At 63.5% G+C, this 55,090-nt stretch carries 55 protein-coding genes (2 of these 55 only partly in view); 24 read left to right on the forward strand and 31 right to left on the reverse strand.

The window, feature by feature from the left end:
* Positions 1-832 carry the 3' end of an MFS transporter gene (locus BGP85_RS03660; protein ID WP_103447628.1) on the forward strand. It extends 842 nt beyond the left edge of the window, so only the last 832 of its 1,674 coding nucleotides appear in the window; the start codon falls outside the window, past its left edge; it ends in the stop codon at positions 830-832.
* Positions 833-949: 117 nt separating this feature from the next.
* On the opposite strand, the gene BGP85_RS03665 is transcribed toward BGP85_RS03660, so the two are convergent.
* Positions 950-1,519 (reverse strand): hypothetical protein, encoded by a 570-nt coding sequence (locus BGP85_RS03665; protein WP_103447627.1) that lies wholly within the window; start codon positions 1,517-1,519, stop codon positions 950-952.
* 75 nt (positions 1,520-1,594) lie between these two features.
* Positions 1,595-1,981, reverse strand: coding sequence for a VOC family protein (locus tag BGP85_RS03670; RefSeq protein WP_103447626.1), 387 nt, complete (start codon positions 1,979-1,981; stop codon positions 1,595-1,597).
* Between the two features lie 170 nt (positions 1,982-2,151).
* Between BGP85_RS03670 and BGP85_RS03675 the strand changes: the two genes are divergently transcribed.
* Complete coding sequence (locus BGP85_RS03675) at positions 2,152-2,415, forward strand: hypothetical protein (RefSeq protein ID WP_103447625.1); 264 nt, start codon at positions 2,152-2,154, stop codon at positions 2,413-2,415.
* Between the two features lie 118 nt (positions 2,416-2,533).
* On the opposite strand, the gene BGP85_RS03680 is transcribed toward BGP85_RS03675, so the two are convergent.
* From BGP85_RS03680 to BGP85_RS03695, 4 genes are all read right to left on the reverse strand, one after another.
* Positions 2,534-3,532, reverse strand: coding sequence for a transketolase family protein (locus BGP85_RS03680; protein WP_103447624.1), 999 nt, complete (start codon positions 3,530-3,532; stop codon positions 2,534-2,536).
* On the reverse strand, positions 3,529-4,377 hold the full coding sequence (locus BGP85_RS03685) for a transketolase (RefSeq protein WP_103447623.1): 849 nt from the start codon (positions 4,375-4,377) through the stop codon (positions 3,529-3,531). Before BGP85_RS03685 ends, BGP85_RS03680 begins: the two co-directional genes overlap by 4 nt.
* 23 nt (positions 4,378-4,400) lie before the next feature.
* Complete coding sequence (locus tag BGP85_RS03690) at positions 4,401-5,699, reverse strand: MFS transporter (RefSeq protein ID WP_103447622.1); 1,299 nt, start codon at positions 5,697-5,699, stop codon at positions 4,401-4,403.
* Between the two features lie 76 nt (positions 5,700-5,775).
* Positions 5,776-6,525: an SDR family NAD(P)-dependent oxidoreductase gene (locus BGP85_RS03695; protein ID WP_103447621.1), complete on the reverse strand. Its 750-nt coding sequence runs from the start codon at positions 6,523-6,525 to the stop codon at positions 5,776-5,778.
* A 150-nt stretch (positions 6,526-6,675) separates the two neighbouring features.
* On the opposite strand from BGP85_RS03695, the gene BGP85_RS03700 reads away from it, so the two are divergent.
* Both BGP85_RS03700 and BGP85_RS03705 read left to right on the forward strand, forming a co-directional pair.
* Complete coding sequence (locus BGP85_RS03700; RefSeq protein ID WP_103447620.1) at positions 6,676-7,596, forward strand: LysR substrate-binding domain-containing protein; 921 nt, start codon at positions 6,676-6,678, stop codon at positions 7,594-7,596.
* 140 nt (positions 7,597-7,736) lie between these two features.
* Entirely contained in the window at positions 7,737-8,642 is a 906-nt protein-coding gene (locus BGP85_RS03705; protein WP_103447619.1) for a LysR family transcriptional regulator, read from the forward strand.
* 105 nt (positions 8,643-8,747) lie between these two features.
* On the opposite strand, the gene BGP85_RS03710 is transcribed toward BGP85_RS03705, so the two are convergent.
* Positions 8,748-9,164 carry a RidA family protein gene (locus tag BGP85_RS03710; protein ID WP_014590706.1) on the reverse strand — a complete coding sequence of 139 codons (417 nt, stop codon included), beginning with the start codon at positions 9,162-9,164 and terminating at the stop codon, positions 8,748-8,750.
* On the reverse strand, positions 9,164-10,483 hold the full coding sequence (locus BGP85_RS03715) for a flavin-containing monooxygenase (RefSeq protein WP_103447618.1): 1,320 nt from the start codon (positions 10,481-10,483) through the stop codon (positions 9,164-9,166). Before BGP85_RS03715 ends, BGP85_RS03710 begins: the two co-directional genes overlap by 1 nt.
* Positions 10,484-10,776: 293 nt before the next feature.
* Between BGP85_RS03715 and BGP85_RS03725 the strand changes: the two genes are divergently transcribed.
* Both BGP85_RS03725 and argE read left to right on the forward strand, forming a co-directional pair.
* Positions 10,777-11,454, forward strand: coding sequence for a DUF1028 domain-containing protein (locus BGP85_RS03725; protein WP_103447616.1), 678 nt, complete (start codon positions 10,777-10,779; stop codon positions 11,452-11,454).
* The gene (gene argE, locus BGP85_RS03730) at positions 11,447-12,607 is read left to right on the forward strand and encodes an acetylornithine deacetylase (protein ID WP_103447615.1); all 1,161 of its coding nucleotides are present in this window, start codon (positions 11,447-11,449) and stop codon (positions 12,605-12,607) included. Before BGP85_RS03725 ends, argE begins: the two co-directional genes overlap by 8 nt.
* Before the next feature lie 111 nt (positions 12,608-12,718).
* Here the strand turns inward: argE and BGP85_RS03735 are convergent, their stop codons facing one another.
* The 3 genes from BGP85_RS03735 to BGP85_RS03745 all read right to left on the reverse strand — a co-directional run bounded on the left by BGP85_RS03735 (position 12,719) and on the right by BGP85_RS03745 (position 17,087).
* Positions 12,719-13,987, reverse strand: coding sequence for a carbohydrate porin (locus tag BGP85_RS03735; RefSeq protein ID WP_103447614.1), 1,269 nt, complete (start codon positions 13,985-13,987; stop codon positions 12,719-12,721).
* 111 nt (positions 13,988-14,098) lie between these two features.
* Positions 14,099-16,516: a glucose/quinate/shikimate family membrane-bound PQQ-dependent dehydrogenase gene (locus tag BGP85_RS03740; protein ID WP_103447613.1), complete on the reverse strand. Its 2,418-nt coding sequence runs from the start codon at positions 16,514-16,516 to the stop codon at positions 14,099-14,101.
* A gap of 217 nt (positions 16,517-16,733) precedes the next feature.
* Positions 16,734-17,087, reverse strand: a complete 354-nt coding sequence (locus BGP85_RS03745; RefSeq protein WP_103447612.1) for a cupin domain-containing protein — start codon at positions 17,085-17,087, stop codon at positions 16,734-16,736.
* Positions 17,088-17,205: 118 nt separating this feature from the next.
* Between BGP85_RS03745 and BGP85_RS03750 the strand changes: the two genes are divergently transcribed.
* Positions 17,206-18,105, forward strand: a complete 900-nt coding sequence (locus tag BGP85_RS03750) for a LysR family transcriptional regulator (RefSeq protein WP_103447611.1) — start codon at positions 17,206-17,208, stop codon at positions 18,103-18,105.
* A 113-nt stretch (positions 18,106-18,218) separates the two neighbouring features.
* Positions 18,219-19,418 carry an MFS transporter gene (locus BGP85_RS03755; RefSeq protein WP_103447610.1) on the forward strand — a complete coding sequence of 400 codons (1,200 nt, stop codon included), beginning with the start codon at positions 18,219-18,221 and terminating at the stop codon, positions 19,416-19,418.
* Between the two features lie 4 nt (positions 19,419-19,422).
* On the opposite strand, the gene BGP85_RS03760 is transcribed toward BGP85_RS03755, so the two are convergent.
* The gene (locus BGP85_RS03760) at positions 19,423-20,034 is read right to left on the reverse strand and encodes a LysE family translocator (protein ID WP_103447609.1); all 612 of its coding nucleotides are present in this window, start codon (positions 20,032-20,034) and stop codon (positions 19,423-19,425) included.
* Positions 20,035-20,136: 102 nt separating this feature from the next.
* Here BGP85_RS03760 and BGP85_RS03765 point away from each other — a divergent pair, with 102 nt between their 5' ends.
* Complete coding sequence (locus BGP85_RS03765) at positions 20,137-21,135, forward strand: GlxA family transcriptional regulator (protein ID WP_103447608.1); 999 nt, start codon at positions 20,137-20,139, stop codon at positions 21,133-21,135.
* On the opposite strand, the gene BGP85_RS03770 is transcribed toward BGP85_RS03765, so the two are convergent.
* From BGP85_RS03770 to BGP85_RS03785, 4 genes are all read right to left on the reverse strand, one after another.
* A complete protein-coding gene (locus tag BGP85_RS03770; RefSeq protein ID WP_103447607.1) occupies positions 21,102-21,953 on the reverse strand; it encodes a CAP domain-containing protein in 852 nt (283 codons plus the stop codon). The genes BGP85_RS03765 and BGP85_RS03770 overlap by 34 nt on opposite strands.
* A 165-nt stretch (positions 21,954-22,118) precedes the next feature.
* Complete coding sequence (locus BGP85_RS03775) at positions 22,119-22,730, reverse strand: cell wall hydrolase (RefSeq protein ID WP_103447606.1); 612 nt, start codon at positions 22,728-22,730, stop codon at positions 22,119-22,121.
* Positions 22,731-22,778: 48 nt separating this feature from the next.
* The gene (locus BGP85_RS03780; protein ID WP_103447605.1) at positions 22,779-23,696 is read right to left on the reverse strand and encodes an AEC family transporter; all 918 of its coding nucleotides are present in this window, start codon (positions 23,694-23,696) and stop codon (positions 22,779-22,781) included.
* A 99-nt stretch (positions 23,697-23,795) separates the two neighbouring features.
* Positions 23,796-24,659 carry a LysR family transcriptional regulator gene (locus BGP85_RS03785; protein WP_103447604.1) on the reverse strand — a complete coding sequence of 288 codons (864 nt, stop codon included), beginning with the start codon at positions 24,657-24,659 and terminating at the stop codon, positions 23,796-23,798.
* 127 nt (positions 24,660-24,786) lie between these two features.
* Here BGP85_RS03785 and sodC point away from each other — a divergent pair, with 127 nt between their 5' ends.
* Entirely contained in the window at positions 24,787-25,302 is a 516-nt protein-coding gene (gene sodC / locus BGP85_RS03790) for a superoxide dismutase family protein (RefSeq protein ID WP_103447603.1), read from the forward strand.
* Between the two features lie 157 nt (positions 25,303-25,459).
* Here the strand turns inward: sodC and BGP85_RS03795 are convergent, their stop codons facing one another.
* The 4 genes from BGP85_RS03795 to BGP85_RS03810 form a co-directional block, all read right to left on the reverse strand.
* Entirely contained in the window at positions 25,460-26,059 is a 600-nt protein-coding gene (locus BGP85_RS03795; RefSeq protein WP_103447602.1) for an START domain-containing protein, read from the reverse strand.
* A 90-nt stretch (positions 26,060-26,149) separates the two neighbouring features.
* Complete coding sequence (locus tag BGP85_RS03800) at positions 26,150-26,986, reverse strand: bifunctional allantoicase/(S)-ureidoglycine aminohydrolase (protein WP_027918838.1); 837 nt, start codon at positions 26,984-26,986, stop codon at positions 26,150-26,152.
* Between the two features lie 132 nt (positions 26,987-27,118).
* The gene (locus tag BGP85_RS03805; RefSeq protein ID WP_103447601.1) at positions 27,119-28,483 is read right to left on the reverse strand and encodes an LLM class flavin-dependent oxidoreductase; all 1,365 of its coding nucleotides are present in this window, start codon (positions 28,481-28,483) and stop codon (positions 27,119-27,121) included.
* Positions 28,484-28,499: 16 nt separating this feature from the next.
* Positions 28,500-29,471, reverse strand: coding sequence for an aliphatic sulfonate ABC transporter substrate-binding protein (locus tag BGP85_RS03810; protein ID WP_103447600.1), 972 nt, complete (start codon positions 29,469-29,471; stop codon positions 28,500-28,502).
* 192 nt (positions 29,472-29,663) lie between these two features.
* Here BGP85_RS03810 and BGP85_RS03815 point away from each other — a divergent pair, with 192 nt between their 5' ends.
* Positions 29,664-30,542: a hypothetical protein gene (locus BGP85_RS03815; protein ID WP_103447599.1), complete on the forward strand. Its 879-nt coding sequence runs from the start codon at positions 29,664-29,666 to the stop codon at positions 30,540-30,542.
* A 121-nt stretch (positions 30,543-30,663) separates the two neighbouring features.
* Here the strand turns inward: BGP85_RS03815 and BGP85_RS03825 are convergent, their stop codons facing one another.
* The 8 genes from BGP85_RS03825 to BGP85_RS03860 form a co-directional block, all read right to left on the reverse strand.
* On the reverse strand, positions 30,664-31,326 hold the full coding sequence (locus BGP85_RS03825; RefSeq protein ID WP_103447598.1) for a class I SAM-dependent methyltransferase: 663 nt from the start codon (positions 31,324-31,326) through the stop codon (positions 30,664-30,666).
* Positions 31,327-31,353: 27 nt separating this feature from the next.
* The gene (locus BGP85_RS03830; RefSeq protein ID WP_103447597.1) at positions 31,354-32,175 is read right to left on the reverse strand and encodes a phosphatase PAP2 family protein; all 822 of its coding nucleotides are present in this window, start codon (positions 32,173-32,175) and stop codon (positions 31,354-31,356) included.
* 2 nt (positions 32,176-32,177) lie between these two features.
* Complete coding sequence (locus BGP85_RS03835; RefSeq protein ID WP_103447596.1) at positions 32,178-32,855, reverse strand: lipopolysaccharide core heptose(II)-phosphate phosphatase PmrG; 678 nt, start codon at positions 32,853-32,855, stop codon at positions 32,178-32,180.
* Between the two features lie 213 nt (positions 32,856-33,068).
* Positions 33,069-34,274, reverse strand: coding sequence for an MFS transporter (locus BGP85_RS03840; protein WP_103447595.1), 1,206 nt, complete (start codon positions 34,272-34,274; stop codon positions 33,069-33,071).
* A 72-nt stretch (positions 34,275-34,346) separates the two neighbouring features.
* Positions 34,347-35,393 (reverse strand): heme-dependent oxidative N-demethylase family protein, encoded by a 1,047-nt coding sequence (locus BGP85_RS03845; protein WP_103447594.1) that lies wholly within the window; start codon positions 35,391-35,393, stop codon positions 34,347-34,349.
* Positions 35,394-35,410: 17 nt separating this feature from the next.
* Positions 35,411-36,379 (reverse strand): PDR/VanB family oxidoreductase, encoded by a 969-nt coding sequence (locus BGP85_RS03850; protein ID WP_103447593.1) that lies wholly within the window; start codon positions 36,377-36,379, stop codon positions 35,411-35,413.
* Entirely contained in the window at positions 36,376-36,981 is a 606-nt protein-coding gene (locus tag BGP85_RS03855) for a dimethylamine monooxygenase subunit DmmA family protein (RefSeq protein ID WP_103447592.1), read from the reverse strand. Before BGP85_RS03855 ends, BGP85_RS03850 begins: the two co-directional genes overlap by 4 nt.
* Positions 36,982-37,123: 142 nt before the next feature.
* A complete protein-coding gene (locus BGP85_RS03860; RefSeq protein ID WP_103447591.1) occupies positions 37,124-38,548 on the reverse strand; it encodes a gamma-aminobutyraldehyde dehydrogenase in 1,425 nt (474 codons plus the stop codon).
* Between the two features lie 216 nt (positions 38,549-38,764).
* Here BGP85_RS03860 and BGP85_RS03865 point away from each other — a divergent pair, with 216 nt between their 5' ends.
* From BGP85_RS03865 to BGP85_RS03890, 6 genes are all read left to right on the forward strand, one after another.
* On the forward strand, positions 38,765-39,514 hold the full coding sequence (locus tag BGP85_RS03865; protein ID WP_103447590.1) for a FadR/GntR family transcriptional regulator: 750 nt from the start codon (positions 38,765-38,767) through the stop codon (positions 39,512-39,514).
* Positions 39,515-39,556: 42 nt separating this feature from the next.
* On the forward strand, positions 39,557-40,303 hold the full coding sequence (locus BGP85_RS03870; RefSeq protein WP_103447589.1) for a PDC sensor domain-containing protein: 747 nt from the start codon (positions 39,557-39,559) through the stop codon (positions 40,301-40,303).
* A 547-nt stretch (positions 40,304-40,850) separates the two neighbouring features.
* A complete protein-coding gene (locus tag BGP85_RS03875; protein ID WP_103447588.1) occupies positions 40,851-42,053 on the forward strand; it encodes an MFS transporter in 1,203 nt (400 codons plus the stop codon).
* A gap of 129 nt (positions 42,054-42,182) precedes the next feature.
* The gene (locus BGP85_RS29790; RefSeq protein WP_103447587.1) at positions 42,183-44,348 is read left to right on the forward strand and encodes a methyl-accepting chemotaxis protein; all 2,166 of its coding nucleotides are present in this window, start codon (positions 42,183-42,185) and stop codon (positions 44,346-44,348) included.
* A 64-nt stretch (positions 44,349-44,412) separates the two neighbouring features.
* Entirely contained in the window at positions 44,413-44,613 is a 201-nt protein-coding gene (locus BGP85_RS03885) for a DUF1289 domain-containing protein (protein ID WP_103447586.1), read from the forward strand.
* Between the two features lie 53 nt (positions 44,614-44,666).
* Positions 44,667-45,302, forward strand: coding sequence for a LysE family translocator (locus BGP85_RS03890; RefSeq protein WP_103447585.1), 636 nt, complete (start codon positions 44,667-44,669; stop codon positions 45,300-45,302).
* Between the two features lie 278 nt (positions 45,303-45,580).
* Here the strand turns inward: BGP85_RS03890 and BGP85_RS29100 are convergent, their stop codons facing one another.
* The 3 genes from BGP85_RS29100 to BGP85_RS03905 all read right to left on the reverse strand — a co-directional run bounded on the left by BGP85_RS29100 (position 45,581) and on the right by BGP85_RS03905 (position 48,734).
* Positions 45,581-46,009, reverse strand: a complete 429-nt coding sequence (locus BGP85_RS29100) for a hypothetical protein (RefSeq protein WP_258035863.1) — start codon at positions 46,007-46,009, stop codon at positions 45,581-45,583.
* A gap of 68 nt (positions 46,010-46,077) precedes the next feature.
* Complete coding sequence (locus tag BGP85_RS03900) at positions 46,078-46,437, reverse strand: DUF3313 family protein (protein ID WP_146048959.1); 360 nt, start codon at positions 46,435-46,437, stop codon at positions 46,078-46,080.
* 80 nt (positions 46,438-46,517) lie between these two features.
* On the reverse strand, positions 46,518-48,734 hold the full coding sequence (locus BGP85_RS03905; RefSeq protein ID WP_103447583.1) for a putative bifunctional diguanylate cyclase/phosphodiesterase: 2,217 nt from the start codon (positions 48,732-48,734) through the stop codon (positions 46,518-46,520).
* Between the two features lie 739 nt (positions 48,735-49,473).
* Between BGP85_RS03905 and clpK the strand changes: the two genes are divergently transcribed.
* The 7 genes from clpK to BGP85_RS03935 all read left to right on the forward strand — a co-directional run.
* A complete protein-coding gene (clpK, locus tag BGP85_RS03910; protein WP_103447582.1) occupies positions 49,474-52,245 on the forward strand; it encodes a heat shock survival AAA family ATPase ClpK in 2,772 nt (923 codons plus the stop codon).
* A gap of 59 nt (positions 52,246-52,304) precedes the next feature.
* Positions 52,305-52,775, forward strand: coding sequence for a phosphate-starvation-inducible PsiE family protein (locus tag BGP85_RS03915; protein ID WP_103447581.1), 471 nt, complete (start codon positions 52,305-52,307; stop codon positions 52,773-52,775).
* Positions 52,776-52,964: 189 nt separating this feature from the next.
* A complete protein-coding gene (locus BGP85_RS29105) occupies positions 52,965-53,138 on the forward strand; it encodes a hypothetical protein (protein ID WP_258035862.1) in 174 nt (57 codons plus the stop codon).
* Between the two features lie 21 nt (positions 53,139-53,159).
* Positions 53,160-53,420: an Hsp20/alpha crystallin family protein gene (locus tag BGP85_RS29110; protein ID WP_258035861.1), complete on the forward strand. Its 261-nt coding sequence runs from the start codon at positions 53,160-53,162 to the stop codon at positions 53,418-53,420.
* Positions 53,421-53,447: 27 nt separating this feature from the next.
* Positions 53,448-53,819 (forward strand): Hsp20/alpha crystallin family protein, encoded by a 372-nt coding sequence (locus tag BGP85_RS03925; protein WP_103447580.1) that lies wholly within the window; start codon positions 53,448-53,450, stop codon positions 53,817-53,819.
* Positions 53,820-53,845: 26 nt separating this feature from the next.
* Entirely contained in the window at positions 53,846-54,349 is a 504-nt protein-coding gene (locus tag BGP85_RS03930; protein WP_103447579.1) for an Hsp20/alpha crystallin family protein, read from the forward strand.
* A gap of 216 nt (positions 54,350-54,565) precedes the next feature.
* Positions 54,566-55,090: the 5' end (the start) of a monovalent cation:proton antiporter-2 (CPA2) family protein gene (locus tag BGP85_RS03935; RefSeq protein ID WP_103447578.1), read on the forward strand. It continues 1,257 nt past the right edge of the window; 525 of the gene's 1,782 nt are visible here — the first part of the coding sequence; its start codon is at positions 54,566-54,568; the stop codon falls past the right edge of the window.

Raw genomic sequence — 55,090 nt, forward strand, 5'->3', positions numbered from 1 at the left:
GATGCTCAAGATCGACCCGCAGACCGCCAACCTGCTGATCGCCGGTTCCTTGCTGATCGGCACGCCGTTCTTCATTTTCTTCGGCAGCCTGTCGGACCGCATCGGCCGTAAGAAAATCGTCATGGCCGGCTGCATTATCGCCGCGTTGACCTACTTCCCTATCTTCAAGGCGCTGACCGAGTACGGCAACCCGGACGTGTTCGTCGCCCAGGAGCAGAACCCGGTGGTGGTGGTTGCCGACCCTGGGCAGTGCGCGTTCCAGTTCGACCCGGTGGGCAAGGCCAAATTCACCAGCTCCTGCGACATCGCCAAGAGCCTCCTGGCCAAGCGTGCGATTCCCTACACCAACCAGGCGGCAGAGCCTGGCAGCGTGGCGCAGGTTCGCATCGGTGAGCGGGTGATTCCGAGCTTCGACGGCAGCAGCCTGGCAGCCGCCGACCTGAAGACCCAGAGCGATGCTTTTACCGCGACCATGGGCAGTGCCTTGAAAGAGGCGGGCTACCCGGAAAGGGCCGACCCGGCGAAGATCCACTACCCGATGGTGCTGTTGCTGCTGACCCTGCTGGTGATCTACGTGACCATGGTCTACGGGCCGATCGCCGCCTGGCTGGTTGAACTGTTCCCGGCGCGCATCCGCTACACCTCGATGTCGCTGCCGTACCACATTGGCAACGGCTGGTTCGGGGGGTTCCTGCCGACGGTGGCGTTCGCCATGGTGGCAGCGACCGGGGATATCTACTACGGGCTTTGGTACCCGATCGTGATTGCGGTGATGACGGCGGTGCTGGGGATCTTCTTCCTGCCCGAGACCAAGGACCGGGATATCGGTTAGGCAGGCCTGGCCCCTTCGCGGGCAAGCCCGCTCCCACAGGTACTCGCCGGTCCCAAGACCGGTGAAGTTCCTTGTAGGAGCGGGCTTGTCCCGCGAAGAGGCCGGCTCAGGCAAAAGTCAGTCGAAATACCCCCGCAAGCTGAAGGCATACCCGGTATCGACCCCTTTGGCCTCGCCCCGGCTCCAGCGCTTCTTCAGCACGAATTCAAAAGCAGGTTCGTACAACCCATCCCTGATCAGTGCCCCCGCCAGCACCTCGACGTCGTACCAGCCGTTGTCCAGCTCGATCATCGGCCTCCCCGGCACTTGATAACGGGCCAGCAGGTCACCCAACGTCTTGGGGGTGAAGTGCTGCAGGACGCGCCAGGTGTACAGCATCACCGCACGGTTCTCGACCTGCAGCACATAGCCGTTGCGCCGGTGCTTGAGCCGGCTGCCGGGTTCGAGCAGGGCCGGTGTGTAGCCATCGAGGGTGAACAGGATGTGGTAGGGCAGGTTGTCGACCCCCGCCAGCGGCACCACCACGCCTTCGGCCACGGCCTTGTCGCCGCTGTCGTTGCTGGTGAACTCGCGGGCCAGGTCATCGGACAGGTGGTTTTCGTGTTTGAAACGGTCGAGCAGCTGGATATCGCCCAGCAGGAAATAGTCGACCAGGTCGTTGAGCACTTCGCTGAATTCGTGGCGCATCTGTTTTCCTTGTTGTGGCGCACGGGATACAGCTGCAATGTAGCCAATGGCAGCTTTGGCTGCCATGGGCGCGGCTCAGTGTTTCTGGGCGATCTGGATCAGGTTGCCGCACGTATCGTCGAACACCGCGACCGTGACTGGCCCCAGGTCGGTGGGCTCTTGGATGAACTTCACGCCGGCCTTGCACAGCCGGGTGTACTCGGCCTGGATATCGCGCACGCCGAACGAGGTGGCTGGAATGCCATCCTGCTTCAGCGCTTGCTTGTAGACCTTGGCCGCCGGGTGCGCATCGGGCTCCAACAGTAGCTCGACACCATTTGGGTCATTGGGTGAGGTCAGCGTCAGCCAGCGATGCTGGCCCATGGGGATGTCATGCTTGGGCTCGAAGCCCAGTACGTAATGGTAGAACGCCAGGGCCTTGGCCTGGTCGTCGACGAGGATGCTGGTGACAACGATCTTCATAGGCGCACACCGTACCTGCGGGTCGTTACCTACCAGTAAAGACGGCTCTGGCCCAATTCACCAGCGAGGCCTGGCCCGGCTCCTTTACGTTGCTGCATTTCCAGATGGGGGCATAGGTTGCTCGGCGATAGCCTTGGCGAGCAATCCCATCTCAGCAAGGAGTAATGCATATGAAGTTCAGGGTTATGGTTGTACTTCTGATCGCTACGGGCCTCGCGCAAGCACAACAGCAGTTGAATACCAATGATGGCGGCAGCCAGATCGACGACTCGAAAACATTCCAGGCGGATGCCGTCGATGGCAGAGATGCTGATGCGATGGAAAAACTATCCCGAAAGAAACGCGGCGTTGCCCCGGTCGTGGGAACGCTGTGCGAGCACGGGTACAAGTTGATTGGCGATGATTGTGTAGTCGCCAACATCCCCTTCGAGTGACGACGATCGAAAATAGGGTTATGGGCCTCGGCACGTTGGTGTGCAATTCTGCGACTACAGCAGTGTGTTGACTGAAATGTCCCAGTCACCGGGAAGCCGGCGACTGGGACATTGCTGCTTACAGCCAGCCCTTGATCTGCCGCGCCACCGCCTCTGTGGAGATGCCATAGCGGTCATGCAAGGTCGGCAACGCCCCTGCATCGAGGAACGCGTCCGGCAGGGCGATCTGGCGGAAGGTCGGGGTCACGCCATTGCGCAGCAGCACGCCGGCCACCGCTTCACCCAGCCCGCCGATGATCGAGTGGTTCTCCGCCGTCACCACCAGCCGCCCCGGCTTGCGGGCCTCGGCCAGGATCGTCGCTTCGTCCAGCGGCTTGATGGTCGGCACATGCAGCACCGACACATCCACGCCATCCTTGTGCAGCTGTTCGGCGGCCTCCAGTGCGCGCATGGTCATCAGCCCGCTGGCAATCACCAGCACGTCACGGCCACCGCGCACCACCTGGGCCTTGCCCAGCTGGAAGCGGTAGTCGTAGCGGTCCAGCACCAAGGGCACGTTGCCGCGTAGCAGGCGCATGTACACCGGGCCCTGATGGGCGGCGATGGCCGGTACCGCCTGTTCGATCTCCAGGGCGTCGCACGGGTCGATCACCATCAGGTTGGGCATGGCGCGCATGATCGCCAGGTCGTCGGTGGCCTGGTGGCTGGGGCCATAGCCAGTGGTCAGGCCGGGCAGGGCACAGACGATCTTGACGTTGAGGTTTTCTTCGGCAATGGCCATGCAGATGAAGTCATAGGCGCGCCGCGAGGCAAACACCGCATAGGTGGTGGCGAACGGGGTGAAGCCTTCGCGGGCCATACCGGCCGCGGCGCTCATCAGCAGCTGTTCGGCCATGCCCATCTGGTAGAAGCGCTCCGGGTGGGCTTTGGCGAATATATGCAGGTCAGTGTATTTGGACAGGTCGGCGCTCAGCCCGACGATGTCCTGGCGCTGCTCGGCCAGCCTGGCGAGGGCGTGGCCGAACGGCGCAGGGCGAGTCGGTTGGCCTTCGGCGGCAATCGAGGCGATCATCGCCGAGGTGGTCAGGCGTTTTGCTGCTACGGTCGGGTTGTTCATGCGCGGCTTCCGGCGTCCAGTGCTTGCAGGGCGAGGTCCCATTCGTGTTCGTCGACACGGATGAAGTGAGTCTTGTCGCGGTTTTCGAGGAAGGGCACGCCTTTGCCCATGCGTGTGTCGCAGACGATCACCCGCGGTTGCGCGCCGGTATGGGCGCGGGCCAGGTCGAACGCCTTGACCAGGGCGTCGAGGTCATTGCCGTCGACCCGTTGCACGAACCAACCGAAGGCCTGCCAGCGGTCGACGATGGGTTCGAAGGCTAGGATTTCACTGGAATGGCCGTCGGCCTGCTGGTTGTTGACGTCGATGATGGCGATCAGGTTGTCCAGCTGCCAGTGGCTGGCGGACATCGCCGCTTCCCAGGTCGAGCCTTCGTTCAGCTCGCCATCGGACAGCAGGTTATAGACCCAGCTGGTCGAACCCTTGCGCTTGAGGCCCAGGCAGGCGCCGACGGCAATGCCCAGGCCGTGGCCGAGCGAGCCGCCGGTGATTTCCATGCCGGGGGTATAGGCGGCCATGCCAGACATCGGCAAGCGGCTGTCGTCGCATCCATAGCTTTCCAGTTCATCCTCGGCGATTACCCCGGCTTCGATCAGCGCGGCGTACAGGGCGATGGCGTAGTGGCCGATGGACAGGTAGAAACGGTCGCGCTGTTCCCACTCGGGGTTGGCCGGGTCCAGGCGCAGGGCGTGGCAGTAGGCCACGGCCAGCAAGTCGGCAGCCCCAAGGGCTTGGCCGATATAGCCCTGGCCCTGGACCTGGCCCATGCGCAGGGCGTTACGGCGGATGTTGTAGGCGCGCGCAGCCAGAGGCCGCGCACCCGAGGTAGCGGGTACGGCATTCATGGGGTAGCTCCTTACTAGGGAAATTAACGGTTGACCAAGCCCGCCGGCACGCGGAACACCAATGCCGCACCGACGATCAGCACGGCGCTGATCAGGTACATGCCGATGGCGTTGTTACCCAGGGTGCTGGTGACCCAGCCGATCAGGAAGGGTGAGCAGAACCCGGCCAGGTTGGCGAAGCTGTTGACTGCGGCGATGCCGGCGGCGGCCGACACCCCCCCGAGCAGCGTGGTCGGCAGCATCCAGAACAGCGACGAGGCCGAGAGGATGCCGGACGCCGCCAGGCACAGGCTGAGGATCGACAGGCTCAGGTGGCTGGCGAACCCTGCCGCCAGGGTCAGGCCCAGCGCCCCGGCCAGCATCGGGATCGCCAGGTGCCAACGCCGCTCGCGGTGGCGGTCACCGCTGCGTCCCGCCACCAGCATGGCGCCTATGGCGCAGAGGTAGGGCAGGCTGGTCAGCAAGCCGATATGCAGCGGGTCGGCGACGCCGGCATTGCGTACCAGGGTCGGCAACCAGAAGGTGATCGCGTACTGGCCCATGACCACGCAGAAGTAGATGCCGGCCAGCAGCCACAGGCGGCGGTCGCGGATGAAGTCGGCCACCGAGCCATGCTGCACCTTGTGCTGCTCGTCCTCGGCCAGCTCCTTGCGCAGCAGGGCCTTTTCCTCGTCGTTGAGCCAGTGCGCCTGGTGCACGCCATCCTTGAGGTAACTGAGCACCAAGATGCCGACCAGCACGGTCGGCACCGCCTCGAGCACGAACATCCACTGCCAGCCGGCCCAGCCGTGCACGCCGGCGAAACGCTCCATGATCCAGCCCGACAGCGGCCCGCCGACCATGCCCGAGAGCGGGATGGCGATGAACCACAGGGCGGTCATCTTCGCCCGCCGGTACGACGGGAACCAGTAGGTCAGGTACAGCAGCAGGCCTGGTGCCAGCCCGGCTTCGGCGACGCCGAGGAAGAAACGCAGCACATAGAACTGCCAGGCTGTCTCGACGAAGGCGAACAGCGCCGAAATCAGGCCCCAGGTGATCATGATGCGGGCGATCCAGCGCCGTGCGCCGACCTTGTGCAGGATGATGTTGCTCGGCACTTCGCAGAGGAAGTAGCCGATGAAGAACATCCCGGCGCCCAGGCCGTAGACCGCTTCGGACAGGGCCAGGTCATCCATCATCTGCAGCTTGGCGAAGCCGACGTTGACCCGGTCGAGATAGGCGCACAGGTAGCACAGCATGAGAAAGGGCATCAGCCGCCAGGCCGTCTTGCGATAGGCATTGCTGCGCGCGGCCGTGGCCGCGTCGAGGGTTAGGGTGGTCATGTCGATCTGATCTCTTGTTGTTATCGATTGCCCTGCCGTGGCGGGGCTCAGATGCGATACATAGTGCGTGGGGGCGTCAGTGAATCAGCATGCCCCCGTTGACGTCCAGCGTGATGCCGGTGAGATAGCTGGAAAGGTCGCTGGCCAGGAACAGGGCGGCGTTGGCCACGTCGCGGGCCTCGCCCAAGCGGCCCAGGGGGATGCCGTCGATGATGGCGTGGCGGCGCTCGTCCTGCATCAGGCCGCCGGTGATGTCGGTATGGATCAGGCCCGGCGTGATGGCGTTGACCCGCACATTGTCCGGGCCCAGCTCACGGGCCATGGCCTTGCCCAGACCCAGCACGGCGGCCTTGGCGGCGCTGTAGTGCGGGCCGCCGAAGATGCCGCCGCCACGCTGCGCCGACACTGACGACATGCAGACGATACTGCCTGAGCGCTGGGCACGCATGGACGGGATCACGGCCTGGGACATCAGCAGCGTGCCGCGCAAGTTTACGTCGAGGATGCGGTCATAGTCCTTGCCGGTGATGTCCAGGGTTTTCACCGGTTGGGTGATACCCGCGTTGTTGACCAGCACATCGATGCGACCGAAATGCGCCAGGAACTCGGCCACCGCATCACGCACCTGGGCTTCGTCGGCGACGTTGGCGGCCAGGCCCAGGTGGCCATCGCCCAGCTGCGCGGCGGCGTCGCGGGCGGCTTGCAGGTCGAGGTCGAGGATGGCCACCTTGGCGCCGTGGGCGGCAAAGGCCTGGGCGGTGGCGCGGCCGATACCGCGGGCAGAGGCGGCGCCGGTGACGATTGCGATTTTACCTTCGAGCAGCATGGGTGTACTCCGGATGTTTGTTGTTGTGGGCACAGCTTGGTATCCGGACGAGGGCTGGGCAACGCAGTGCGCTTCAGCCTATGCTGAAAAAAATTCAGCACAGGGTAGGGGCGTGATCACGTTCGAGGCCCGTGACACCCAAGGAATACGATGAATCACGATCCGGGCAAGAAGCCCTTGCAACTGCCGCCGCTGAAAGCGATTCAGGCCTTCGAGCAGGCCGCACGTTTTGGTAACGTCGCGCGCGCCGCTGAGCAGCTCAACTTGACCCCTTCGGCGGTCAGCCACCAGATCGCCAACCTGGAGGCACTGATCGGCCGGCCGTTGTTCCTGCGCACGGCCAAGGGGGTGACCTTGACGGCGGCGGGGGATCAGTACCTGCGCGAGGTCTCCGGCATCTTGCAAAGCCTGGCCACCGCCACCGAGCGGGCCGGTAGCGCGGTCGGCTTCGACTGCCTGCGCCTGCATTCGGCGCCGAGCTTCGGCCTGCTCTGGCTGTTGCCGCGGCTGGAGCAGTTTCGCGCCAGCCACCCGGATATCCAGATCAACCTGTCGTGCTCCTATGAAGCGCTGCACTTTGGCCGCCACCAGATCGACGTCGATATCCGCCATGGCTACCCCAACTGGCCGAGCCTGGAGGTACGCACCATCCGCCATGAGCGCGCCACGGTGCTGGCGTCGCCGGCGCTGCTGGCACGCCAGCCGATCGACCAGCCAGCCGACTTGCTGGGGCAGAACCTGATCCTCTCCGAGTCGGCGCTGGTGCAATGGCCGTTGTGGTTCGCCCAGCAGGGCGTGTCGCTGCCACAGGCACCGTTTGCCTTGAGCTTTGACCGCTCGTACATGAGCCTGGAGGCAGCCAGCCATGGCTACGGGTTCATTCTGGAAAGTTCGCTGCTGGCGCAGGACTATGTGGCGCGTGGGCAACTGGTACCGGTGTTCGGCGCCGAGCAGGCAAGCCCGGTCAGTGCCCATCACCTGGTGTTTCCGCGGGGGCATGCCGAGCTGCCGCGGGTGAGGCGGTTTCTGGCATGGATGCAGGGGCAGTTGGGGCATGACTTCAGTTATTGATTGCCCGCACCGGCAACACAAGAAAACTATGTTCAAGCCTTAGGCAAATCCTTCATCACCCGGCGGCCCGCTGAATCAGGCCACAGGGTAAAGTGGCAGGAAAATTCCAAGGCGCCCCGAACGGCGCCAACGAGGTGCCTGTGGCTTCCTATACCCTGCGACAACTGAAGTATTTCGTCACCACCGTCGAGGCCGGCAGCGTCGCCGAGGCCTCGCGCCAGCTGTACATCGCCCAGCCATCGATCTCCACGGCCATCAAAAGCCTGGAAGAAAGCTTCGGTGTGCAGCTGTTCATCCGCCACCACGCCCAGGGCGTGTCGCTGACCCCCAGCGGCAAGCGCTTCTACGCCAAGACCAAGTCGTTGCTGCAGATGGCCCACGAGTTCGAGCAGAACGCCCTGGCCGACAACGACACCGTGGCCGGGCAGATCGACATCGGCTGCTTCGAAACCGTGGCACCGCTGTACCTGCCGCGGCTGATCGCCGGCTTTCGCGAACGCTATCCGGGCGTGGATATTCGCTTGCGCGATGGCGAGCAGCAGGACCTGATCCAGGGTTTGACTGCCGGCACTTTCGACCTGGCGTTTCTCTACGACCACGACCTGGATGGCACCATCGAGGCCGAACCGTTGATGCCGCCGCAGAAGCCTTACGTGCTGCTGCCCGAGAAGCACCGCTTCGCCGGCCAGGCGCAGGTGTCGCTGCGGGATCTGTGCCCGGAGCCGATGATCTTGCTGGACGTGGCGCCGAGCCGGACCTACTTCGTCAGCCTGTTCAATGAAATGGGCCTGACGCCGAACATCGTCTTCAGTTCGCCGTCGATCGAGATGGTGCGCGGGATGGTGGGGCAGGGCTTCGGGTTTTCATTGCTGGTGACCCGGCCGCATTCGGAATGCACGTATGACGGGCAGAAGCTGGTGATGATCGACATCGCCGAACCGGTGGCGTTGTCGGGGTTGGCGGCGGCGCACCTGAAGCGGGTGCAACTGACAAAGCCCGCGCAGCTGTTCGTCGAGTTCTGCCGCGAAGAATTGGCCAAGTTCTGAAAAAGCTTCGCGGGACAAGCCCGCTCCTACAGGAAATACGTGATTCCTGTAGGAGCAGGCTTGTCCCGCGAATGGGGCGCAAGGCGCCCCCGGCCATCTCAAGCCTTACTGCTGATCCGGCACCACCGCAATCACGTCGATTTCCATCAGCCACTCGGCCTGGGCCAAGCCGGCCACCACCAACCCGGTGGAAATCGGGAACACACCCTTGAGCCACTTGCCGACTTCCTTGTACACCGGCTCACGGAAGCGCGGGTCGGTGATGTAGGTGGTGGTCTTGACGATGTGCGACAGATCGGAGCCGGCCTCTTCAAGCAGCTGCTTGACGTTCTTCATCGCCTGCTCGGTCTGCGCCCGAGGGTCACCCAGGCCGACCAGCTTGCCTTCGAAGTCGGTGCCGACCTGGCCGCGCACGTAGATGGTGTTACCGGCCCGCACGGCCTGGCACAGGTCGTTGTCCAGGGTCTGGTTGGGGTAGGTTTCCTTGGTGTTGAACATGCGGATGCGAGTATGGGTAGGCATCAGTGGGCTCCGAGGGTGCTGACGTTGCTGATCGAGTGGTCTTGTTGCTCATCCGCGTCGCGCTGGTCGCGGTCGCGGTAGGCCAGGTAGGTGCGTTGCGTGGCGATGTGGCCGGCGACATGCTTGGCGTCGTGCCACACGCCCCAGATGAACGACGAGCCACGGCGTGACAGCCAGGGCAGGCCGAGGAAGTACACGCCCGGCTCGCGGGCGACGCCACGCTGGTGCTGGGGCTTGCCGTTGGCGTCGAAGGTGTCGACCTGCAGCCAGCTGAAGTCCACGCCGTAGCCGGTGGCCCAGATGATGCTGGTGACGCCGGCCTGGGCCAGGTCCAGTTGCTGCAGCGGGTTGACCATGCACTCCGGGTCAGCCAGGCGCTTGCGCGCCTCGGGCTCTTCCGGCAGGTCCAGGCCGTTGCGCTCGATGTAGGCATCGGCGGCATCCAGCAGGGCCAGGTAGTTTTCGTCGCCGCGGTTGATGTTGTCGACCAGGTTGTCCTGGAAACGCGCCACACCGTTTTCGAACGACTGGGTCAGGCCGACCAGGGTCATGCCCTGGTGGGCGAGGGCGCGGAAGTCCACGGTGTGGCCGCCACGGGCGCCACTGACGGCAATGGTCACGTGCTCGCGGCCCGGCTTGGCGATTTCTGCGTCCCACTCGCCCAGTACGCCCAGCCACCAGCAGAAGTCGCGGTTGCGGTAGGCCCGTGGCGGGCGGTCGTGGGCGCCGACCGACAGGTACACCTGGCGCCCGGCACGCATCAGCTCTTCGGCGATCTGCACACCGGAGGAGCCGGCGCCTACCACCAGCACGGCGCCTTCAGGCAGTTGCTCGGGGTTGTAGTAGGCGGCGGAGTGGATCTGGTGCAGGTTGGCATCTTTCGGCGCGATGGCCGGGATGACCGGTTTCTGGAACGGGCCAGTGGCGGCCACCACGCGGTTGGCGCGGATCACGCCTTCGTTGGTCTCGACGGTGAAGCCGGGGCGGTCGGCGTTGCGTACCACCTTCTTCACTTCGATGCCGGTGCGTACCGGCAGGTTGTACTTGCGTACGTACTGCTCGAAGTAGTCGGCGACCTGGTCCTTGCCGGCGAAAGCGTCGGCGTCGAGGTTGAATTCCAGCCCCGGGAAGCGGTCGTGCCAGACCGGGCCGTTGGCCACCAGCGAATCCCAGCGGCCGGTGCGCCAGGCCTCGGCGATACGCTTGCGCTCCAGCACCAGGTGCGGCACGCCAAGCTTGCTCAGGTGTTCGCTCATGGCCACGCCGGCCTGGCCGGCGCCAACCACGAGGGTGTCGATTTCGATGTTGTTCAGTGTCATGTCCGAGCCCTTGTTCAGGCGGTTTTTGTCAGGTCGGTTTGGAGGACCGCCGTTGCTTGGGGCCAGACTAGGGATGCCTGGAAAATCGCGAAAATAGTATTTAGCTGGGGCTTGCCGATAAAACGGCGAAGGCCCCGGTTTGCCTGGGCTTGGTCGGGGTTTTCAGGGCTTTTCGAGTGGTATTGGCCGGCCATAGTTTTTTCCTGTTCAAGGCACAGGAAAATGTTGGTTTCGTGGCCCTGAAGCTTGCGCCCAGAATGCTGGGCATCGCACAGAACAACAGGAGTTCCACCATGACCTTCTCCATCATCGGTCGCTGCCAGGAAACCGGCCAGGTCGGTATTGCCATCAGCTCGTCGAGCATCGCCGTGGGCGCCCGCTGCCCGTGGGTTCGTGCTGGCGTCGGCGCCGTGTCGACCCAGAACATCACCTTGCCGGCGCTCGGCCCGCAAATCCTCGATGCCCTGGAGCAGGGCCAGTTGCCGCCTGCCGCCGCGCTGGACCGCGTGCTCAGCGCCAATGGCTGGAGCGAGTATCGCCAGGTCACGGTGATCGACAGCCAGGGCCAGGTGGCGCTGTTCACCGGCAAGGAGGCGCTGGGCGTGCATAACGCCGTCGCAGGCGAGCAGTGCGCGGCCGCTGGCAACCTGTTGTCCTCGCTCCAGGTGATCGAAGCCATGGTGCAGGCCTTCGAACAGGCCGGTGGGCATCTGGCTGACCGCCTGCTGGCGGCCATGCATGCCGCGATGGCGGCGGGTGGTGAGGCCGGCCCGGTGCATTCCGCGGCACTGAAGATCGCCGGTGAGCTGACCTGGCCGCTGGTGGACCTGCGTGTGGACTGGGCTGACGAGGACCCGATCGGTGTGCTCGATGGCCTGTGGCAGGCGTACCGCCCGCAGATGCAGGACTACGTTACCCGCGCCCTCGACCCGACTGCCGCTCCCAGCTACGGGGTGCCGGGCGATGAGTGAATTCAGCAGCCGCGCGTTGCTGGAGCGGCTGATCGGCTTTGCAACGGTCAGCCGCGACTCGAACCTTGAGTTGATCGCTTTCATCCGCGACTACCTGGCCGAGCTTGGCGTGGAGTGCGAGCTGTTCCACAACCCGGAAGGCAGCAAGGCCAACCTGTTCGCCACCATCGGCCCCAAGGATATCGGCGGTGTGGTGCTGTCCGGGCACACCGACGTGGTGCCGGTGGACGGCCAGGCCTGGACGCTGCCGGCCTTCGCCCTGACCGAGCGCGACGGGCGCCTGTATGGCCGTGGCACGGCCGACATGAAGGGCTTCATCGCCTCGGTGCTGGCTGCCGTGCCGGCATTCCTGGCGCAACCGCTGCGCATCCCGGTGCACCTGGCGTTCTCCTATGACGAGGAAGTTGGCTGCCTGGGCGTGCGCTCGATGCTGGCCGCGCTGGAACAACGTCCGCACAAGCCGCGGCTGTGCCTGATCGGTGAGCCTACCGAATTGAAGCCAGTGCTTGGCCACAAAGGCAAGCTGGCGATGCGCTGCGAAGTGCAGGGCGCGGCGTGTCACTCGGCGTATGCCCCTTACGGGGTGAATGCCATCGAGTACGCTGCCAAGCTGATCGGCAAGCTGGGCGAGATCGGTGATGCCCTGGCATTGCCGGCCCATCACGACGAGCGCTTCGACCCGCCGTTCTCCACGGTGCAGACCGGGGTCATCAGAGGGGGCAGGGCGTTGAACATCGTGCCGGAGGAATGTGCGTTCGATTTCGAGGTGCGCGCGCTGCCGGGGTTCGAAGCGCAGGCGGTGGCCGACCAGCTGCAGACCTACGCCGAGGCCGAGTTGCTGCCCCGCATGCGCAAGGTCAACGCTGGCAGTGCAATTCGCCTGCAACCGTTGAGTGCGTATCCGGGGCTGGCCACGCCAGCCGACAGCGAGGCCGCGCGCTTGGTGGCATTGCTCAGCGGATCGGATGATTTCGGCACTGTGGCGTTCGGCACCGAAGGTGGCCTGTTCGACCAGGCCGGTATTCCCACCGTGGTTTGCGGGCCGGGCAGCATGGACCAGGGGCACAAGCCGGACGAGTTCGTCAGTGTCGAACAGATGCGGGGTTGTGATGCGATGTTGCTGAGGTTGGTGGATTACCTCAGGCAGGAATAATGGTGTTGGCTTCTTCGCAGGTTTACCCGCGAAGAAGCCCTAAGCTTGGCAATCAGATCTCAATCGCCCCACTGACCAACCCATACACCGCAATCACCGCCCCCCGGCGGCTTAGAAGGTTGCCTTGACCTGCAGGCCGAAGACCAGCGCGTTGTCGATGTCCTTCCCGGAGAACGCCCCTGGCTCGATGATGTATTGCACATCCGGGCGCAGGTTCAGCCAAGGCGTGGCCTGGTAGCCATAGCTCAGTTCGACCAACTGCTCGGCATTGTCGATGTTGGGGAACTGCTGCCCGGCATTGACTGCGGCGTCTTCCAGCACATCGCGGCTACGTGGGTTCGGCACGGCGCGGCCATAGCCCAGGGCTACGGTATCGCGCGGGCGGCCTTCGAACGGCTTGTAAAGCACCACCCCGGCGCCATACCACTTGGTGAACGGCGAGGCGGCCTCGCTCGCTGCCGAGTACTGGCCGAAGGCGTGCAGGCTGCGGCCTGGCGAGCCGGCGTCGTTCCACACTGCCTGGTCGACCAGCAGGTAGTGGCCACCGCGACCAGACACTTCCTTGCTGCTGTCGACGCGCTTCACGTCGGAGCTGTCGTAGTAGTAACCCAGCTTGTACTCGCCCGGCAGTTCGCCCTGCAGCTTGTACACCAGTTCCACAGGCACCACGGTGCCGGTGGTGTGCTTGGGCCCCAGGTGCCAGGCGCGGCTGGAGTTGCCGTTGCTCTCCGGGTCGACGTTGAATGCCGCCACGCGCAATTGCCAGGACGGCGACAGGTCGTACTTCACGCGCACGCCGAGGTGGGCGTTGGGGTAGTTGGTCCAGCCGCTGCCGCCGGACATGTTCAGCGGGTGGCCGCAGAAGCCGGCGTTCATGAAGTTGCACAGGATGCCGCTGTCGAGGCCGCCGAGGTCGTTGCCCATGGCCATGTAGCCAAGCTTGACGTTGAGCGCCGGGGTGAACAGGGTGCGCTCGTAGCTCAGTTCGGTCAGGCGGGTGTACAGGCCACCGTAGTTTTCCTGGATCGGCAGGCGGTTGCCGACCAGGTCTTCCGAGGCGCTGTTGCCGCGGCGGTCGTTGATGGTCAGCTGGACCTTGCCGCCGTTTTCCAGGCCGTACAGTTTCGACAGGTCGAACTGTGCGCCGAGCTTGATGTTCTGCGAGTAGCGCGCCGAGCGGTGTAGGCCGCCGTGGGCGTTGTAGGCGGTTTCACCGCTGTAGTCGCCGGTGATCTTGACGCCGTCTTCTTCGAGCTGGTGACGCAGGCCACCCCAGTCACCGGTCATGGTGCTGCGGTTGAGCAGGTCGCCGTCGGCCAGGGCGGTGGTGCTGGCCAGGGCCAGAAGCAGGGTTGGGGTGATGCGGATAGCGGATGGCATTGCTGTGTCTCGTGTTGTTTTCGGGGGGCCATTCGCGAACAAGCCCGCTCTCACCAGGATCAGAGGAGAACCTGTGGGAGCGGGCTTGCCCGCGAATGCAGCGACGTGCTCTTACGGCAGGGCGTAAGAAATCACGTAGTCGCCACGATCAGTCGACTGGCGCGCACCGCCAGCAGTGATCACCACGTACTGTTTGCCGGTCTTCGGCGAAACGTAGGTCATCGGGCCACCCTGGCTGCCTACAGGCAGGCGGGCTTTCCAGATTTCGTTACCGTTGCTGCTGTCGTAGGCGCGCAGGTAGAAGTCCTGGGTACCGGCGATGAACACCAGGCCGCCTTGGGTCGACAGGGTGCCGCCGAGGGTTGGCAGGCCGATCTTGATCGGCAGGTGCATGCGAATGCCCAGGGGGCCGGTGTCTTCCACGGTGCCGACTGGTACCTGCCAGGCGATCTGGCGGGTTTTCATGTCAATGGCGGTCAGGGTACCGAATGGCGGGGCCTGGCACGGGATGCCGGCAACCGACAGGAAGCGGTTCTTGTTCACCGCGTACGGGGTGCCCTTGAGCGGTACGGCGCCCATGCCGGTATTCAGTGCTTCACCGCCGGAGGCTGCGCCACCCTTGTTCTGCGACGGGATCATCTGGATCCACAGGCCCAGGCGCATGTCGTTGACGAAGATGAAGCCATGCACCGGGTCGGTGGAGAGGCTGCCCCAGTTCATGCCACCCAGCGAACCCGGGAAGCTCAGCGACAGGTCGGTACCCGGCGCAGTGTACAGGCCGTCGTAGCGCATCTTCTTGAAGTCGATACGGCACAGCAGCTGGTCATACGGCGTGGCACCCCACATGTCCGATTCGCTCAGGGTCTGCGCGCCGATCTGCGGCATGCCTACCGATTTGGGCTGGGTCGGCGAGTACGGCTCGTTGGGAATGTTGCTTGGCTTGACCGGCACTTCGTCGACCTGCGTCAGCGGTTTGCCGGTGGCGCGGTCGAGCACGTAGATCTGCCCGGCCTTGGTACCGATCACTACCGCAGGCACGGACTTGCCGTCGTCCTTGGTGAAATCGATCAGGCTCGGCTGCATCGGCAGGTCGAAGTCCCAGAGGTCGTTGTGCACGGTCTGGAATACCCACTTCTGGTTACCGGTGGTGGCATCCAGGGCCAGCACGGAAGCACCGTAGGTGTGGTCCAGCTTGCTGCGTTCAACGCCATAGATGTCGGTGGACGACGAGCCCATTGGCAGGAACACGGTGTTCATCGCCGGGTCGTAGGACATAGGTGCCCAGCTGTTCGGGGTGCTGCGCACATAGGTGCTGCCATCGGCCGGCGCCTTGCGGTCTTCCGGATTGCCCGGGTCGAAGGCCCAGCGCATTTCACCGGTGATCACGTCGAAACCACGGATCACGCCGCCTGGCATGTCGGTCTGGACGTTGTCGGCGACGCGGCCGCCGACCACCACGGTGGTACCGGCCATCAACGGTGCGGAGGACAGCTGGTAGTAGGAGTCCGGCACATCACCTAGGCCGGCCATCAGGTTGACCTGGCCGTTGTTGCCGAAGCCCTGGCAGAACTCGCCGTTGTCGGCGTCCACGGCGATCAGGCGACCGTCGATGGTGTTGGTCAGCAGGCGACGTTGGCAGTTGGCACCGGGCGCGACGCTGCCGCCGGTGATCGGCGAGCTGTTGGGCTGGGTCGGCTGGGCGATCGCGGCGGTGGCGTCGAAGTAGGCCATGCCACGGCAACGCTGCCAGACCTTGGACTGGGCGTTGATCGCGTTCTTCCACAGCTCTTTGCCGGTGTCGGCATCGAGGGCGATCAGGTTGTTGTGCGGGGTGCAGATGAACACCTTGTTGCCGATCTGCAGCGGGGTCAGCTGATCTTCGGCACCGTTGCCGTCGCTGATGGCGACGTCACCGGTGTGGTAGGTCCAGGCCACCTTGAGCTTGTTGACGTTGTCGCGGTTGATCTGGTCCAGCGCGGCGAAGCGGCTGCCACCTTCGGTGTTGCCGTAGTGGGCCCAGTCCTTCTGCTCCTTGCCAGTTTCGACCGGGGTCATGCCTGGGCCCTTACCGGTGGGTGCAACGCTTGGGTGGGCAACGAACATGTTGCCCACAGCGATCACCAGCACCACGGCCAGCACGCCAGCGATGCCGTAGGCACCACGGCCGGCGCTGGCGCCATTGGCACGGGCGAGCATCGGGTAGACCAGCGCCACCACCATGCCGATCGCGCCGAACATGAACAGGCGCGAGAACAGCGGCCAGAACACCAGGCCAGCGTCGCTCAGCGCCCAGATCGCGGTACCGATCAGGAACGCCGCGTACAGCCAGGCGCCGGCCTGCTTGCGGCGAGCGATGAGAATACCGGCGATGGCCATGGCCAGGCCGCCGATCAGGAAGTACCAGGAACCGCCCAGGCCGGCGAGCTTGACGCCGCCAGCAGCCAGGAGCAGGCCGAGCAGGGCGACGATCACGCCCAAGCCGACCAGGATGATGTTTGTGGCGCCAGAGGCGCGCGGTGTTTCGTTCATGCCAGGGATCTCAGCAGGTGGAATGTGCGCAGTCTAAGCCCTTAGCTTGCTAATTAACAAGTTGGTACATAATTTTATGAGGCTGATTGTCGCAGGGCCGAACTTGCGAAGATGTGGAGAAAAGTTTAGATCTAGTGCTGAAAATTGCTGTAAAAATGATGTTTGGCAGGTATATGGGTGTGGCGCTTTAGATTTTTTAGCATGAACGAAGGGCGTATCAATGGCTCGGCCAGGGTGTTTCACTGCCATGAAACACGGCAAGCCAGATGGTCGGTTGCCCCTGGGTAGTCCATTCCACGCGGTGACGGCAATGCGCCGGAATGTCCAGGCAGTCGCCTGGCACCAGCAAGCGGGTGTAATTCTCGTGCTCAAGGCGCAGCCCGGCGGTGCCGGTCAACAACATGATCCATTCGCCTTCGGCCTGGTCGTACCAGTAGCCTGGCGGGCTGGCCTGGCCGCAGGAAACGATGCGTTCGATGCGCAGGCCAGGGCGCCGCAGCAGTTCATCGACCCGCTCGGCAGCGGCAGGGTCGCAATGGGGCAGGGCGTTGAGCAGGTTGGTGAGCGGCATGGGCAGTTCTCGCACTGATGGAGGTGCTTCCACTATGGACCTGGTCGCTCTGTTGTGCGCTTCTTGACCCGCTTCGTGGTTTGTAGGACTGTTCCGAGATTTGAGAATCGGGGTATCCATGGACAAGCTCTTGGCGATGAGGATGTTCACCACGACAGTCGATGCCCAGGGCTTTTCCGCGGCAGCGCGCAGGCTCGGCGTCGCCACCTCGTCGGTGACGCGCCTGGTCGACGGGCTGGAGTCGGAACTTGGCACGACCTTGCTCAACCGCTCCACGCGCCAGGTGAGCCTGACCGAGGCGGGCGCACGTTACTACGCCCGGGCAAGGGAAATCTTCGACGCGCTGGAGGAAGCCGACGCCAGCGTCGCCGATCGTGGCGATGAGCCGGTCGGCGTGCTGCGCCTGTGCCTGCCGGTAGAGTTCGGCCGCCGCGTGATCGCACCGCACCTTGGGCCTTTCCTGGCTCGCCACCCGTCGCTGGAGCTGGACATCGACATGAGCGACCGGCTCGATGACTTGCTCGACGGTCGTTACGATCTGTCCATTCGCCTCGGCGACCCGTCACCGAACGACGAACTGGTGTGCCGGCAACTCGGTCGCTTCCAGCGCTGGCTGGTAGCAAGCCCCGATTACCTGGCCAGGCGTGACGCGCTGCTGCATCCCGAGCAGTTGCTGCAGCACGCCTGCCTGCGTTTTCGCTACGGGCAGAAGGCGCGCGCCTGGCGCCTGCAGCGTGCCGATGAGGCACTGGAACTGGACGTGAGCGGGCCGTTGCGCAGCGCCAACGCCGACCTGTTGCGCGAAGCGGCGCTGGCCGCCAGCGGTATTGCCTTGCTGGCCGACTGGCTGGTGCGCGAAGACGTGGCGGCCGGGCGCTTGCAGCGGATATTTGCGGACTGGCAGGTCAGTCCCGGCACCGCCAATGACAGCATCAATGCCTTGTATTTGCCCAACCATCGCGGCTCTCGGCGGGTCAACGCGTTCATCGGCTTTTGCGAGGGCCTGCTCAAACCCTGATCCCTGCCGTTGCGCCTGGCGCAAAGCCCCGTTGCGCCGGAGCCGGATTCTCTCGCTGGCAAGCGCTCGGTAAGGTGCCTGACATATTCCAACCCGATGCCGAGGTACCTCGCATGAATTCCTCCCTTGCTGCTGCACCGCCAGCCCATGCCGGCCTGAGCCGTGCTCTGGTCGCGCTGCTGGCGTTCTGTTGTGGCGCGATCGTCGCCAATATCTATTACGCGCAGCCCATCGTCGGGCTGATCGCCCCGGACCTGGGCCTGTCCACCGAGCGCGCCAGCCTGATCGTGTCACTGACCCAGCTGGGCTACGCACTGGGCCTGCTGTTGCTGGTGCCACTGGCTGACCTGGTGGAAAACCGTCGGTTGATGATCGCCACCGCCGTGCTGGCCTGTGTCAGCCTGTTGCTGGCGGGGACCAGCAGCAGCGGCCAAGGGCAACTGTTCCTGGGCTATGCCTTGCTGATCGGTTTCAGTTCGGTGGCTGTGCAGATGCTCATCCCGTTGGCTGCTCACCTTGCGCCTGAGCAAGCACGCGGGCGGGTGGTCGGCAACATCATGGGCGGTTTGCTGCTGGGTATTCTGCTGGCGCGGCCGCTGTCGAGCCTGGTCGCCGACCACTTTGGCTGGCGCGCGGTGTTCATGGGGGCTGCTGGCCTGATGTTGGCAATCATTCTGTTGTTGGCGCTGACGCTGCCGCGCCGGGTGCCTGAGCACAAGGCCAGCTATGCCGGGCTGATGGTGTCGTTGGTTGCCCTGCTGCGCCAATATCCGGTATTACGCCAGCGCTCGCTGTACCAGGCTTTGATGTTCGCGGCGTTCAGCCTGTACTGGACCGCGGTGCCGCTGGCCCTGGCCAGTGAGCACGGGCTGTCGCAAAGCCAGATCGCCTTGTTTGCCCTGGTCGGCGCGGTCGGCGCCATCGCCGCGCCCATGGCCGGCCGCCTGGCCGACGCCGGCCATGCCCGTGCCGGTTCGTTGCTGGCGCTGGTGTTGGCGCCGCTGGCGCTGCTGCTGGGCCTGACGGCGCCCGGCTACAGCGTGATCGGCCTGGGGTTGACCGGGGTGCTGCTGGATTTCGCCGTACAGATGAACATGGTGATCGGCCAGCGTGAAGTCTATGCGCTGGACCCGGCCAGCCGCGGGCGGCTGAATGCGCTGTACATGACCAGCATCTTCCTGGGCGGGGCAATGGGTTCGGCGGTGGCCAGTGCGGTGTTCGCCCAGCAGGGGTGGCACGGTGTGGCGCTGGTGGGGGCGGCATTGCCGGGCATGGCCCTGGTCGTCTTCTTGCTGGTTGCGCGGCGCGCTTGAGCTTTCACCGGCCCAGCGGCAAAGCCACGCCAATCAATGCGAACAGGCTCCCGCAGCAGCGATTGAACCCTTTGCCGCCCTTGGCCAGCCAGGGCCGGATACGAAACGCCAGGCGAGCCAGCAGGTATTCGACCAAGCATTCCACGCTGGCAAAGGTCGCTGCCATGATCACGAACTGCAGCAACAGCCCACGCTGCGGGTCGATGAACTGCGGCAGGAAGGCACCGTAGAACAACAGTACCTTGGGGTTGGCGATAGCAGACAGCAGGCCTTGGCGGAACATCCCCAAATTGCCCAGGCGGGCAGCGCGTTCGGTCACCTCCAGATGCAGCGCAGGGCTGCGCCAGAGCTGGATGCCCAGCCACACCAGGTAGGCTCCCCCCACCCATTTGAGCACGGTCAGCACCGAGGCCGACGTCTGCAGCAGCGCCGTCAGCCCGAACATCGCCAGGGCAATCAGTGCGCTGAAGCCGAACACCCCGCCGACGATGGTGAACAGCGTGCGGCGCGCGCCATACAGTGCACCGTGCGTCAGCGCTAGCAGACTGTTCGGGCCAGGGGTCAGCGACAGGCCGATGCTCGCCAGCACGTAGATGAACCAGGTATCCAGAGCCATGATGGGCGCCTCAGATAGTCACGAGCACTCAGTCTATGGGACGGTACTGCAAGTGCAGGGTATGATCTGGACATTCAATGGTGTTTTCTGGACTTGTTTCGAATGGCCCCTGATATCCGCCTGCTGATCCTGCCGTTACCGGACTTCGCCTTGCTGCCGTTCGGTGCGTTTCTCGACAAGCTGCGCTTCAGCGCCGACGACGAGGACTACAGCCAGCAGCGCTACTGCAGCTGGACCTTGGCCAGCCTGACGGGCGAGCACGTGCCGTCGAGCAGCGGTGCGGTGATGCAGGTGCGGGCCATTACCGAGCAATTGCGTTGGAATGAGTACGACTATCTGGTGCTGTTCGGCAGCCGCAATGCTGAAGCCACCGCCGCGTTGGCCCCGAGCTACAAGCCTCTGCTCAAGCGAGCGGCCAAGGCGGGGGTGAAGCTGGTCGCCATCGACAACGCCGCCTTCCTGCTGGCCGCCTGCGGCCTGCTGGACGGGCACAAGGTCGTGGTGCACTGGCGCCATGAGGCGGAGTTTCGGGCATCTTTCCCGCATCTGCAGGTGCTGCGCGAGCAGTTGTACTGTATCGACGGGGGGCGCATCACCTGTGCCGGCGGCACGGCAGCCCTCGACCTGGCGGTGGAACTGCTGGCGGGCGCCTGCGGGCGTGCCCGGGCGCTCAAGGGCCTGGCCGACATGCTGGTGGACGAATCTCGTGACAGCCGCCATGCCCTGCGTTCACTGGAGGCCGACGCCGGGCAGGGGCGCCAGGTGCAGCGTGCGCTGGCGCTGATGCGTCATCACCTGGGGGCACAAGGGTCGATCGAACAGCTGGCTGCGGAACTCGGCATCAGCCGGCGTCAGCTGGACCGCCAGTTCCAGGCCAGCCACGGCATGAGCGCCAAGGCCTGGTGGCTGGAAATGCGCCTGCAGCAGGCGCGCTGGCGATTGCTCAACTCCAGTCACAGCCTGGCGCAGATTGCCGACGAGGTCGGGCTGGGTGATGCCAGCTACCTGGGCAAGTGTGTGCGGCGGCGGTTTGGCTGCACGGCGCTGGCGCTGCGCAGCTCAAACGGTCATTGCGGCGTGCCGAACAGGCCGGTCCAGTAGATGCCGGCATCGCTCTTCGGGTCTACCGCATAGGCCGCACCCATTTCGCGGAAGTCCGGGTTCATCAGGGTGGCGCAATGACCGGGGCTGTCGAGCCAGCCATCCACCACCTTCTGCGCGGTGTCGCGCCCGGCGGCGATGTCTTCGCCGATCTGCTGATACAGATAGCCGGCCAGTTCCGCGCGGTCACCCGGCGTGCGCCCGTCCTTGTCGATATGGTCGAAGAAGTTCTGGTTGGCCATGGCCCGCGTATGGCTGGCTGCCACCCCCGCCAGCGCAGCGCTCCAACTCAGCGCAGGGGCTGCGGCAAACGGCTGGCCGCCGCATTGGCGGGGGGTCTTGCGTGCGGTATTGATGGCCTGCAGCAGCTTCTGCCCCTCGGCCTGCCAGTCACCCAGGCGCCCGCTGAGCAGGGGCCGGGCCAGCACGATGCGCCAGTCGCGGCCTTCCTGGCTGACGCCGATGTCGACAAACTGCGGGTCGAGCACCACCTGGCAGAAGCTCTCCTTGATGGCATTCATGGCAGCGTTCGCATCACGTGGGCCGGACAGGCTGATCGCCTGGACGTTGACCATCGGATAGGCCGCGCGGCTCATGGCCTGCTGCAGGTCACGGGTGCCCTCCGGCGACAGTGCCAGGCGCGTGTCGCTGTTGAGCGGCGGCAGTTCCACCGACACCTGGTCCCCGCAGCGCTGGGCCTGGCTGCGGTAGGTATTGATCGAATCGATCAGTTGCGCTTCTTCGCCGGTGACGGCCAAGGCCCCGGTCGACAGGACCAGGCCCATCGACAAGGCGGCAACGGATGACAGGACGCGCATGTGGATCTCCCTGTGACTGGCAGCGTCTTGGTATGCGCTGCTCATCCTACACAAGCGCGAGGCTTTTGGCCCAGTCTCGTGCAAAGCAAAGAAAACGCCAGCAATGACTTGCAGGCGGCAAAAGAGGGAGTAGACCGGCGAGCGCCAGAAAAGTGCAGTGGCTTATCAGCGCGCCAGTTCCTGATTCGGCTTGTAGAACAGGAAATGCCGGGTTTCGGCGGTCTTGCGATAGGCCTTGGCCCAGCTCGGGTGCACCTGGCGGTCATGGAAGTACAGCGCGCCGCCAGTGCTGTCCTTGAGTTGCTGGTTCAAGGCCTTGCGGGCAATTTCCTTGGCGATGTCGTAACGGTCCTTTTCCTCGACCTGGTCCGGGCGGCCGTCACACCACCAGGAAAACTGGCAGGATTTGGTTTCCACGCCTTGCTTTACCACCCCGCAGATGGTGTTGGGGAAGCCATCCTTGCCTAGCCGGTTGATCACCACGCTGGCCACCGCGCTCATGTCCCCGTCGTCGGCACCCTTGGCTTCCCAATAGATGGTGCGTGCCAGGCAGGTGATGCTGTCATCCATCGGCGCCTGACCTGCCGGGTCCACTGCCTGCACCTCGCCAGGGGTGATGGTTTCTGGCTTCTTCGGCGGAGGAGCATCCTCCACCACCTTTTTTTCCAGGTTTTGCGCCTTGTCCTCGGCCACTGCGGCCTTGGCACTGTCGGCGGCGTGCAAAGGGCCTGCGAGCAGGGCCGAGGTCAAGCCGATCAGCATCCACGAGAGGCGCATGGTCAATTTTCCGAAGTGTGGGCTGAGTCACAGTCTAGCCAAGCGTAATCACCTCAGCGTTAGCATTAGCATCAAAGGCAAGGTCACGGCGGCCAGCACGGTCTGCAGGGCGATGATGGTGGCCATCAGCGGCGCGTTGCCGCCCATCTGCCGCGCCATCACGTAAGACGACGAAGCGGTCGGCAAGGCCTGGAACAGCACTGCCACAACCGCTGCCTGGCCGCTCAACCCAAGCAGGCGGCACAGGCCCCAGGTGGTCAGCGGCATGACCAGGAACTTGAAAGCCGATGCCGCCAGCAGTGGCCGCACTTGCTGGCCGACACTGGCGCCACCGAGTGCAGCGCCCACACACAGCAGGCCCAGGGGCAGGGCGGCCTGGCCCAGCGCCTTGATGGTGGGTTCCAGGCCGGCCGGCAAGCCCAGGCCGCTGGTCCGCAGCAGCAGGCCCCCGGCGCAGCCGACGATCAGCGGGTTGGCGAAGATGGCCCGCAACACCGTCGCCGGGGAGCTATGGCGCGCGCTGAAGCGGGCGAACACCAGCACGCAGAGCAGATTGACCAAGGGTACGATGGCGGCGTTGGCAACGGCGGCCAGCGCGATCCCGGCGCTGCCGTAGATGCCGGCGGCGAGGGTGGCGCCGATGTAGTTGTTGAAGCGCACGCCGCCCTGGAACACCGAGGTGAAGTCGGCGCCTTCGTGGTTCACTGCACCCTGGTAGAGCACCAGCAGCACGGCGCCAAGCAGGGTGGAAAGCATCAGCACACCGACCATGCCCAGCACCGGCACGCCATCGAGATTGGCCGTGGCCAGGCCATGCAGGAACAGCGACGGCAGCAGCACGTAATAGCTCAGGCGTTCGGCGCCCGGCCAGAACGACTCGGCGAGGAAGCCGCGGATGCGCAGGAAAGTGCCCAGGGCAATGAGCAAGATGATGGGCACGAGTGTGGTCAGCAGCAGGTGAAGCATGGTGGTCGTTCCGTGGTCGGGTACGGGCACAGGTTAGCGTGGCTGACTGATTGGGAAAAACGTTGATTTCTGCACTGACTGTTGAGGAAAACTGTACCTTCACGCGTCCATGGCGGTCCTCAACACAGCACTGAGGTGCCGGCGCTGGCTCTTTTCGTGTTCCAGCAACACTACCCGCCGCACCAGCTGTGGCTCGCCAAAGGGCAGGCAGGTGGCCGGCGGCAAGCGTTGCAGATCGTCATCAGCCATGGGAATGATCGCCACCCCCAGCCCCATCACCGCCATGCGCGCCAGTGCTTCCTGGCTGTCCAGCTCCATCTGTTCACTGACCTGCAAATGCTGGCGGCGCAGCTCCTGCTCGATCTGCCGCCCGGCCCAGGCACGCTTGTCGAAGCGCAGGAACGGTTGGCCTGCCAGCAGCTGCGGCAGGCTCTGGCCGGCCAGCTCGGGGCTGGCGATGGCCCAGAAGCGGTCCTCGAACAGCGGCGTGAAAATCAGGTTCTGCGGGTAGGGGCTTACCGGTTCCGTGGTGATCGCTGCATCCAGCTCGCCGTCCTCGACGCGCCGTGCAAGCTCGGCCGACATCCCTGAGTTGACGCTGATATGCAGTTGCGGGTGATGGGCCTTGATCCAGACCAGGGCCTTGGGCAGGCGCCGGGCCAGGACCGTGTGGATCGCCCCCAGTCGCAACCGGCCACGCAAGCTCGGGCCGCTGGCCAGGGCATCGGCCAGTTCGTCGTAGGCGCCGAGGATGTGCTCGGCCCGCGCCACCGCCAGTTGCCCGGCTTCGGTCAGCGCTACCTGGCGACGGCTGCGGTCGAATAGCGCGACCTTGAGTTCGTCCTCGAGGGTCTTGATGTGCAGGCTCACGGCCGAAGGGGTGAGGCTGAGCAGGTCGGCGGCACGGGCGAAGGTGCCGTGGCGGGCGATGGTCACCAAGGTGCGCAGGGCTTTGAGGGACACGCGAGTGGGCTCCGGGTTGCGAGGGAAGTGTTTCAGTCTGTGGCTGGAGGGAATGCCTGGCAAGCTGCGCAGTCCCATTCGTTACGTGGGTACGAAACCCACCTGTCCCAAGCCATGGAGAAACGACATGAAAGCAGTAGTCTTCACCACATTGCTGGCCTGCGCCGGTCTCGCCCAGGCCGCGCAGACGGTGGAATTGAAGCTGGCCGGGGCGGACGGTCCGGGCAAGTCGATCGGGACCATCAGCATCGAACAGAACAAGTACGGCACCGTGCTCACCCCCGACCTCAAGGACCTGCCACCGGGCGTACATGGCTTCCACCTGCACCAGCAGGGTTCGTGCGCGGCGGCAGAGGAAAACGGCAAGCCAGTGCCAGCCGGCGCGGCGGGCGGGCACTGGGACCCTGACACCACCAACGCACACAAGGGCCCCTATGATGACAGTGGCCACCGCGGTGACCTGCCGGCACTGTATGTCGGCGCCGACGGCAAGGCCACCTACCCGGTATTGGCGCCTCGTCTGAAAGCCACCGATTTCAAAGGCCATGCACTGATGGTGCATGCCGGTGGCGACAACCACAGTGACCATCCGCAGAAGCTGGGCGGTGGCGGTGCCCGTGTCGCCTGCGGGGTGGTTCAGTAAACCCGGCCAGGTCGCAACAGCCCGTCGCTGACTAGCTGCGTGGCGTGTCAGCCAGGCAGGCGAACACACCGGAAAGACCACTTGCCGTTTTCTTGTGTTTACAAGCGAGGTCCTGGCAAGCCTTGACGCAGAAAACGCGGCAGGGCGAAAGGGCTGCTCAGGGTTGGCGCTCGGCCACCGCACGCAATGTGCGTAGCGTCACCACCGGGGCATCGACGACGAAGCGGTTGGCCAGCCAGCCCGGCACGTCCCCGGCAGGGTCTGCCTGCAACTGGTAGGTCACCTCGGTTTCCCGCTCGCCGAGCGGCTTCATCACCCATTCGCCCGAGAGGTGCTGTACGCGAATCAGCCCCGGCTCTTCTGGCAGGCGGCTCGGTTCGGCGCTCAGGTGCCGTACCAGGGTGCCGTCATCCAGACGTTCGGTGCGGACCTTGAGAATGATGTCGCGCGGCAGGGTCGGCCATGGCAAGTTGGTGGTCAGGTACACCCAGGTGCTATCGCCATCCACGTCCAGCAAGCGCATCTGCTCGCAGGCATACAGCCATTTGCACGCTACCCGCAGGTTTTCCTGCAAGTCGATGAGGGTACGCACGCTGGCTTTCATGGTGCTGACGCCGCGGAACTGCTGGTAAGGCGAATCAGCTGCCGCGGCCAGGTACACACGGATACCTTCGCGGTCGTAGGCGATCTTCCAGTCATCAGCCGCCAGGCTGGCGCTGGAAGCAAGCAATAAGGCAAGCATCAGGCAGCGGTTCATGGCGAGCACCGCGCTAGGGGCAGGGCTTATCAGTATGAGCGGCAAACAGAAAGCCCGCCAGGTGGCGGGCTTTCGGGCATCAGTCTGAACTCAACGCTGTGGGTTGAGGGTCAGGTGCACGTGACGGTTCACGTCCTTGTACAGCAGGTAGCTGAACTTGCCTGGGCCGCCGGCGTAGCAGGCTTGCGGGCAGAAGGCGCGCAGCCACATGAAGTCGCCGGCTTCCACTTCGACCCAGTCCTGGTTCAGGCGGTACACCGCCTTGCCTTCCAGCACATACAGGCCGTGTTCCATGACGTGGGTTTCTGCGAACGGAATCACGCCGCCCGGCTGGAAGGTGACGATGTTGACGTGCATGTCGTGGCGCATGTCGGCCATGTCGACGAAGCGGGTGGTGACCCAGCGGCCTTCGGTGCCCGGCATCTCGATGACGGTGGCGTTGTCGCGGTGGGTGACGAACGACTCAGGCACGGCCAGGCCTTCGACTTTCTGGTAGTGCTTGCGCAGCCAGTGGAAGGTGACGTTGGCCTTGCTGTTGTTGCGCAGGCTCCACTCGGCGCCCGGGGCCAGGAAGGCATAGCCGCCTGGGGTCAGGGTGTGGTGCTTGCCTTCGACGGTGATGTCCAGCTCGCCTTCGACGATGAACACCACGGCTTCGGCGTTCGGGTCCAGCTCAGGGCGCTCGCTGCCGCCTTCCGGAGCCACTTCGACGATGTACTGCGAGAAGGTTTCGGCAAAGCCGGTCAGCGGGCGGGCGATGACCCACATGCGCATCTTGTCCCAGAACGGCAGGTGACTGGTGACGATGTCACGCATCACGCCCTTGGGGATGACGGCATAGGCTTCGGTGAACATGGCACGGTCAGTCAGCAGCTCGGTCTGAGCTGGGTGCCCACCGTGGGGGGCGAAGTAGGAGTGGTTCGACATGAGCGGTCTCGACTTGTTGTTCTCTCCCCGTGCCTTGGACCACACCGGCCGGTGCGTGCAGGGGATGTGCGGACAGCATATGGGGCAGTCCGCATCATCCACAAATTAAATGTTGAAATACTCGACATTCAGTTACTGAATGCGAACGTGGCGCCCTGCGTGGGCTTCGGGCAGCCGGTCGCCATGGCCGAACAGCTTGTGGCGCAAGGTGCCGTCGGTGTAGCTCAGCGGGTAGCGGCCACGGCGTTGCAACTCCGGTACCAGCAGGTCGACGACGTTGGCCAGGTCGTCCGGTTGCACCGCATAGGTGAGGTTGAAACCGTCGATGCCGGTCTGGTCTAGCCAGTGTTCCAGCTGGTCGGCAATCTCGTCGGGCGAACCCACCAATACCGGGCCACGCCCGCCCAGGCCGACGAATTCAGCGGCTTCACGCACGGTCCAGCGGCGGTTCGGGTCGGCGGCGGTGAACGCCGCCAGCGCGGCACGGCCAGCATCGTTCTCGACGTATTCGATGGGGGCATCCGGATCGAGGCCGGCGAAGTCGATACCGGTCCAGCCTGAAAGCAAGGCAAGGGCGGCGTCCAGATCAACGTAGCGGCGGTATTCGGCATAGCGTGCCTGGGCTTCCTGGGTGGTCGGCGCGACGATCAGCAGCGCCTGGGCATAGATCAGCACCTCGTCACGGCCACGCCCGGCCACCTCGCTGGCCTGACGGATGCCGTCGGCGTAGCGACACAGCACGGTGGGCGTCGGGCCACTGATGAACACGCACTCGGCATGCCGGGCGGCGAACTGCTGGCCGCGCGCCGAGGCGCCGGCCTGGAACAGCACCGGGGTGCGCTGGGGAGAGGGCTGGCACAGGTGCATGCCGGGTACCTGGAAATGCTCGCCGGCGTGGCGGATGGCATGCACTTTCGACGGTTCGATGTAGCGGCCGGTTTCACGCTCCAGCTGCACCGCATCGTCTTCCCAGCTTTTTTCCCAGAGTTTGTACAGCACCTCCAGGTATTCCTCGGCCAGGTCGTAGCGCTGGTCATGGCCCAGCTGGCGGGCCAGGCCCAGATTGCGCGCGGCGCTGTCGAGGTAGCCGGTGACGATGTTCCAGCCGACCCGGCCATTGCTCAGGTGGTCGAGCGTGGACATGCGCCGGGCGAATGGATAAGGGTGTTCATACGTCAGCGAAAAGGTTACGCCAAACCCCAGGTGCTCGGTGACCCCGGCCATGGCCGGCACCAGCAGCAACGGGTCGTTGACCGGCACCTGCACGCCACCGCGCAGGGCGGCTTGCGGGCCACCCTGGTAGACGTCGTAGATACCCAGCACGTCGGCGATGAACAGCGCATCGAACAGCCCGCGCTCCAGCAGGCGAGCGAGGTCGGTCCAGTAATCGAGGCGGTTGAACGCCACGCTGGTGTTGCGCGGGTGGCGCCACAGCCCCGGGGACTGGTGGCTGGCAGCGTTCATGCTGAAGGCGTTGAAGCGGATGTGGCGGGGCATTGCCTTCACTCCCTGGTCACGGCAATACAGAGGCCGGGTAGACGGCGTCGGCGACCTGCAACTTGTGCGGGATCAGGCCCAGGCCCTGGAAGGTATCGGCCAGCTTCTGCTGCTCGGCGACGATCTGCGGGGTGATAGCCACGGCGTTATAGTTGCGCCGTTCGCTGGCCACCTCCAGCACATTGGCGCTGATGCCCAGTTGCGGTGCCAGCAGCGCGGCGACTTCAGCGGGCTTGGCGTTGGCCCACTGGCTGACCTTGCCCAGCTCGCTGAAGAAGGTCTTCAGCAGGTCGCGGTGCTGGTCGGCGAAAGCGGCGGTGGACAGGTAGAAGGTGCGGTTGTTGGTCAGGCCGCTGCCATCGCGCAGGTTCTTCAGGCCTGGCTGGCTTTCGGCCGCTGCGAGGAACGGGTCCCACAAGGTCACGGCCTGCACGCTGCCCGATTGCAGGGCGGCGACGGCATCGGCGGCATTGTTGACGTAGGCCGGGGTGATGTCCTGATAGCTCAGGCCGGCCTGCTCAAGGGCCACCGCCAGCAGGTATTGGGCGTTCCAGCCGCGGCCGGTGGCCACGCGCTTGCCTTTGAGGTCCTGCACTGCGGTGAGTTGATCCTGCTCGCGCACCACCAGGCCGATGCCGCGTGGGTAAGGTTGTTCGGCGGCCAGGTAGACCACCGGCTTGCCGGCAGCCTGGGCGAATACCGATGGCGCGTCGGCAGCGTGGCCCAGGTCGATGGCGCCGGTACTCAGCGCTTCGAGCAGTTGCGGGCCGGCGGCGAACTCGTGCCAGCTGACTCTCACACCCTGGGGCGCCAGGGCCTTTTCCAGTGCGCCACTGCCTTTGAGGATGTTGATGCTATTGAATTTCTGATAACCGATGCGCAGAGTCTTGGTGTCTTCGGCCAAGGCGCTGGACCAAGGCAGCAGGCTACTGGCGACGGTCGCCAGCAGGCCGCCGATGAGCAGGCGGCGAAAAGGGGAGAAGGGCATGGGCGTCGCTCCTTGAACAGGGTGGGAAACGGTGTACCCAGCCTAAGGAGGTGACGTTTGGCTTTCAATTTTTTAATTCCATTTGGTTAGATCATTTTCTTATTTTTATATCCTTTTGTGTTTGTGTCGTCTGATGACGACATTTCCAAATCCTCTTGCTAGGATTCGGGCCAACTTCAAGGAGCCCCGTTCATGCCCATCCTGCGCCGGCGCAGCACCCGTGTCGCCCTGACTGTCACCACCGGACTGGTGGCCGCCACCCTGGGCTTTTTCGCCTGGCAATCGTTCTACCCGGTGCAGGCCGCCAGTGGCTGGCGTGTCGAGGTGCTGCACCGCGACGTGGCCAAGGCCGCTTCGTTGCTGCCCCAGGCCGACGGCAGCCTGCTGGTCAGCCGTGAGCTGGATGACGGCAAAGGCAGCATTCTCAAGATCACTGCCAGCGGCGACCGCGTGGTGCTGATCGACAACCTGTCCAAGCCCGACGGCATGGTCGCGGCGCAAGGTGGCTGGGTGTTCAGCCAGGAAGGCGGCCAAGCGCCGGTCAGCCTGTCCCGCGATGGCCAGGTCACCCACCTGTTCGATGGCAACAGCGTGCAGGGCTTGTGGAACGACGGCGATCATCTGTATGCCATCGAAGACCGCAAGGGCAATGGGCGGCTGATGCGTTATGACTGGGCCATCGGCCAGCTCGAGGTGCTGCGTTCGGGGCTGACCGAAACCGAAGGCCTGACCCGCTGCGCCGACGGCCGCCTGCTGTACACCGAGAAGGGCACCGGCATCGTTCGTGCGTTGTCCGACGACGGTAAGGACCCGGCGGTGGTCGAGGGCCTGCGCCATCCCACCTTCCTGATGTGCGACCAGCGCGGCCTGTGGATCAGCGAAGACAACACCCACCGCGCGCGCCTGCTGCGGGTGGAAGCCGATGGCACCCAGCACGTGGTGCTGACCTTCCTCAAGGCACCGCAGTCGATCATCGCCGATGGCAAGGGTGGCTACCTGCTCGCCGAAGGCGGGCGCAATCGCGTGCTGCAGCTGACCCCGCCTGCCGACGAAGCCACTGCCCAGCGTTAACTGGGCAGGCGGCGCTGCTGATGGCGCGGGTCGCACCGATGCGTGCCACCAAGCCGAAGTACAGCACATAGGTGGTGGCGCTCATCACACTGCTGCTGAGCGCAAGGTCTGGCCCGGCAGGCTACCCGGCAACCATCAGCAGCGACTGCGGCACCTCGCTCTGCGGATGCTGCGGCTCCTGCAGGCTCAGCAACCTGAACCCCGCCATGTCCAGGGCATTCAGCCAGGTGGCCAAGGTCCGGAAGTACCACGGCATCGGCCGCCATTCCCCGGTAAAGCCGGCAAACGACTCTTCGCGCCAGCCGTCCTGATAGTCCCCGCCTGCCACGCTCCAGGGGTGCAGGGTCTGGATCACCAGCACGCCACCGGGCGTCAGCAGGGCTTTCATGGCCGTCAGCAAGGGGATGATGTCTTGGTGCAGCAGGGCGAAATTGGCGCAGATCAGCTCATAGCCGCTGCCGATATTCACCTCACCTGCGACCAACTGCGCATAGCTGGCCTGGTGCACGTGCGGCGAGCCTGCGGCCCGCGAAGCCTCGACCAGCGCGGCGTCGCCATCCACGCCGGTCACCTCGATGCCGCGATCGGCCAGCGCCCGTAGCAACCAGCCTTCGCCGCAGCCTAGGTCCAGCACCCGCTCGGGCTGGCGACCGAGGATCGCCAGCAGGATCGCCTGGTCGGTGACCTGCCGGCGGCTCTCGATGGCGCCGCCACGTACCGCGTCTATCCAGGCCCGGGCGTTGTGTTGCCAGCTTTGCCGGAGGGCGTCTTCGAGCGTGGGCATGTCGGTGTTCCTGAGCAGTGGGACTGCTCAAGCATAGGCGTTCGCCGACCTCTTGTCCGAAGGGGCCCGGGCGGGAGCCTGAAGCGCCTCGCGTCCGTAGAAGCCCAGCGCAGTGGCCCAGGTGGTCAACCATACGAAAATCCCGGCCCAGAAAGTATGGGACATGTAGTGCCAGCCTTGCAGCACGCGGGTGGTGCCATAGACGAAGCCGATCAGCAGGATGGCCACCAGCAGCTTGCGCGCATGCTGCCAGCGGTAACGCAGTGCCACGAAGTACAGCGCCAGCAGGGTGAAACCGCTGGAGGCGTGGCCGCCCGGCCAGCAACGACCTTCACCCGCCTTGCTGAACCAGCGGAAATTCTCGTACCACTCCATGTGCGCCTCGGGGCCGCCATAGAGGGTGGTCTCCACCGGGCAATACACGCTGGTGTGGCTTTTCAGGTAATGAATGACCGTGGTGCTCAAGGCAAATGCCACCACCACGAACAGGAAGTCGCGGCGATGACGGCTGGTAAAGCGCAGTACCGGGCTGATCCTGGCGGCATTCAGACCGCGGGTGATCAGCGCGTCGGGGTGGTTGGCCAGACGGGGCCAGATGAACGACAGCAGCGCGCCGATGATCGCCGCCTCGCCGGTCCAGTTCGGCAGGATGCGCGGCCATTTGTGGGTCACTTTTTCGAACAGCTGGTCATGCAGCAGCGGGAATTGCCCACTGACCGGGTCGAGCAGCAGGTTACTGATCCAGCGGTCCAGCGTGGTGAGGTCGAACAGCAGGAACGTGATCGCGGCGAGCAACAGCGGCAATAGCAAGTTGTTGACGTAGAACGTGGTGCGTGAAGAAACGGGCATGCTTACTTCCCTGTGCTGCTGTTGAGTGTCTGCCATTGGTTGGCGTTGAGTTGCCCGAGCAAGTGTGCATTGCCGTTGCTGTCTTTGCTGACGAACAGTGCACTGGCATAGCCGGCAACCCGTTCGCCGCCAGCTACGTGCAGCTGGCGTTCGAGGTGGTCGATGCAGCCGCTGTGGGTGACCAGCACCAGGTTGTGGCCCTCGCGCTTGTGCGCCAGGGCGGCGTTGGCAAAGGTGCTGTCACAGCGCGCCAGCCAGTCCTGGGTTTCGATGGCCTTGCCGAAGACGAACGAGGCCGTCTGCTGGGTGCGGACTTCCGGGCTGCTGAGGATATCGGCATTGGCCAGGCCCAGGCGGCGGATGCCGTCGCCGACGGCGGCTGCGGCCTGGCTGCCGTCCACGGTGATGCCGGCAGGGTCGCCAAGGCAGGCATGGTTGGAGCGGTCGCAGCGTTCGGCATGGCGGATCAGAACAATCACCTTGCCGCTGTTCCAGGCGCTGTAGACGCCCTGGTCGCTCATCAATTGTGAGCTGCCCAGGTTGGTGACATGCGTACGCATCACGTGCCAGAGGCCGAACGCCGTGAAGGCCAGCATCAACGCCAGCAGCCAGACAACAGGCTGTTTACGGCGTTTCTGGCGCGCAAGACGCGGGTGCGTCGCAATAACATTTTCCAGCATGCTGCCACTCCGAGGACAAGGCTGGCTGCACCTTATCCTCGGCTTTGTGGCCCAATAGTGAAGTGGATGTGAAAATTGTCTTATCCCTAGCCGATCTGGGTGGCATCGGTCAGGTTGCGCTCGGCGTCGAGCCGTTCATTGATGTGGGCGCGTAGCGAGAGCGCTTCGGCCACGCCCCCAACGGCGAACACCTAAGAGCCGACGCTCAAATCATCAAACCCCCACAGCAACGGCCCCAATGGCAGGCTCCCGCCGAATACTGGCCAGCGGCACCGCCACCAGCAGCAAGGTCAGCACCACCGTCACGCCGATACCCCAGGCCGCCAGGCTGAAGCCACCGAGCGAAATCAACCCGCCGGAAATCGCCGGGCCCACCGCCAGCCCGAGGCTGAGGAAGCTACCGGCGGCAGCCACCACGCGGCCCTCGCGGTCCAGCGCTGCAGCCAGCCCGGTGAGGTAGCTGAGGGCGTAGAAGTAGGTGATGCAGATGGTCATCACCCCGGCGGTGTACAGGGTCTTGGAGTGCTCGCCCAGCACATAGCTGAGGCTGGTTGCGCCGGTCAGCAGAATCGCCAGGATCACTGGCGTGCTCATGCCGAAGCGCTTGCCGACCATGGCTGCGATCAGCGGCCCGATCAGGCCGACGAACGACTGGAACGACAACAGCACGCCCAGTTCATCGCCGCTGTAGCCGACCATGGTGCCGATTCGTTCGACGAAGGCCCAGCCCATGGTGTCGCGGGCCTGGAACACGAACATCGCCAGCATCATGCAGATCGCCGGCAGGCTCAGCAGGATATTGCCTGCCCCTGGCTGGCCGGCAGGCGCCTGGATTGAAGGTTCGGCAAGCGGTGCGCGCTGGACCATCGCCGGGATGGCCAGCAGCATCACCGCCATGGTCGCCGCCATCGCGTAGTACAGGCCGTGCAGGCCTTGGGCAGCCATGACCTTGGCGTAACCCAGCATCACCACGATCATCAGCACCACCGACAGCACGTTCATGTGCCCGGCGACCCGGTCCGGGTGCTTGGCGCTGGACACGGCGGCGTTGCCACAGGCCAGTGCCAGGCCGGCGCCGATACCCGCAATACAGCGTACTGCCGCGAGTGCATAGAGGCTGTCGACATTGGCGCTGATCAGGTTGGCGACAATCGCCAGCAGGGTACCGGCCAGCGCCAGGGTGCGCCGCGGTGCGCGGCCCATGAACGGGGCGACCAGCAGCGAGGCGAGCATGGTGAAGCCGAACTCGGCCGACATCAGCAGCCCGGCCTGGGCTTCGTTGAGTTGCAGATCGTGAATGATGGCGCTGATCAGGAACGGCAAAGCCCACAGCCCGAGCAGGCCGACGCCGTAGGCAGACGCGGCGGCGGAGAACACCAGGCTCCAGCTCTCGGGCAAGCAGTGTTTTATTGTTTTCATTGGGGTAACCCCTGAATGGCAGGCACGGCATTGGGTAGACGCGCGCAGGTTTAGGCGCGCGCAGGGTACGGGTTACTGCTGGCTTTCGTCGACCGGGGTGCCGTCGTCGTACTGCGACAGCCAGCTGACCATGGCATCGCGGTAGCGGGTGAAGCCCTTGTAGTCGACCAGTTCCTGGTCCAGGTCGCGGATCACCCGATGCATGCGCTTGGCCCACTGCGGCGCGAACTCGGCCAGTTCCTGCAGGCTGACCAGGTAGGTCCGCACCGGGAACAGCACGGCGTTGCTGCGTGGCAGGCGGTGCAGGGGCTGCAGCTCGATGCGCAGGTTGACCCGTTCACCGGCGTTTTCGGCGGTCACGGTGGTGCGGTCCGGGGCCCAGTCGGGCAGAGTTTCGGCGGAGGTTTCCAGGCGCGGGTCGACAGTGATCGACCAGTTGGTGCGGCGCACCGGGTGGCCTGGGCGCAGGCGCAGGAGGAACTTCAGCGCGCGCTGCAGGATGCCCATTTCATGCAGCTTGGGCACCGGGCCGTGGAACTCCATGAAGCTCATGCCGAGGTTGAAGCGCAGCGAGTAGTCGGCGCGCTGGGTCGCCATGCCGGCGCCCATCACCAGGGTGTCGTCACGCTCTTCGAGAAGAATGAACTCGCCCTGGGCCTGGCGGGTGATGTATTCCATCGGCTCCATCGGCAAGGTGCTGGCATCGCCGAAGGTGAAGGTCTGGTCGATCTGCAGCGGGCGGTTGATCCAGTGCCACTGGCTGCCTTTCTTCTCCAGGGTGAAGTGTTCGGGGTAGTCGCGCGAGTACGACTCCATCAGCAGCTCCAGCAGGTCCCACTGGGCTTCCATCATGTGCGGCAGGGCGGCGTAGTGCACGCCCGGCTGACTGTCGAGGGTGTGCGCACGGTGGTGGCACTCGGAGATGTAGTGCTCGTCGATGTCGAACTGCCCGCGCAGCGCGCCGGTGCCGAACGGCACGTGCGGCTCGACGTTCATCGAGTACATGTACTGGTCTTCCGGGTACGGGAAGGGCAGGCGCAGCACGGCTTCGCGGCTGTTCTTGTAGGTGTGGCCCTGGCCTGCGTCGGCGTAGGATTCGATCGGCTTGAATACGGTCATGTTGTTGTTTTCCTGTTTCAGAGGTCTACGACCAGGCGGCTGCAGTTGGCGCGGGATACGCAGGGCATGAATTTGCGTTTGCTCAGCTTGTCTTCCTCGCTGAGCCAGTCATCGCGATGGTCGAGTTCGCCATCGATGTCCAGTACTTCGGTCTCGCAGTAGCCGCAGGCACCGCCGCGGCACAGGTAGGGCACCTTGTAGCCGGCCTGTTCGGCGGCCTCGAGCAGTGACTGTTCGGCTGGCACTTCGATGGTCACCCCCTGGCGTGCCAGGGTGACGCTGAACGGCTGGCCGCTGGAGCCTTGTTCGACGAAGCGCTCGTAGTGAATGTGGCTGTCGGTCCAGCCCAGTGCGCGGGCATTGTCGAGGGTGTCGTCGATCATGCTGTCCGGGCCGCAGACATACACGTGGCTGCCCAGCGGGCGATCAGCGAGGATGTGGCGGATGTCCATGCGCGCATCGACGCCTTGCACATACAGATGCACGCGCTCGCCGTAGCGTGCCTGCAGCTCCAGGCCCAGGGCGGTGTGCTCGGGGCCGCGCACGGCCAGGTGCAACTCGAAGGTGGCCTGCTTGAGTTGCAGTTCTTCCAGTTGCGAGTAGACCGGGGTGATGCCCACGCCGCCGGCAATAAACACGTGCTGGCGGGCGTGCTTGGCCAGCGGGAACAGGTTGGCGGGCTGCAGGATCTGCAGCAGGTCGCCTTCAGCGACCCGGTCATGCAGGTAGCGCGAGCCGCCCCGGCCATCGCTGACCCGGCGCACGGCAATCTGGTAGGCGCTGGAGTCGTAGGGCGAGCTCATCAGCGAGTAGGCGTTGCGGTGGGTCTTGTCGCCGTCTTCGAGCACCACCACCACGTGGCTGCCGCCGGAAAACGCCGGCAAGTGCTTGCCGGCCGGGTCGACCAGAGTGAAGCGGGTGATCTCCGGGGTGAGTGCTTCGATGCGGGCGACGCGCACGCTGAGGGTGCCGTTGTGGGTATTCATGTGTCGAGCTCCTCGGCTGCTGGCAGTTCGCCCGGGACTTCGCCATCGGCCTTGATGCCCTGGAAGGCGGCCAGGCGGCGGGAATAGTGGTCGCGTACCACCAGGTCGAGCTGGCAACCAGGGCAGCTGAACACGCGCTGGGTGACGTTCTCGGTGTAGGTGTCGCAGTGCGCGCACCACACACGGCGGACCAGGGTGCCGCTGTGTTCGCGCAGGACTTCGTCCCGGTTCAGGTCAACCGCGTTGGCGGCTTGCATGGCGGTGCCGATGAAGCTTTCCGAGCCGCTGAGGTACAGGCGCGTACCCATGTGGGCCTGGCCCAGGCGTTCGCGCAGGGCGGCGATCAGCGCCTGGTTGCTGGGGAACACGTCCAGCCCGGCCGCTTCTGCGGCTTGCAGCGCCTGCAGGTGATCGTGGCCGGAGAATGACTCGGTGGAGTAGAGCAGGGTGCTGTGGGCACGCTGCGCGGGGGACATGTCCGCGATCAGGCGCAGCATAGCCGCGCCGCCGCTGCCCTGGCCCGCGATCAGGTGGCGCAGGCCGCCTGACATGGGCCGCAGCTGGTCGTAGACCGGGCGGCTTTTGATGCCGGTGATAAGCATGGTGACACACCTCGTAAGCCCGAACCCCCGGCCTGTGCCGGAAGGTAAAGTTGGCGGCTGTTTTCAGGCTCGGGCATGGGTGGAAGCAGAACCCATGCCATATTGCCTATGGTTTTATATGTTTTATGACCAAAGTCGACAATCAGTGCTTGAACATCACGTGGCGCACGCAGGTGTAGTCCTCCAGGCCGTACATCGACATGTCCTTGCCGTAGCCGGACTGTTTCATGCCGCCGTGGGGCATCTCGCTGACCAGCATGAAGTGCGTGTTGACCCAGGTGCAGCCATATTGCAGGCGTGCAGCCAGGCGGTTGGCGCGGCCGACGTCGCGGGTCCATACCGAAGAGGCGAGGCCGTAGTCGGAATCGTTGGCGAAGGCCAGGGCTTGGGCTTCGTCGGTAAACGGGGTGATGCTGACCACCGGACCGAATACTTCGCGCTGGACGATCTCGTCGTCCTGGCGGGCATCGGCCAGTACGGTCGGCGCGAAGAAGAAGCCGTCGCCCGCACCCCGATGGCCGCCAGTGATCAGGCGGATGTGCGGCTGGGCCTTGGCGCGCTCGACGAAACCTTCGACGCGCTCCAGGTGCTCGCGGGTTATCAGCGGTCCGAGCTCGGTTTCAGGGTCGTCCTGCAGGCCCATGCGCAGGCTGGCCACGGCTTCGCCCAGCTTGCTCACGAACTGCTCGTAGACGCCTTGCTGCACATACAGGCGGCAGGCCGCGGTGCAGTCCTGGCCGGCGTTGTAGAAACCGAACGCACGGATGCCTTCGACGGCGGCATCGATGTCGGCGTCGTCGAAGATCAGTACCGGCGCCTTGCCGCCCAGCTCCATGTGGGTGCGTTTCACGCTGCTGGCGGTGCTGGCGATGATCCGTGCACCGGTGGCCACGGATCCGGTCAGCGACACCAAGCGCACCTTGGGGTGGTTGACCAGCGGTTCGCCAACGCTCGGGCCACGGCCGAACAAGATGTTGACCACACCGGCAGGGAACAGCTCGGCCATGATCTCTCCCAGCGCCAGGGCGGTCAGCGGGGTTTGCTCGGAGGGCTTGAGCACCACGCAGTTGCCGGCGGCCAGCGCGGGGGCGAGCTTCCAGGCGACCATCATCAGTGGGTAGTTCCATGGCGCGATGGAGGCGATTACGCCGAGCGGGTCACGGCGAATCATCGAGGTGTGCCCCGGCAGGTACTCGCCGCCGGCCGAGCCAGACAGGCAGCGGCTGGCGCCGGCAAAGAAGCGGAACACGTCGGCGATGGCCGGGATTTCGTCGTTCAGTGCGGCCTGGTAAGGCTTGCCGCAGTTCTGCGACTCCAGGCGGGCGAGGCGGGCGGCTTCGGCTTCGATGCGATCAGCCAGCTTGAGCAGCAACTGGGCGCGATCCTTGGGTGCGGTCTGCGACCAGCCGACGAAGGCCCGGTCGGCGGCCTGCACCGCAGCATCCACCTGGGCAGCGCTGGCTTCGGCGATAGTCACCAGCACTGTGCCTTCGGACGGGTTGTACACGGCGTACGGACTACCTTGCCCGTCGACCAACTGGCCGTTGATCAGGAGTTTGGTTTGCATGGCGGATTCCTTGGTCGGTCTTATTGGTAGAAATCTAAACCTATGAAACCATATCTTAATATTTTTAGTTTGCCAACCACTGCGAAAATCGACTTCCAGGCGGTAGAATGGCCCGTCAATCGGTACCGGGCGCTGCCCCGTTCGCTATAAGATGCGAAACTGAACCTTTTAGCCGAGGCCCGCGCCAGGCCTGGCAATGCTCGATAGGGAGAGGCAATGACTGCCCTGAATAGTGCTCGTAACACCGCCTTCATCCGGTTGCGCCAGGAAGGGCGAACCGATGAAGTGGCGCGCCGCCTGGTGGAGGCGATCGAGCTGGGGATGTTCGCCGAGGGGCAGCAACTGCCCAGTGAATCGGAACTGGCCCTGCAGTTGGGCGTCGCCACGGTGACCTTGCGTGAAGCACTGGTGGTGCTGCGCCAACGCGGCTTGATCGAGACCCGCCGCGGGCGCAATGGCGGCAGCTTTGTCTGCGCCCCGGTGGAGTTGCCCGAAGCGCTGCTGTTGCAACGCCTGCGTGACATGAGCGGCCCCGATCTGCGCGACCTCGGTGATGAACAAACGGCCATTTCCGGCACGGCAGCGCGCCTGGCCGCCAAGCGCAGCTCGCCAGAGCAGCAGGCACGTATCGCCCAGCATATCGAAACCCTCAGCCAGGCCGGTTCGCGTCTGGCCCGGCACCGCGCCGATGCACGTTTTCATATCGAAGTGGCCGCCGCTGCCCAGTCGCTACGCCTGACCAGCGCTGAAATGCGCCTGCAGTCGGAAGTTGGTGAACTGCTGTGGATGGAGGCCGCTGGCGGCGGTGACGTGACGGTGGTCGAACACGAGCACCGGGCCATTCTCGAAGCGCTGGTCGCCGGTGACGCGGTGCTGGCTGGCGCCTTGGCCGAAGCCCATGTCAGCCGTGGCATCAAGCGCCTGATCAGCCTGCGTCTGGAACTGCTGGCCGACGGGCAGGACTGAGCCGTCCATAACAACAAAGCTGTACCTGCGTGAGGTAATGCCATGTTTGCCCTGAGCGACAACGACCCGCTGTCAGCCTGTGCCCAGCAGCTGGACCACACCCTGGGGACCATCTTCGGCCAGGTTCGCCAGCTGGTGGAAGAAACCCGAGCGCTATGGGAGCGAGTGCTGGCCGAGGGCCGCCAGCCTTGCGCCAAGGACCTCGCGACCCTGCGCCCGGCCATCGACCAGCAATTGCTCACCACCGGTGCCTTTGGCTGTGGCGGTGGCATCATCGTCGAGCCCAACGGCCTGGCCGACCGCGAGATGCACCTGGAATGGTGGTACCTGGCCGACGGCGGCAAGACCCTGCCGCTGCGGCCGAACTTCGACCGGCGCCGCGAGAACTACTACGACTACACCGAGATGCCCTGGTACAGCCGGCCGATGAAGACTGGCAAGAGTGTGGTCGAAGGGCCGTACGTGGACCTGTACGGCACCAACATGTACGTGCTCACCTTCACCATGCCGATCGAAGTGCACGGCCGCTTTATCGGCGTGGCCGGGCTGGACCTGTCGCTGCACAACGTCGAGCGCCTGTTGGTGCGCAGCTTGATGCGTCTTGAGCATGAGGCGGTGCTGATCTCGGCGGACGGGCGAGTGATTGCTTCGAACACGGCGAACTGGATGGTCGGTGACCTGGCCCAGGCTTTGTTGAACACCTTGCCGCGTGATGGCATTCGCCTGGCGTTGGCCGAGTCCGAGGCGGGGTGGTCGCTGGTGCGGTTGCCGGTGCTCAGGCGCAGGTGATCAATTGCCTCATCCGGCCTCTTCGCGGATAAACCCGCTCCCACAGGATGAACTGCGCCCCATTTGTTGGACAGTCTGTGATTAGGCTGCTGCAGCCTGACTCCTGTATGCCACGGGAGTCAGGCCGCCCAGCCCCATCTTGATTCGATCAAAGGCATGGATGGCTGAAAGTTTGAACTGCTTGGTGTGCTTGCTCACGTAAAACGCCCCTGAGGTTGGATTTTTTGTCCAACATCAGGGGCGCAGTTCAGGATCGCCTATGCCTTGTGGCTTGTGCAGTACCCGCGAAGAGGCCGGCCCAGGTTTCACAAGGCCTTGCGCATGAACACCCGGGCATAGGCCACCTGGACCAGCTCCATGATCGCCTCGATGTCAGCACGTTCTGCCCTGCGAAGAGTAAGGTCTGGGTTCAAGTTGAAGCCTCCGGAAGTTCGCCTGAGCTTAATAGGTATGAGTCTGCAACGCTTCACTCCGCTGCTTTCATATCCAAATGCCGATCACCCCGTGATAAAAACCGGACACTCGACAAAAACAAACGGAATACCTGATGTCCGCCAGTCACCCGCCTGCCAATGGACTATTCGCCACCTTCTGCCTGAGCAGTTACCTGCTTTCGCTGTCTTACGGCAGCACCTTCCTGCTGGCAATGACGCTGCGCGCACACGGTGCCAGCGAAGCCGATGCTGGCTCGGTGATCTCCGTCGCCATGCTCAGCACCTTCCTGGCCGTGATCTTCTCCGGCCACCTGACCGACCTGATTGGTGCACCCAAGGCCGTGGCCGGTGGCGCGGTGTTTCTTGCCGCGGCCTGCCTGGGCTTTGCCGCCGCCCCCGGGTTCGGCATAGCCATCCTGTTGTGTGGCCTGCTGCTGGGCTTCGGCTGGGGCCTGTTCTACACGCTGGGGCCGATCATCGTGGCGATGCTCATCGAGCCGGCACGGCGGGTCAGATACTTTGCCTTGCTCTCGGGCAGCATGATGACCGGTATCGGCACCGGTCCGCTGCTGGGGCGTGCGGCGCAGGTGCTGGGTTACCCGGTGGAGGCGGCCTTCGTCGCCGCAGCCGGGGCGAGCCTGCTGGGTGGCGTGATGTTCCTGCTGATGGGGCCGCGCATGCAGCAGCTGAAAACCGGCGCCGTCGCGGTGTGCAAGATCACCCCGGCAGCCACGCGTGCGGTGCTGTCTTCCAAGGCGGCCTTTGCCATCCTCATGGTTGGCCTGGGTGGCGCGATCTTCGGTGGGCTGTCGAGCTTCCAGACCTCGTACGCCAGCGCCAGGCACCTGGACTACTCGCTGTTCTTCCTCGGTTTCATGTCGGCTGCGATTTCCTGCCGGCTGCTCATTGCCGGTTTCATCGTCAAGCGCGACCCATACCGCATGGCCTGCCTGCTGACGGCGTTGATGGTGCTGTCGGTGCTGATGTTCATGTACGGCGTCGACAGTGCGGCGGCCTATTTGCTGGCGGCAGTGGTACTGGGCGTCGGCTATGGCCTGACCTATTCGGTGATCAATGGCCTGGCGGCCAACGAAGCACCGAGCGGGCACACAGCGCAGTCGCTGGTCCTGTTCAGCCTGGCCTATTTCGTTGGCGTGTTCGGTTTTCCATTCCTGGCCGGCAAGGTCATCGTCCAGGCAGGCATGCCGGCGCTATTGCAGCTTCTGCTGGTGATTGCCCTGGCCAACTGGTCGATCACCTTCGGCCGCCTGGTTTGGCGGCGAAGGAGCAGTCGCCCTGTGATGGGGCGTGCATGAACAGGCGCACCCTGCTGGTGCGTTTGCGGGGAGCGTCGAAACCTGGAAAGCGCGAATAGTTAGCTTGCATACGAGTTGGCGTGCAACTTGCTGTCATTTTGCCATCCGATGTCGCGTATGGTGAAAACAATGTCGCTTTCTAGCAGTTCCATGCAGTTGTCATCGAGCGAGAAGGGTTGGCTGCCCTGGTTCGGCAAAACCGGCAAGTTCAGCATGGGCTGGGCCTGCCGCCTCAATCGCGCGCACTACCCGGTGATCGAACAGACCTTCGAAGCCATCGCCCAGACCCGCGTGCAATTGCTGCACAACTGGGCCCGGCAGCAGTGGGAGCATCTGGCGGAACTTGCGCAGCACATGGCATCAGGCTGCAGCGAGGCCGACCGGTCGCTTTTGCTCGACAAGCTGGTACAGGCGGAAGACTTTTCCGAGCTGTGCGTGATCGACACCGCTGGTAACGTGATCGTCTCTACCTGGGCCAAGCGCGGCAATTCGCGAATCGACCAGATGCAGGCATTGGCCCTGGGCCTGAAGGCGCCGTTCTTGCACGGACCCTACAGCGACCCGCAGACGCTGCAGATCGGCCCGTCATCGTCGCGTTTCCACGATGAGGTGACGCTGATGTTCTACCAGCCGCTCAAGCGCGATGGCAAAACCGTCGGCTGCCTGTGCGGGCGGGTGCCTAACGATGTGTTGGGCGACCTGATCCAGCGTGAGGCCGGGCATATCTTTGCCGAGTCCGGCGACAACTACCTGTTCATGGCGCAATCGCGCTTCGACCAAAGCATACAGCCAGGCACTGCCTTGTCCCGTTCGCGTTTCGAGGACGGCACCTTCACCCATGGCGAGAACCTCAAGAGCGGCGTGCACACGCCCTGGAGCACGGTGCAGATCCAGCGCCACACCGAGCTGGAACTGCGCTTCACCGACCCGTCCACGCGCGAGCTGCACCCCGGTGTGCGGGAAACCATCCGTAACGGCGCCAACCTGTTCGTGACCTACCCAGGCTACTCGGACTATCGCCATGTGCCGGTGGTCGGCAAGGGCGTCACGTTCCAGATGCCCGGCTCGCCAGACCGCTGGGGGATGATGTGCGAAGCCGACCTGGAAGAAGTCTACCGCCGCCGCTCGCTCAGCTACGGGCTGATGAAGCCCTACGTGGCAACCATGGCCGGGCTGTTCGGCTGCAACTACCTGGTGCAGCACTACGCCGGTTTGCCACAGGGGTTGACCGATACCCTCGAAGCGCTCGGCATGCTCGCCGCCACATTGCTGTTCAGCGTGCTCGGGCCCAAGCGGCTGGCCGCACGCCTGAACGGCATGAGCGGCGTGCTGCGCACCATCGCCGAGGGCGAAGGCAACCTGCGTCAGCGCCTGGACACCAGTGCCATGGGCAATGACGAGAGCGGTGACATGGCGCGCTGGATCAACAGTTTCATCGACCGCCTGGATGCGGTGGTGGGGCAGGTGGTCAAGGCCAGCCGCACGGTGGGTGCGACCAACCAGATGATGCTGGGCCGCAGCCAGGAGGCGAGCGTGACGTCCGCCGACGTGGCCGACGCGGTGCATCAGATGATGATCATCATGGAGGAACAGTTGGGCGAACTGCAGCAGGCTGCGGTCAGCGCCGAACAGATGAAGCAGGCTATGGACGAGGTGGTCAGCCGCGCCCGCGAGCAGTTCCTGGCGGTGCAGGCGGGTACCCAGTCGATTCGCGACGTGGTGGCGCGCTCGTCGTCCAGCGTGCAGTTGCTCGACAACCGCATGGGCCAGATCGGCAACATCACCGGGCTGATCAGCGACATCACCAACCAGACCAACCTGCTGGCCCTGAATGCCGCCATCGAGGCGGCGCGTGCCGGCGAGCATGGCCGTGGTTTCGCGGTGGTGGCCGACGAGGTGCGCAGCCTGGCGGCGCGCACCTCGCGTGCCGCCGATGACATCCGGCACATGGTCGAAGGCCTGCAAGGCGAAACGCAGCAGGCCGTAAGCTTCATGGAGGCCGGCGTGGAGGATGTCGATAACAGCCTGCGCCTGGCTGAGGATGCCTCGTCGGAGAACGTGCAGCTGCATCAGGCGGTCGAGGCAATGTTCGCGATCATCCAACAGCTCAACCGGCGCAGCGTGGAATACGGCAAGACCATCGAGCAGGTCAACCAGTCCTCCGGCGAGATGCGCCAGACGGCGGTGGTGTTGCAAAGCAGTGCCGAGACGGTGAAGGTCAATGCCAGCAAGCTGCAGAAGCTGGTCGGGCAGTTCGAGGTCAGCAGTGATGACGGGCGTGCGGCGGCGGCATGAGTAGCATCAGGTTTGGGCGCGGTTTCATACAGGGTATGATTCGCGCCCGCAGTTGGAGCCCGCCATGGCCAAAGACATCGAAAACCCCTGCGTCTCGCTCTGCCAGCTCAACAGCGAGCTGTGCGTGAGCTGCGGTCGCACCCGTGAGGAAATCCGCAAGTGGCGTGGTATGAAACGCCCTGAGAAGATGGCCACCGTGCAACGCGCGGCCACGCGGATGAAGGCCATTACCAAGAAGAACGCCAAACGCCAGGGTAACGACTGAAGCTGCTGCGCTTGTGTAAGATGCAGGCTTTAAAACGTTTCCGAGCCTGCCGTATGGATACCCACTCGCTTCTCGCCTTCACCTTGGTCGCGGCAATCGCCATTGCCAGCCCAGGGCCCGCCACCCTGATGGCCATCAGCAACAGCCTCGCCCATGGCCAGCGCAGTGCCGTGTGGTCGTCACTGGGCAATGGCTCGGGCCTGTTCTGCCTGTCGGCGGCAGCCATGCTTGGCCTTGGGGCGCTGCTGGCCAGCTCCGAGATGCTGTTCAACGCGGTCAAGCTGATCGGTGCCGGCTACCTGTTCTACCTCGGTGCACGGCAGTTGCTGAAGAAAAGCCCCATGCTGGTGGATCAGGCGGCGGTGAAGGTCAGCAAACCGACCCCCTTGAGTTTGTACAAGTCGGCGTTCCTGACCGCCGTCACCAACCCCAAGGCGACGATGTTCTTCACCGCGCTGTTCCCGCAGTTCATTGACCAGAGCGCGGCGTTGCTGCCGCAGTTCCTGACCCTGACCGGGATCTTCGTGGCCTTGTCGCTGACCTCGTTGAGCCTGTATGCCGCGCTGGCATCGCGGGCCAAGGGTGTGCTGACCCGGCCGGCGCTGTCGCGTTGGGTAAGCCGGGTAGTCGGGACGACGTTCATCGGTTTTGGTGCGGCGATTCTGACCATGCGCCGGCAGGCCGGTTAAGAGCGTTCTCGGGCCCATTGCTCTGCATGGTGGCAGCAGGAACAGGTATTGGATCGAGCAAAATCGTGCCGCTACCAACGACACCAGTTACCTGTATTTCGATGCAGCACTGCCGCGGCGCGTGCACCGTGTGCCAGTCACGGCAGTCTGGGCTCCGGTCGAGCAGGCATTGGCACGCAATGCCTTGCGCCGGGTCGATCATCAACTGCCGAGGGCGAGTATCGAGGCGGTGGCGGCTGCGTTCGAGCCACCTTGCAGGTCCGAGGGGTTTGTCGAGGTTATCGAAGTGAACGCCAGCCAAAGTGGGCACGAGAAGGCTGCAAGGCTTTGAGTGTCGGCAATCGGTCGGAACCTGCCGGTCGCGAATGGCTGCTTACGACCCAGAGCGGACAGCCAAGCGCGGCCTTGAGGATTCGCCTTGCACCAACATGCGACCCTAAAGCGCCTTCCAAAGACTTAGCAGGTTTTGGCGGCAACGGTCCAATGAACATCGCTTTCAGTCGATCTCGACCGATGACGCGTGCCAGTTCGACGATGACGCAGTATATGAAAATTAAGGTCAGGAGCAGGATCTGAATGGTCCAGAAGCGAGGCCAGTTCATCGAGGACCATAGAAGCGAGTTCGCATCCATGAGGCTCGACGTCTCTTTCCAGTAATCGTAAAGCCTTTCCAGGTAATGAACGAAGAGCGCGACCAAGGCATACATGAGGGTTTTCCAGCTGACGTCCCATATCAGCGGTTTATCCGGGAAGCCTCTACGTTCTCCTGCCTAAATCAGTACGGCAGGAGGACATTCGAGCTTTTTTTCAGCGCTTGGAACGCATTGACCATGTCTCTCGCCCAACCATGGAGTACCGTGCGAGCATCCTTGGCCTGCATTACTTGCGAGGAGTTTTCCAGGTCGGCGCCGGCGCCTTTGCGTACCACCTCGGCGACAACTTCATTGGAGCGCCCGTCAATGAATGCAGCCTCAGTGGCGACACTGTTGAACTGGCGAACGTCAATTCCTAGCTTGATCCAGCGCATGACCGCCGCGCCAGATGGCGACTTTTCCTCCTTGTGCTTGCTGTAGTCCTTAAGCAAGCCCGAATACTGGTCCGGCTCGACGTATTGGCTGTTAGTCGCCCGGTAGATTTGATCTGCTCGACGTTGGTCGCCGAAGGCTTAAAACGGTCCATGAGAGGAGTTGGCCTTTTGGTTGTTGACTAACTTTGTTAACTATAGGTTTTCTGATCGGCCAAGAAAACCCTGAGCGCCTCATGCGACATGGGTCTAGCAAAGTGATATCCCTGGAAAATATCGCATCGACCACTTTCCAGGAGGTCCACTTGGGGCGCAGTTTCCACGCCTTCCGCGACCACTAACAGGCTGAGGTGATGGGCCATCGAAATAATGCCTTGAGTGATTGCTGCATCGTGTGGATTCGTCGATATATCCTGGATGAAGGAGCGATCAATTTTTATTTTGTCTATTGGCAAGCACTTGAGATAACTCAGGCTGGAAAATCCCGTGCCGAAATCATCCAGCGCAATGCGTATGCCCAAGTCTTTAAGACGGTACAAGGTTTCAATTGCTAGTTCAACGTTATGCAGCAAGAGTGACTCGGTTATCTCTAACTCCAATTGCCCGGCGCTAAGCCCGTACTTGCTCAGTACTGCCTGGATACATTCAACGAATTGACCACGCTGGAAATGCATGGGCGAAATATTTACGGCCATCGAGATGCCGGTGAAGCCCTGATCACATAGGTTGCGCAACTGTGCACAAGCCGTATCGAGAACCCAAAGGCTCAGAGGGATAATTTGACCGCTGTCCTCTGCCACGGGTACAAATACCGCTGGAGAGATGAATCCTTTGATCGGATGCCTCCAACGTAACAACGCTTCGATTCCGACCACATGCCCCGTGCGCGCCTCAATCTGTGGTTGATAATGCAGGCTAAACGACTTGGTCTCGAGAGCCTTCTGCAGGTCATTGCGCAGGCTTCTATGCTCGCAGATTCGTTGGTTTAGATCGCTGGTATACCACTCAAAGTTGTTGCGACCTTGTTGCTTGGCTTTATACATGGCCATATCAGCCTGCTGGATCAATTGCATTGGCTGCTCGATGTGACCGTCGCTTAGCGTGATACCGATACTTGCGCTTACGTGCAGGTCAATGCCATGGATGCAATAGGGTTTGCCAATGTTGGCCAGCAGTCGCTCGGCCACCGGCACAACGTCTTCGTCACGCAGCAGGTCCGTCAGCAGAACGACAAACTCATCGCCGCCCATGCGCACGACGGCATCAGCCGGACGGACCTGCTGGGTCATGCGCTGTGCCACCTCAATCAGCACCTGATCGCCGAAGCAGTGCCCGATGGAGTCGTTGATGGATTTGAATCCATCCAGGTCGATGTACATGACCGCCAGTTGACGCTTACGTTGACGGCTGCTGCGGCACTCCAGGACAAGCCGGTCTTCCAGAGACAGGCGGTTAAGCAAACCGGTCAGCCCGTCATGGCTGGCACTGATACTCAGCTGGCGCTCGTAATGCTTCTGTTCGCTGATGTCCCGCGCGATGCCGAAAACCCCAACGATCTCGCCATTGACCATGATCGGCAGGTTGGCGATATCCATGATCAACTGCTTGTCGTCGCTCTCGTCGCGGACCCTTGCCTCGAATCGCTGCGGCTCACCGGCGCGGGCTGCGGAAAAATGCTGATTCACTCGCGGCAGGTCTTCTTCGAACACGAGGTGAGAGAAATGATGACCGACAAGATCAGTTGCCGCGCCAGCTTTAAGCTTCAGGCCAGCCGGGTTCACACTCTGGATGTTGCCCGCCATGTCGAGGGCAAAAACCGGGTTGGGGTTAAAGGTAAACAATGAGCGAAACCGTTGTTCACTTTCCTCCAGGCGTTGGCCGTCACGCTCATGCCGGATCGCAATGGCAGCCAGTTGCGCCGCGCAGGTCAACCTTTGGATCTGCATCTCGCTTGGCGCAATCGCCTGATCTTGATACAGCGCAAACGTCCCAAGAACGGAGCCCTGATGCGAGAGTAATGGCAACGACCAGCAGGAGCGCAGATTGTACCCTAGCGCCAGACTGCGAAAACGCTCCCAGCTCGGATCCCGGGCTATGTCTGCCGTCACCACCAGCTCGCGCCGGTATGCCGCTGTGCCGCACGTGCCTTCCCGAGGGCCGATGGGCATGCCGTGGACCGCATCGTTGTATGCCGGCGGCAGGCCAGGCGCGGCACCTTTGAGCAAATGCTTGCCTTGCGCATCGGTGAGCAGTATCGAACACAGCGTACCGGGATCCTGGGCGTCGATCATCAAGCAGATGGCGGTGAGGATGTCGTGTAGTTGATGATTGGTCGCGATCATACCGAGTATGTCGCGCTGAGACTCGGGAAGCGCAATGCTGGGATAGCTTGTGCAGAAGGTGTTCATGGGGATTCCTGAGTACTTGCGAGGCCATCCGGTTCCCTGAGCGTCTGCAGAAGTGAGTGCCTGGGCGCAGTCCGATCGCACCCCGATAGCGAGATCTTATAAAGCAGTGGGCCTGCCACGAAAAAGAGTCAGGTGATCGTTAAAAGAACGTATCAGATGGAGCGCATGCGGCTGAATCCGGCTTGCAACGGCCTGACCACCGCCCGCTGATTCTCTGAGCAAACCGCAGATACTGCTTGACTTCCAGGCTACCGGGCGCAGACTTAAGCGAGTACTGTAAAAGTTCTCTTGGGCTGGCCGCATCTATTTGCGGCGCTCGCCCTCCCGCGCTTGCCTGCCAGGCATGCTGAAGCTGGCGCTGGACATCACGGATGCAGTGCTGGCTTTCCTTCGAATTGCCCGGTCTCAAGGAAAGAACATCCCGATCACGCGCGACTGCTACGAGAGCAGCAGAAGTGCGTCTTCCCTCGTGCCAAATGCTACAACGGCTGTTACCCGTGACGCTTGAACCGGCATGACGATGCCGAATAGGTTTTGATCAAGCGCCCAGTCCACAATGGGCTGCTGACGATCATCCCCGACGAGCGCGAAACGCGTGCATTTGCATTGAAGCACAGCCGTTCGATTCCGAATTGAAGCTGACTCGGAGATTCCATAGCCGTCGTCACGAAGGCCCACCAGCAGACGAGGAGCTGCGGCAGCCTCACCTCGTCGCCTCAATGATTCAAGGAGCGCCCGCATGGCCAGCAAACAGTGCCAGGTCTGTGGCCAACCCGCCACGACACGGGTGGAAGCCAAGGTCAATGGCCGCCACAGCACAATGCTGTTGTGTGATGATCACTATCGCCAATTGGTGCGCCAGCAAAAGCGTACCCTTTCTCCACTGGAGGCCCTTTTCGGCTCGCGCAGCAGTTTGTTCGAAGATTTCCTGGGCAGCGATTTCTTCCGCAACGGAGAAAACTCAGTATCCGTTGCCGCGGGTGCCGATGATGTGGCCGAAGCGTCGTCTGGCGAAGCTGCCCCCGCAGGGGGGGGCACGCCGCGGCGTCGCGGCAGCGGGCTGGCCAGCCGTATCAGCGAACACTCCGAGGCCCTGTTGCAGGAAGCGGCCAAGCGTGCCACGGAGTTCGGGCGGTCCGAAGTCGATACCGAACACCTGCTGCTGGCCCTCGCCGACAGCGACGTGGTGAAGACCATCCTCAGCCAGTTCAAGATCAACGTCGATGACCTCAAGCGCCAGATCGAGGCCGAAGCCAAGCGCGGCGACAAACCGTTTGAAGGAGAAATCGGCGTGTCGCCTCGCGTGAAGGATGCGCTCAGTCGCGCCTTCGTCGCCTCGAATGAATTAGGCCACGCTTACGTCGGACCCGAGCACCTCCTGATCGGGCTAGCAGAAGAGGGCGAAGGGCTGGCCGCCAACTTGCTGCGCCGCTATGGCCTCACGCCGCAGGCCCTGCGCCAGCGGGTAAACAAGGTGGTTGGCAAAGGCGCGGAGGATGGCCGCGCCGAGGCGCCGACGAATACGCCGGAGCTCGACAAGTATTCGCGCGATCTCACCAAGATGGCGCGCGAGGGCAAGCTGGACCCGGTAATCGGACGCGCGCAGGAAATCGAAACCACCATCGAGGTACTGGCGCGGCGCAAGAAGAACAACCCCGTATTGATCGGCGAGCCCGGCGTGGGCAAGACGGCCATCGTCGAGGGATTGGCACAGCGTATGGTGGCCGGCGAGGTGCCCGAGACGCTGCGTGACAAGCACCTGGTAGAGCTGAACATCAATTCCATGGTGGCCGGGGCGAAGTACCGGGGCGAGTTCGAGGAACGGGTGCACAAGGTGCTCAAGGAAATCTCCGAGCATCAAGGCGAGCTGATTCTCTTCATCGACGAGGTGCACACCATTGTGGGTGCAGGCCAAGGCGGTGGAGAAGGCGGTCTGGACGTCGCCAACGTCTTCAAACCCATGATGGCGCGCGGTGAGCTGAACCTGATCGGCGCGACCACGCTCAACGAGTACCAGAAGTACATCGAGCGGGACGCTGCGCTGGAGCGGCGCTTCCAGCCGGTCATGGTGCCCGAGCCAACGGTGGCGCAGACCATCATGATCCTGCGCGGCCTGCGCGATACCTTTGAAGCGCACCACAAGGTCAGCATCACCGAGGACGCGATCATTGCTGCCGCCGAACTGTCCGACCGCTACGTCACCGCGCGCTTCCTGCCGGACAAGGCCATCGACTTGCTCGATCAGGCTGCCGCCCGCGTGAAGCTATCGGCGACGGCCCGCCCCGTTGCTGTGCAGGAAATGGAGTCCGAACTGCACCAGTTGCGCCGGGAGCAGAACTACGCGGCTTCCCGCAAGCAATATGACAATGCGGCGCAGATCAGCAAGCGCATTGAAGCCAAGGAGGCCGAACTCAAGGAGCGCGTCGCGGACTGGGAGCGCGAGCGCGGTTCGGGCAGCGCCGAAGTCAAGGCGGAGCACGTTGCGCAGATCGTCTCGCGGCTGACCGGTATCCCGGTCAATGAGCTGACGGTGGAGGAGCGCGAGAAACTGCTGCACCTGGAGCAGCGGCTGCATGAGCGCCTGGTGGGGCAGGACGAGGCGGTACGCGCTGTGGCGGATGCGGTGCGGCTGTCGCGCGCGGGTCTGCGCGAAGGCAGCAAGCCCGTGGCCACGTTCCTGTTCCTGGGTTCCACTGGCGTCGGCAAGACTGAGCTCGCCAAGGCGCTGGCGGAATCCATCTACGGCGACGAGGGGGCCCTGTTGCGCATCGACATGTCGGAGTATGGCGAGCGCCATTCAGTGGCTCGGCTGGTGGGCGCGCCCCCCGGCTACGTCGGTTATGACGAAGGCGGCCAGCTTACCGAAAAGGTCCGTCGCAAGCCCTATAGCGTACTGCTGCTCGACGAGATCGAGAAGGCCCACCCCGACGTCTACAACATCCTGCTGCAGGTGTTCGACGACGGGCGACTTACCGACGGCAAGGGGCGTGTGGTGGACTTCACCAACACCATTATCATTGCCACGTCCAACCTGGGCTCCGACATCATTCAGCGCCAGCTGAAGGCGCCCGGAGCGGCGAGTGAGGAGTACGAGAAGACCAAGCTCGAGGTCATGGATGTGCTGCGCGGGCACTTTCGCCCCGAGTTCCTCAACCGCATCGATGAGATCATCGTCTTCCATGCGCTGGGCAAGCAGGAGATCCGCCACATCGTTGGCCTCCAACTCGAGCGCGTGGCCCGCAATGCCGCGAGCCAGGGCGTGACGCTGACGTTCGACGAGACGCTGGTCGATCATTTAGCGCAAGAGGGCTACAAACCTGAATTCGGTGCTCGCGAGCTCAAGCGACTGATCCGCAGCGAGCTGGAGACGGCACTGGCACGTGAAATGCTCGGCGGCGGCATTGGCAAGGGTGATCACGCCCATGCGCGCTGGGACGACAAGTCCGAGCGGGTCGGGTTCGACCGCCGGCAAGCCGTGCCGGCCGAAGAGCTCGACAGTGGAAATGCGTGAAGCGCAGGACGAAGGCTGCGGTTTCTCGTTGCAATGATCTTGCTGCTGAAGAGGTGAGCATGAAGGACAGCAATGAGCCCGAGAGCACGCGCATGCGATTGCGTCGCGAGTGGGCGATGTTGACGTTTTACGAGCGTTTCGAGCAAATCGTCGCCCACATTCTATCGATGGTGATCGCGCTGGTTATCGTGGTGTCGCTGGTGCAGCTGATCCAGATAGTCTTCAGCCTGCTGATCATCGACGCGTTCAATCCGCTGGACCACCGGATCTTCCAGAATGTGTTCGGCATGGTGATGACGCTGCTGATCGCAATGGAATTCAAGCATTCCATCGTGCGCGTTGTCTTGCGCCGTGGCAGCATCATTCAGGTCAAGACGGTCCTGTTGATCGGGTTGATTGCGCTGTCGCGCAAGATCGTGATCCTCGATCCCGATGTCAGCCCGGCCAAAGTCGCGGCGCTTGCTGGCGCCACCCTGGCCCTGGGGCTGACCTACTGGCTGTTGCGTGAGCGCGATGATCGAGTTGCCTAGGCTGTGTGTGAATGGCGCCGAGGCAAAGATTGAACGGGAAAAAGAGCGCGGATCTGTAATTCCATATTCGTTCAAACTGGGGCTTGAAAACCTCCAAATCGCTCACATAATTTCGTCGTCAGGGGCCGAAGCCCGGCGCTTCGCGCCTCCTGTTCGAGATCATTTCAGTCAGCTGGAAGGAGGATTGTCATGTACGAGTCCCTTCTTAATCTGTCGAGCGATCCGATTGCCGAGTTCGAGAGGCTGCAGCGCGAGCTGCAACATGTGCTGGGCACGGGGCTCGGGCGCCCAGGCAGCATTCGTGCCTTGGCCAGTGGTGCTTTTCCTGCAATCAATGTCGCGAGCACGCCGTCCAGCCTGTAGGTCTACGCCTTCGTTCCTGGCGTGGACCCGAGCGACCTCGATCTGCAGATTCACCGAGGTCTGCTATCGATTTCCGGCGAGCGTCGGCCAGCGCGCAGTGCTCAGGAGGGCAATTGCTCCGTGTATGCCAACGAGCGTTATGCCGGCCCCTTCAAGCGTACCGTGAGCCTCAATGACCAGGTCGATACCGACAAGGTCGAGGCCCACTGCCGCGACGGCGTCCTGCGCATTTCCTTGCCGCGGCGGGAAGCGCTACAGCCCAAGCGCATAGTCATTCAGTAACAGCAACGGTTTGAAGGAGGAATCACCATGAACGACAAACAAGCGGTCGTGCGCGGCGAAACTGAAACCCAAACACTGCTGCCGCGTGTCGATGTATTCGAAGACGAAAACGGAATCCAGCTGTTTGCCGATTTTCCCGGCGTGCCCAAGGACCACCTGGTAGTCAATGTCGACGGTGACACGCTTGTGCTGGAAGGGGAGATCATGCCGCAGTTTTCCCAACAGCTGGAGGCTGTCTACGCTGAGGTCCAACTGTCGCGATTCAGGCGCGCCTTCACTTTGAGCTCCGAGCTGGATACGACCCGGATCGACGCTGAGCTACGGGACGGCGTGCTGAACGTGCGTGTTCCCAAACATGCACATGCCCAGCCGCGCAAGATCGTCCTGAAAAGCGCGTAGGGCCTTGAGCGTGTGGAGGACGACCCATGGAAAAACTAGTTGAACTCAGACATGGCCTGGAGGAAACCTGGCATTCGTTGGGCGAGGGCTGGCGTCAGCTTCGCGATCGTACCAGCGAGGCCCTGACGCGCTTCACGCCAGTGAAGCGGAGCAGGGGTGAGTCGCAGGATGCGACCTCATCACCGGCGCTTGCCTCGAACTGGGGGCTGCTGGCCGGCGATCTTTACGAGGATGGTGAGCGGATCGTCGTTCTCCTTGAGATACCTGGACTGGTCAAGGAGGGCCTGAGTCTGGAAGTGCGGGGCGATACGCTGATCATTCGCGGTGAAAAGCGCGTCGAGCAGGAGCAGGGCAATGGGCATTATCGCGTCCGGCAATGCACCTTCGGCAGTTTCCGGCGCACCTTCCGGCTTCCTGTCGAGGTCATTGCCGAGCAGGCCAGTGCCACATGCAACAACGGTGTGCTGCGTATCGAACTGCCCAAGCAAGCGCGTGCGCGTGGCAGGTGCATCGAGGTTATACAACGATAGCCTCCGTTGCGCGCAGCCAAGGGGACAGCCCCTCGTCACCAGGATTACCCGCCCGCGACCTGCTTGCGGGCGGGTGATTCTTAAGTTGCTGCAGAGGAGGCTGCCGCTTCCCCACGCAGTGGATATTGCACCTCCCTGGCGAGCTGAGACACCCAGCGATAATTCGTCCGGTAATTTCTCCACAACCGGTCCTGACAGGGGCTGAGGGTCGAGGCCATGGCCACTGAAGGCAACGCAGGACTGTTGATGGGTGTCATCACGTTGCTCAGCGCTGCCGTAGTGGCCGTGCCATTGCTCAAGCGCATCGGCTTCGGCTCGGTGCTCGGTTACCTGCTGGCGGGGCTGATGATCGGACCCTTCGGGCTGCAGCTGGTCAATGACCCTCACACCATCATTGATGTGGGTGAATTGGGCGTGGTGATGTTCCTCTTCGTGATTGGCCTGGAGCTCAAACCCTCGCATCTGTGGGAGCTGCGGGCGCAGATATTTGGACTGGGCAGCCTGCAGGTGTTGATCTGTGCCGTTCTGCTCACTGTCGTCGGCAAGGCCTTTGGTTTCCCTTGGCAGGTGTCATTCGTCTGCGCGGCCGGTTTTGTACTCACATCCACGGCCATCGTCATGCAAGTTCTCTCGGAGCGGGGTGACTTGACCAAACCGAGGGGCCAACGCATCGTGTCCATTCTGCTGTTTGAAGATCTGCTGATAGTGCCCTTGCTGGCGGTGGTGGCATTTCTGGCGCCT

It is taken from the genome of Pseudomonas putida (genome assembly GCF_002906855.1).
Classification (GTDB): Bacteria; Pseudomonadota; Gammaproteobacteria; order Pseudomonadales; family Pseudomonadaceae; genus Aquipseudomonas; species Aquipseudomonas putida_N.

What these genes read in the sequence shown, in the direction of transcription:
- BGP85_RS03870 (WP_103447589.1), top strand. Translation starts at nt 39,557, where the DNA reads ATGTTTGCCCTGAGCGACAACGACCCGCTGTCAGCCTGTGCCCAGCAG.
- BGP85_RS03670 (WP_103447626.1), bottom strand. Translation starts at nt 1,981, where the DNA reads ATGAAGATCGTTGTCACCAGCATCCTCGTCGACGACCAGGCCAAGGCC.
- BGP85_RS03685 (WP_103447623.1), bottom strand. Translation starts at nt 4,377, where the DNA reads ATGAATGCCGTACCCGCTACCTCGGGTGCGCGGCCTCTGGCTGCGCGC.
- BGP85_RS03865 (WP_103447590.1), top strand. Translation starts at nt 38,765, where the DNA reads ATGACTGCCCTGAATAGTGCTCGTAACACCGCCTTCATCCGGTTGCGC.
- BGP85_RS03885 (WP_103447586.1), top strand. Translation starts at nt 44,413, where the DNA reads ATGGCCAAAGACATCGAAAACCCCTGCGTCTCGCTCTGCCAGCTCAAC.
- BGP85_RS03735 (WP_103447614.1), bottom strand. Translation starts at nt 13,987, where the DNA reads ATGCCATCCGCTATCCGCATCACCCCAACCCTGCTTCTGGCCCTGGCC.
- BGP85_RS03925 (WP_103447580.1), top strand. Translation starts at nt 53,448, where the DNA reads ATGAACGACAAACAAGCGGTCGTGCGCGGCGAAACTGAAACCCAAACA.
- BGP85_RS03770 (WP_103447607.1), bottom strand. Translation starts at nt 21,953, where the DNA reads ATGCGCGTCCTGTCATCCGTTGCCGCCTTGTCGATGGGCCTGGTCCTG.
- BGP85_RS03695 (WP_103447621.1), bottom strand. Translation starts at nt 6,525, where the DNA reads ATGCTGCTCGAAGGTAAAATCGCAATCGTCACCGGCGCCGCCTCTGCC.
- BGP85_RS03725 (WP_103447616.1), top strand. Translation starts at nt 10,777, where the DNA reads ATGACCTTCTCCATCATCGGTCGCTGCCAGGAAACCGGCCAGGTCGGT.
- BGP85_RS03825 (WP_103447598.1), bottom strand. Translation starts at nt 31,326, where the DNA reads ATGCCCACGCTCGAAGACGCCCTCCGGCAAAGCTGGCAACACAACGCC.
- BGP85_RS03665 (WP_103447627.1), bottom strand. Translation starts at nt 1,519, where the DNA reads ATGCGCCACGAATTCAGCGAAGTGCTCAACGACCTGGTCGACTATTTC.
- BGP85_RS03710 (WP_014590706.1), bottom strand. Translation starts at nt 9,164, where the DNA reads ATGCCTACCCATACTCGCATCCGCATGTTCAACACCAAGGAAACCTAC.
- BGP85_RS03745 (WP_103447612.1), bottom strand. Translation starts at nt 17,087, where the DNA reads ATGCCGCTCACCAACCTGCTCAACGCCCTGCCCCATTGCGACCCTGCC.
- BGP85_RS03860 (WP_103447591.1), bottom strand. Translation starts at nt 38,548, where the DNA reads ATGCAAACCAAACTCCTGATCAACGGCCAGTTGGTCGACGGGCAAGGT.
- BGP85_RS03715 (WP_103447618.1), bottom strand. Translation starts at nt 10,483, where the DNA reads ATGACACTGAACAACATCGAAATCGACACCCTCGTGGTTGGCGCCGGC.
- BGP85_RS03780 (WP_103447605.1), bottom strand. Translation starts at nt 23,696, where the DNA reads ATGCTTCACCTGCTGCTGACCACACTCGTGCCCATCATCTTGCTCATT.
- BGP85_RS03765 (WP_103447608.1), top strand. Translation starts at nt 20,137, where the DNA reads ATGGCCCCTGATATCCGCCTGCTGATCCTGCCGTTACCGGACTTCGCC.
- BGP85_RS03930 (WP_103447579.1), top strand. Translation starts at nt 53,846, where the DNA reads ATGGAAAAACTAGTTGAACTCAGACATGGCCTGGAGGAAACCTGGCAT.
- BGP85_RS03795 (WP_103447602.1), bottom strand. Translation starts at nt 26,059, where the DNA reads ATGAACCGCTGCCTGATGCTTGCCTTATTGCTTGCTTCCAGCGCCAGC.
- BGP85_RS03850 (WP_103447593.1), bottom strand. Translation starts at nt 36,379, where the DNA reads ATGAATACCCACAACGGCACCCTCAGCGTGCGCGTCGCCCGCATCGAA.
- BGP85_RS03855 (WP_103447592.1), bottom strand. Translation starts at nt 36,981, where the DNA reads ATGCTTATCACCGGCATCAAAAGCCGCCCGGTCTACGACCAGCTGCGG.
- BGP85_RS03805 (WP_103447601.1), bottom strand. Translation starts at nt 28,483, where the DNA reads ATGCCCCGCCACATCCGCTTCAACGCCTTCAGCATGAACGCTGCCAGC.
- BGP85_RS03750 (WP_103447611.1), top strand. Translation starts at nt 17,206, where the DNA reads ATGGACAAGCTCTTGGCGATGAGGATGTTCACCACGACAGTCGATGCC.
- clpK (WP_103447582.1), top strand. Translation starts at nt 49,474, where the DNA reads ATGGCCAGCAAACAGTGCCAGGTCTGTGGCCAACCCGCCACGACACGG.
- BGP85_RS03840 (WP_103447595.1), bottom strand. Translation starts at nt 34,274, where the DNA reads ATGAAAACAATAAAACACTGCTTGCCCGAGAGCTGGAGCCTGGTGTTC.
- BGP85_RS03700 (WP_103447620.1), top strand. Translation starts at nt 6,676, where the DNA reads ATGAATCACGATCCGGGCAAGAAGCCCTTGCAACTGCCGCCGCTGAAA.
- BGP85_RS03890 (WP_103447585.1), top strand. Translation starts at nt 44,667, where the DNA reads ATGGATACCCACTCGCTTCTCGCCTTCACCTTGGTCGCGGCAATCGCC.
- BGP85_RS03845 (WP_103447594.1), bottom strand. Translation starts at nt 35,393, where the DNA reads ATGACCGTATTCAAGCCGATCGAATCCTACGCCGACGCAGGCCAGGGC.
- BGP85_RS03675 (WP_103447625.1), top strand. Translation starts at nt 2,152, where the DNA reads ATGAAGTTCAGGGTTATGGTTGTACTTCTGATCGCTACGGGCCTCGCG.
- BGP85_RS03775 (WP_103447606.1), bottom strand. Translation starts at nt 22,730, where the DNA reads ATGCGCCTCTCGTGGATGCTGATCGGCTTGACCTCGGCCCTGCTCGCA.
- BGP85_RS03835 (WP_103447596.1), bottom strand. Translation starts at nt 32,855, where the DNA reads ATGCTGGAAAATGTTATTGCGACGCACCCGCGTCTTGCGCGCCAGAAA.
- BGP85_RS29100 (WP_258035863.1), bottom strand. Translation starts at nt 46,009, where the DNA reads ATGTATGCCTTGGTCGCGCTCTTCGTTCATTACCTGGAAAGGCTTTAC.
- BGP85_RS03755 (WP_103447610.1), top strand. Translation starts at nt 18,219, where the DNA reads ATGAATTCCTCCCTTGCTGCTGCACCGCCAGCCCATGCCGGCCTGAGC.
- BGP85_RS03915 (WP_103447581.1), top strand. Translation starts at nt 52,305, where the DNA reads ATGAAGGACAGCAATGAGCCCGAGAGCACGCGCATGCGATTGCGTCGC.
- BGP85_RS03905 (WP_103447583.1), bottom strand. Translation starts at nt 48,734, where the DNA reads ATGAACACCTTCTGCACAAGCTATCCCAGCATTGCGCTTCCCGAGTCT.
- argE (WP_103447615.1), top strand. Translation starts at nt 11,447, where the DNA reads ATGAGTGAATTCAGCAGCCGCGCGTTGCTGGAGCGGCTGATCGGCTTT.
- BGP85_RS03830 (WP_103447597.1), bottom strand. Translation starts at nt 32,175, where the DNA reads ATGCCCGTTTCTTCACGCACCACGTTCTACGTCAACAACTTGCTATTG.
- BGP85_RS03810 (WP_103447600.1), bottom strand. Translation starts at nt 29,471, where the DNA reads ATGCCCTTCTCCCCTTTTCGCCGCCTGCTCATCGGCGGCCTGCTGGCG.
- BGP85_RS03875 (WP_103447588.1), top strand. Translation starts at nt 40,851, where the DNA reads ATGTCCGCCAGTCACCCGCCTGCCAATGGACTATTCGCCACCTTCTGC.
- BGP85_RS03815 (WP_103447599.1), top strand. Translation starts at nt 29,664, where the DNA reads ATGCCCATCCTGCGCCGGCGCAGCACCCGTGTCGCCCTGACTGTCACC.
- BGP85_RS03690 (WP_103447622.1), bottom strand. Translation starts at nt 5,699, where the DNA reads ATGACCACCCTAACCCTCGACGCGGCCACGGCCGCGCGCAGCAATGCC.
- BGP85_RS03800 (WP_027918838.1), bottom strand. Translation starts at nt 26,986, where the DNA reads ATGTCGAACCACTCCTACTTCGCCCCCCACGGTGGGCACCCAGCTCAG.
- BGP85_RS03680 (WP_103447624.1), bottom strand. Translation starts at nt 3,532, where the DNA reads ATGAACAACCCGACCGTAGCAGCAAAACGCCTGACCACCTCGGCGATG.
- BGP85_RS29790 (WP_103447587.1), top strand. Translation starts at nt 42,183, where the DNA reads ATGTCGCTTTCTAGCAGTTCCATGCAGTTGTCATCGAGCGAGAAGGGT.
- sodC (WP_103447603.1), top strand. Translation starts at nt 24,787, where the DNA reads ATGAAAGCAGTAGTCTTCACCACATTGCTGGCCTGCGCCGGTCTCGCC.
- BGP85_RS03760 (WP_103447609.1), bottom strand. Translation starts at nt 20,034, where the DNA reads ATGGCTCTGGATACCTGGTTCATCTACGTGCTGGCGAGCATCGGCCTG.
- BGP85_RS29105 (WP_258035862.1), top strand. Translation starts at nt 52,965, where the DNA reads ATGTACGAGTCCCTTCTTAATCTGTCGAGCGATCCGATTGCCGAGTTC.
- BGP85_RS03740 (WP_103447613.1), bottom strand. Translation starts at nt 16,516, where the DNA reads ATGAACGAAACACCGCGCGCCTCTGGCGCCACAAACATCATCCTGGTC.